Below are 57,671 nucleotides of genomic sequence, written 5' to 3' on the forward strand. Positions count from 1 at the left end.
TAATGTTAAGATTCCTTCTGTCGCAGCAACCGAAGCTTTCAATGGTGATCTGCCAACAGCAAATGCATTTGGTGTGTCGCTTTTGATAATATAAACTTTTGGTTTTGGGATTCCTATTTTTTCACAAAGTTTTGTGACGGTGTTTTGAAGCCCGTAGGGGTCAATGCCTTCAATAAGTTGAGCTCCGTATGTCCAGAGAATAAGTCGATCGCTATAAAAGTAACTCACAAGGTTTATGGTAAACGAAATCACAAAAGCTAAGAGCAAACCCTGACGGCCGGCTAAAGCGCTGCCCAGATACATCGCTACTGCTGAGAGTAGAATTAGGTAAAGCCAAGTTTTAATGTGGATAGGCATTTTCACCTCGTAAGATGTTTGCTCATAGTTAGCAAAATTAATATAGGTTCGCCATAGTAGTCTGTCAACGCATGGCGCCACTCAAATCGATCATTATTTGAGAAAAAGCTAATTGAAATCAAAATCTTAACAGCGTTACCATATCATCTTGCAATGCCATTTAATTGGCCAAGCCAAACAACTCGGAGGACCCATGGTCGACATCGTAGCACTCAATGAACAAATCAAACAAGAAAGTCAGTTCGTTAATAAGGTGCTCAATGAAGTAGGAAAAGTTGTCGTCGGGCAACGTCACATGCTTGAACGAATTTTGATGGGACTACTTACTGACGGGCACGTTTTGCTTGAAGGTGTTCCGGGGCTTGCAAAAACGTTAACCATCAGCACTATTGCAAACGGTATCGATGTTGCGTTTCAACGAATTCAGTTCACGCCAGATTTACTTCCTTCAGATTTAATCGGAACAATGATTTTTAATCAAAAAACAGGCGAATTTGCGGTTAAAAAAGGTCCCATTTTTACAAATATCGTTTTGGCTGACGAGATCAATCGCGCTCCGGCAAAAGTACAATCCGCTTTGCTTGAGGCGATGGCTGAAAGACAAGTCACTATTGGCGATGAAACACATAAATTGGCAAATCCGTTTTTAGTTTTGGCGACACAAAATCCGTTAGAGCAAGAAGGTACGTATCCGCTTCCTGAAGCGCAGATGGATCGTTTTATGTTTAAGGTTTTAGTTAATTATCCAACTAAAGAAGAAGAATTTGAAATCTTAGGCCGCATGACCCAAAAAGAATTGCCCACAGTTAATAAAGTAATTGGAGTTGATGAATTATTAAGAGCTAAGAATTTAGTTAGCGGCATTTACATGGATGAAAAAATTAAGCATTACATTGTCGAAATCGTAATGGCCAGTCGAAATCCTCGTGAATATGGCCTTAATTCTATTGCAGCTTTAATCAACGTTGGGGGCTCACCAAGAGCGACGATTTCGTTAACTAAATCTGCACGGGCTCACGCGTTTATTAAAGGGCGAGGGTTTGTGACACCAGAAGATGTCAAAGCTGTTGCCTATGATGTTTTAAGACATCGAATTTTATTAACGTACGAAGCAGAAGCTGAAGAAACAAAATCTGATGCCATTATTCGTGAAATTCTTAACAAGATAGAAGTTCCCTGATGTTGCCCAAAGAAATTCTTAAGAAAGTAAAACTTCTTGAGATTTCAACACGCAAGATGGTGAATAACCTCTTTGCCGGTGAATATCATACGGTCTTCAAGGGCCAGGGTCTGACTTTTTCTGATTTTAGAGAATATGTACCAGGTGATGACGTTCGCTCTATTAGCTGGAATCTCACAGCCAAAGCCGGAAAACCATTTATCAAACGCTATGATGAAGAACGTGAACTCACCATGATGTTGATGGTTGATATCAGTGGTTCTGGAGATTTTGGAAGTGGGGCATATCTTAAGGGTGAAGTTTTGGTTCAACTCGCTGCCGTACTTTCTTTTGCTGCGGCAAAAAATAATGACCGCGTAGGGCTGATGCTTTTTAGTGATCAGGTCGAGCATTTTGTTATGCCGCGAAAAGGGCGAGGGCATGTTCATCGCATTTTGCGAGATCTTCTCTATTATAAACCAAAGGGTCGGGGCACCAGTATTAAAACAGCCCTTGATGCTCTCAATGGAGTTTTACGCAAACGGGCCACGGTATTTATTTTAAGTGATTTTTTATCTGATGATTTTGATCGATCACTTCGGATGATGTCTAGACGACATGATTTAGTAGCTATCGTTGTTGAAGATGCGGCTGAAAAAAGTTTACCAAATATTGGGCTCATCGACATGCAAGATGCAGAAACCGGTGAGATTAGTACTGTTGATAGTTCAAGTAAATTATTTCGAGCTGAGTATGAAAGTCATTATAAAAAACTAAATGAAGCTCGAGATCGTCAGCTGAAAAAAGCACAGGTTGATCAAATTCGCGTCGACACTTCACATAGCTTTGTTGATCCGCTGATTAAATTCTTTTCTTCGAGGCATAAAAAATGATGCCTTTGATTAATTGTTCCGTTGAGAACACACAAGCTGCACTCACTGTAGGAGTGAAAGTAAAACTTATTTGTAAAACCGATGTGGGTTTGAGTCTTACTCCAACTTCAAAGATTGAATTTCGTGATTTAAGCCCAACGAGTGAACATGCTTTGGTTTTTTTAGATCAGCCTGTGATCGGTGGTAACCAAGTTGAGCAATTTATTACCAGCTATCGTGCGGGTACCCATGAATTTACAGGCATTAAACTTATTATCGACAATAAAGAACATTCGATATCAAAACAAACACTCACTGTTGGCTCTGTTTTGCCACAAGAATCAAAACAAGCGCCAACTCCGTTTCCGATTTATGATCCAAAGGCTGTGCCTGCTCCTTGGTGGTGGTGGGCATTATGGGGAGTACTGCTTTTACTTATCGTTGGGTTTTGTGTTAGAGAATTTTTAAAATGGAATAAAAAACGTAAAGCAAAGCTTTCAAATAAAGGGGTTGGCAAACCACAAACACCTCAAGAAAAATTTCAAACTTTACTTCGTAAACTTGATTCAAAGGGGCTTCCCAGTAAGGGTGAGTTTAAAGCCTTTGCACTTGAGCTTACACATATCTTAAAAACCACTATTGGTGAGCACTATCGATTTAATGCTGAAGATATGACCAGTGAAGAGCTGAATGAAACTTTACAAAAGCGTCATAAAGTTTTTTATCGCGATAGTGGTGAGTTGCTTCAAAACATGCTCGCGGATCTTGATCAAATTAAATTTGCAAAAGTTGAAACTACACCTGAAAAATGTTTTTCACTTTTAGATCAGGCTAATCGAGTTGGGCTTGCACTATTTGGTTTACCTGGAGGTGGTTCATGAAATGGGCCACACCTTTAGCGTTTACATTTTTGATTCCGGTAATTTTGATTTTTGTTTGGAGTTATCTCAGAAAAGAAAAACGTCGAGCGACATTTCAATTTAGTTCGGGGAAACTTTTTCAAGGTGTAGCACCAAGTTTTAGAGCTCGACTTTCATTTTTACCAAATCTTATAAAATTTATTGCACTTGTTTTAGCGATTATTGCACTTGCAAGACCACAAATGTCTGACACAAAAATAAATAAAAATGTTGAAGGCATTGATATCATGCTCACTCTTGACATTTCAGATAGCATGCTTATTGAAGATATGGAGCCCGAAAATCGCCTGGGTGCTGCAAAGATGGTTATTCGAAACTTTGTTAAAGCGCGGGCAAATGATCGCATTGGTATAGTTGTTTTTGCGGGAGAATCTTATACCCGTTGCCCACTCACTCTTGATCAAGGTGTTTTACTAAGCAGTGTTGATGAACTCACAACTGATAATATGAAACCAGGCACTGCAATTGGTGTGGCTTTGGCAAACGCTGTGGCACGCCTCAAAGATTCTACAGCAAAAAGCCGTGTCATTATTTTACTCACAGACGGAGAAAGTAATAGCGGAACCATTGACCCTTCAACTGCACTTGACATAGCAAAAGGGTATGGAATCAAAGTTTACACAATCGGGGCGGGAGTCGACGGGCAAGCGCAATTACCGATTTATACAGTTGATGCCTTCGGGCGAAAAGTAAAACGCTATCAGCCCATTCACTCAACTGTGAATGATGAATTGCTTCAAAGAATTGCTGATGAAACGGGAGCAAAATATTACCGAGCAGGTGATACGGATACGTTGAAAAAAGTTTTCTCCAACATCGATACCTTAGAGAAAATAAAAATTCAGGTAAATGAGTATGTTAAATACACTGAGCTTTTCACAAAGTGGCTTTATTGGGCTTTTGTTTTATATTTACTGCAGTTTTTCTTAACCCGCACATTATTTAGGAGGGTGCCATAATGATACAATTGGCAGACTCTTGGTGGTTGAGAATGGTGTGGGGTGCCCTTGCACTTTTCATTTTGGCGCTGATCATTGATGGTCGAGCATATAAAAAAATAAAAAAACACTTTGGTGAAAAAGCTGACTTTCTTACAACCTCTGTTTCAATGTCACGGCGACGTTGGCATAATTTTTTACAATGTCTAGTGCTTGCATGTTTTGCGATTGCACTTGCAAGACCTCTTTTGGGTGCAAAGCAAACTGAAGTAAAACAAACCGGGATTGAAATGATCATTGCCATTGACGTTTCAAATAGCATGCTCGCTGAAGATGACAAACCTTCTCGTTTAGCTCATGCAAAACATGAAATTTCAAGTCTCTTAGATCAATTAGGTGGTAGTCGTGTTGGTCTTATCGCTTTTGCCGGAAGTGCTATCTTGGTTTCACCCATGACAACTGATCATGGGGCCCTTAAAATTTATCTTAATTCTTTGAGCCCTGATTCTGTGAGTACCCAAGGCACTAATTTAAAAGATGCCATTGATGAAGCGATGAAGGCCTTTGAACGTGGTGGTGTTGAAGGGCTGAACGGTACAAAACCCACCCGGGTTATGCTTTTTGCATCGGATGGTGAAGATAATGAGCCAGGTGCAATTAATGCGGCTAAAAAAGCTGTGGATCAGGGTTTAAGAATTTTTGGCCTTGGATTTGGCTCGGCAAAAGGGACCCCGATTCCTGTGCGTGATGATCGAGGGATGCTTAGAGATTATAAAAAAGATAAATCAAATCAAGTCATCATGACGGTGCAAAGTGATGAAGTTATGGGAAAGCTTGCTCGCGCTGGTGGGGGGAGTTATTACCACGCAACGTTTGAAGAAACTGAAATTAAAAATCTTGTTGCAGATCTTAATCGTTTAGAAAAAGCTGATTTTAAATCAAGAATGTCCACTGAGTTTGATGAGAAGTTTCAAGTTCCACTTTTATTGGGTCTAATCTTTGCACTTTTAGATTTACTTTTTGGTGACAGGCGCTCTGACGCGCGCGCATGGCGCGGGCGTTTTGAGGTGAACTCATGAAGACTTTTATCTTTGTGATTTTATTTTCAATAAATGCTCATGCTTTTGCGCCACCCACCATTGAAAAAAACAATGAAGGGGTGAGGCGCTATCAAGCTGAAGAATATCAAGAAGCATTTAAAAATTTCGCCGGTGCTTTAGCAAAAGATCCATTTAATCCTTATTATCATTTTAATTTGGGTGATGCATTTCTTAAGGGCGGTGAAATTCCAAAAGCGATGGCAGAATTTGAAGCTGTAGAAGCTAACCCTAAAGCTGATCAAGAATTAAAATTTCAAGCCATGTTTAATGCAGGCAATGCGGCTGTTGAAGCCAAAGATGTTTCCAAAGCACTCACATATTATCAAAAAGCTTTGAGTTACAAACCCGACTCTGTTGAAACAAAAACCAATATTGAACTGGCCATAAAAGAGCAGGACAAAAAAGGCAGTGGTGGTCAGCAAGATCAAAAAGATCAAAAAGGTGGCGAGGGTGAAAAAAATGACAAACAGCAGCAACAGCAAGACGGAAATAAAGACGATAAGAAAGATGAGAAAAAAGAAGAAAAAAATGGTCAAGGAAAAGGTCCAGAACCAACACCGCGGCCCACACCTCAAGGGTTCAAGAGTCAAGACTTGAACGAAGGCGAAGTTCGTCAGATTCTAGAAGAGTTGAAAAACCAAGAAGAAAAAATTCGCGCAAAACAGTATAAAGATAATAAGCCAAGAAAGGAGCAGGGGGTTGAAAAAGATTGGTAATCTGAATTTTAAAAGAGAAACCCTGTTACTTCTTATTTTTTCATGTCTGTTATTTGTGCTCCCCACATTTGCTGCACAGGTGAGACTTGATGCTAGTTTAAGTAGTGACACAATTGGCGAAGAAGATGTTGTGACACTAACACTTATGGTTTCAAGTGATTCAACTGCAATCAATGATGAAGATCCAAAACTTCCAGAGCTTAAGGGTTTTGAAGTCATGAATGCTGTGAGTTCAAGTTCTACCAGCAGCGTTTTTGACAACGGGAAATTCATGCTTGTTAGAAAAAACACATATCGCTATACGCTAGCGCCAAAAAAACCAGGGGTTTATGCGCTAGGTTCTGCTGAAGTCACAGTCAATGGTGAAACAATTAAAAGTAAACCCATCACAATTAAAGTTGTGGCTGGCAGTGGCGGTGGATTGCCAAGTAAAAATTCAAACAAAGCCCAAAATAAACCTCAGCGTGGTGCACCACCTCCTCAAGAAGAAGATGACATGGGTGCATTTGGTTCTTTAGATGAAGATGCAAATGATCTCTTCACACAGTTATTGCGCAGGCGAGGTTTGACACTTGATAATCGCGGAGGTGTGCGTTCTGCCCCTCAAGCTGATACTAAAGACGCTTTTTTTATAGCGGTTGAGGCTAATAAAAAACGAGTTTATGTGGGAGAGCAAATTGTGGCCTCTTGGTATCTCTATACCCGTGGAGGCATTCAAGCTTACGACGCTTTGAAGTACCCTGAACTCAAAGGTTTTTGGAAAGAAGATTTAGAAATTGCCACGCGCTTAAGTTTTCAAAGCGAAATCGTTAATGGTGTACCGTACAATAAAGCGCTTTTGGTTTCATATGCATTGTTTCCAATTTCTGCAGGTAAAAAAACAATAGATCAATACAAAGCAAAAGCTACGGTTGTTGATTTAAGTTCAGGCATGTCTGTTTTTGGAATTGGCCAAGCTTTTAGTTACGTCAAAGCAAGTAAAGAAATTCCAATTGATGTTATTCCATTACCTGCTGAAGGTAGGCCCGCTAGTTTTTCAGGAGCGGTGGGTACGTTTAACATCACAGGTTCAGTGAGCACGACTCAAGCAAAAGTAAATCAGCCTTTTAGTCTTAAAATTCGCTTTCAAGGTGAAGGTAATGTGAAGGCCATTGAACTTCCCCCTCTTGATTTGCCGCAAAATTTGGAAGTCTATGAAACAAAAAAAGAAGCCCAGTTTCAAAAAAGTGGTGAGGGCTTTAAAGAGTTTGAAGTTTTATTGATTCCAAGATCACAAGGTACAATTACAGTGCCTCCGGTATCTGTAAGTTATTTTGATCCTAAAACTGCAAAGTATGTGACACGCCAAACTCCTGAATTCCAAATCAAGGTTGCTGCAGGTGATGGTTCCCTTGCGGGTGGTAATGTTCCTATGGCGCAAAATGATGCGCCCATTGCTGATTCAAAAGACATTAAGTATTTAAAAACTGATGCCTCAATGAGACTTAAGCCTTCAGTGCAACTTAGTATTTGGGCTCTCTTGTTTTTAACTGTTTTTGGTTGGTTTGGTCGGCAGTTTTATTTGGTATTTAGAGGTGAATCTCAAGACCAAATGGCACTTGCTCGCAAGAAAGCAAAATTAAAACTTAAAACGGCAAGACTCAAACTTAAAAAAGGTGATTTTAGAGGTGTGGGCGTTGAAACTTCAAACGCCGTATTAAGTGCACTGGGTGAAATTGCAGGAGTCGGTGGAGCATCACTTACATTAGATGCACTTTTGACAAGGCTCCCTACAAGTAGTGAAAAAGTTCAAGGTGATGTGAAAAAGTTTTTAAATCAGTGTGAACTTTTAAGTTTTGCACCTGATGAATTAATTAAAAACCAAAAAAGTGACCAAGAACTTAAGAAAATTTTAAGTGAAGCTGAAAGACTTATTTCAGAACTTTTTGCGGTGGAGAAGAACTCAGCGTCTTTTTCACAAGGCGCTTCACACGAAGCAGGTCAAAGAACATCTTAAGGCTATCGCGAATAATATGAACCTTTGAATCTGGGTCGTTTGTCCATTTCACGGGCAAAACTTCTGTTTTGTAGCCTAGGTATTGAGCCAATAGAAGAATTTCCACATCAAATGAAAAGCCATTTATAGTTTGGCGTGAAAAAATCGGTTCAATAGTTTTTTTACGAAAGGCTTTGAATCCACATTGGGTATCTGTGATTCCTTTAACAGCAAATAATTGGACGAAAAAATTAAACATTTGCCCCATTTTTTGTCTGATAGGGTTTTGTCTTTTGAGAATCTGACTTTTTGCATGTTGTCTGCTGCCAATAAGAATATCTACTTGAGGGTTTGATTCAAAGTGCCCTAAAAATGCAATGACCTCGACAAGTGGCGTTGAAAGATCAAGATCAGTAAAAAAAACTGTCTCACCACGGGCTTTAAGCATTCCGGTTTTAACTGCATAGCCTTTACCCCGTTGAACATCATTGGCGATGATTATAAAATGAGGGTCATTGCCCACGGTTTTTTTTGTGATTTCAACGGTGTTATCAGTGCTTTTTTCAATAACTAAGATGATTTCAATACTGCTGCCAAATGAAGCAAAAAAACTTTTCAGATCTTTGAGACTTCGAGCAATGCGTTTTGATTCATTATACGCGGGTATCACCAATGAAAGAAACGGTGCGCCAGGTTGTTGATTTTCATTCATATAACACCCTTTAAGATGAGGCCTGTTTGTGCCATGATCTTTTCATGGTATCTGAGGAAACGCATAAAAAAAAGCAAGATTGGGCTTTATGGACGATCTTGGCCATTGCAGTACTCCTTCGCTTTCTCTTTTTGGCGATTAAACCCCCTCATTTCGATGAAGGGATCAACGGCTGGTTCGTTGATCAGCTCATTGCACATGGTTTTTACAAATATGATCCTACCAATTACCATGGACCTTTTCATTTTTATGTAATGTATGTTTTTAAACTTCTTATGGGCCGAAATCTTTGGGCTTTAAGAATTTCTGCTTCTTTATTTGGAGTAGCAGCAGTTTATCTCATGATTCTCTTAAGGCCTTATATTGGTCGTTTCACTGCAAATAGTGCAGCACTTTTTATGGCTGTTTCGCCGGGCATGGTTTTTTACTCAAGATATGCGATTCATGAATCAGAGCTTTTGTTTTTTTCACTTCTAGCTCTATTAGGTTTTTTACGTAATCAAACAAAAAATGATCGCACTTCACTTTGGCAAATAGCTTTGGGTTGTACGGGAATGATTCTGACCAAAGAAACTTTTATTGTACATATTGGTACATTTTTTATCGCATGGGGTTGTCTCAAGATATACGAGAGATTTTCACCATCAACAGATATGACTCATAAACCACAGCCTAGTTACCATGTGCATGATATTTGGATTGTCACTTTTGTGAGCGCATTTTTAATTGTAATTTTTTACACCGGATTTTTTAGGAACCCTCAGGGTGTGAACGACCTTTTTCATAGTTTTATGCCATGGTATAAGACAGGTGCAAAAGGAAATGGCCATGACAAACCACTTTGGTATTGGGTAACACTTTTTACGCGTTATGAATGGATGGCTCTTGTTGGGCTCCTTTATCTTCCTCGGTTTTTATTTAAATCATCAAGGTGGCTTCGTTTAATCAGCATTTACGGTTTTGGATGTTTTCTTGCTTACAGTATTATTAATTACAAAACACCCTGGTGCATCATTGAAATTATTTGGCCCTTTTTAATTTTAGCAGCAAGTTTATTATCCGATTTTGCGCGCCATACAAAGCGCGCCCTCCATATTGCACTTGTAGCGGTAATTACTTTTAGCATGTTAAGTACAGCCCGTTCTATCGAGCTAAATTTTTTCAAATACGCTGATGCAACAGAGCCCTACGTTTATGTTCAAACGTATCCTGATATTATGAATATCTTAGCTAAACTTGATGCTGTGGTTACTAAATCACCTAAGCACCGTGACTCACGCATTGTATTATTGCTTGATAGTGATTGGCCACTACCCTGGCTCTTAGGTGATTATACAAAAGCAGAATATTATGGCACAAAATTGCCAAACAACGCTGATGGTATTTTGATCTTGGTAGATGGAAATCGTCGTCTGCTTTTTGAACAAAAAATCACAAAAGAATATTTCGCCCAACCATTTATGCTTAGAAATTCAAAAGGTGAGTGTTACGCCTATTTCGACACCGAAGTGTTCAAAGATTTCTTTGACGAAAAAACGATGCGGGTAAAACCCCAAGCACAGATTAAACCCAAGCCGGGTCAGGGCTTAGTTGCAAGTTACTATTCAACTGCTGATTGGTCAGGGGCGGTTGTGGCGACAAAAACTGTTGGGAATATTGATTTTAGCTGGAGTAATAACCAGCGCACAATGCCAGCACCCTTTGGTATTATTTTTACTGGTGAAATATTTATTCCTAAAAATCTAAGCGTTGAATTTTTTCTCACAAGTGATGACGGAAGTGATCTCTGGATTGACGATGTTAATGTCATTTCGAATTTAGGTGCGCACCCTACAAAAACTGTAAGTAAAACTGTTTTCTTAAAACAGGGTTGGCGAAAACTACAACTGCGTTATAACGATTACGGTGGCGAAATGATGGGGCAACTTAGATGGAGAAACTCATCTGACCAAGAAGAAATTGTACCTGTTTCTTCATTTAGAATAAAGTCGGTTACGAAGTGATCTTACTCACAGCAGCTCTTTTATTTTTTTCTATCTCGATTACAGTTTGTTTTTTTCTTTGTATGTTTGTGGGTAAACTTACAACACTTGTATGCATTACTTCATTTATTTGTGGTGCCGTCGTTAGTGCTTGTTTTCTTCGCAAACAGAAAATTAAATTCAACAGAGAAAAATACGGGACTTTTGAATTTTTAATTATTTTCTTTTTCATTTTGTTTTGTTCTCGACAATTTTTATGGATATTTTTTGAAGACAGTAATAAATTTTTCAGCCTCAATGGTAACAATCTCGGCGATCTTCCACTTCATCTTACTTACATTCAAAATTTCGTAAAAGGTGCAAGTTTTTGGCCCATGAATCCAATCTACAGTGCTGAACAACTGCATTACCCGTATGGGGTTGATCTTTTAACGGCCATGTTTGTGAAGCTAAATGTGCCACAAGAAATTATCTTTCCATTGATGGGTATGGGGGCAACATTTTTAACCATGCAAGCCCTTTTATGTGGGGTAAAGGTTTTGCTCTGGCTTCTTTTTTATTTTCTGGTGGCCTGGCAAGTCTTGAGTTTTTCTCAACAGGTGTGGTGAGAGATTATTTGGGTTCCATGGCATGGAAAAATATAATTTTGACTTTGTTTGTGCCCCAGCGTGGATTTTTATTAGCATTTTCCATAGGTCTTGTTTTGCTCTGGAGTTGGAGACGTAGATTTTTGTCTCACGAGATTACTTTGCCTCGTTGGGTGGAGGGCCTTTTATGGGGGGCTTTGCCATTAATCCATTTTCATACGTTTTTATTTATGTCAGTGATTTTTGCAATTTGGTCAATCGCACAAAAAAAAATCAAAGAGGCTGTACCTATTTTTCTTTGGGCTGTGATTCCAGCTACTGTTACTACACTTTGTTTGACTGATTTTTTTCGGCACTCAGGGCTGATCTGGATCAAACCAGGTTGGATGATTGGTGAACAAAACTTTTTGTACTTTTTTATTCAAAATTATGGGCTTTTTATTCCTTTGGTTTTATTTGCAGCATACAGGGTTGTTAAGAGTAAAAACCGTGAGTATTTTTTAATGCTCGTCCCTGCAATGATTATATATTTAATTTTACTCTTTGTGATGTTTGCCCCATGGGAGTGGGACAACACTAAACTCATGGTTTGGTGTTACTTGTTGGGTTTGCCCGCAATATATGAATTAGTTGTGAAAAAAATTAAAAACTCACTCAAACCCATTTTATATTTTTGGCTGTTTTTCTCAGGTTTTATTTCTTTGGCAAGTTATTTTGGCCAAGCCGTTCGCCCTGTTGAAATACTTTCGCGTAGTGAAGTTGATTCTGTGTGCCAAATGCTAAGAGAAGTTCCAATTCAATCAGTTTTTGCAACTATGCCGACTTATAATCACCCTGTAAGTCTTTGTGGATATAAAATCGTCGCAGGTTACGGGGGGCATCTCTGGAGTCACGGAATTAAGTCATCTCATGTTGAGCAAAAACTCAAAACTCTCATGATGGGTGAAGGCGATTGGCGATCTGCAGCGAAAGAAATCAAGGCGCGTTATCTCTATTGGGGGGCTCGTGAAAAGATTCAATTTAGTGCTTCCACAAAACCCTGGGAGCAAACTAAGCTTAGAATCTCTGAGAATGAATGGGGTCAAATTTACGATTTAGGAGAACAGCCGTGACTAGACATGTAGTTTTATTTTTTTTCGCGTCTCTCATGGCCTCAGGTGCATCTGCATTTGTAAAAACTCAATCAGTGGAGCTTGAAGAATTACCACTTACTGATCGTTGGGCCGCTAAATCAGTTGTCGAAAAACAAAAAAGAATAAAAACTGCAAAAGATCCGGTTATGAAGACTGCCATTGCTGAATCATTGGGTGATTGGCAAGGTTGCGTTTTGGCAGCAAGAAATGTTCCTAAAAAAAGTGTTGTGCGTGATTGGCTTTGGCTCATCGAACTTAATTGTGGTCGTAAACTCACCGAGAGTGAAACTAAAACTAAAGACAATGGTTATGCTGTAGGTGCTCTTCTTGCGAGTTCTATTGCCTCTGTTGAAGCTAACCAGCTTGCATGGCATAACAAACCTTTAGGCTCGAAAATTCAACAAGCCCTAGTATCTGCAAAGTTTGCACTTACTCGTTGGCATAATAAAAATTCTCATTGGAAAGAATTACGTGTTGAACTTCAAAAATTATTTAAAATTGAATTTCTCTTAAATAAAGCTGAAAGAGCTCAACTCTATTTTTTTGCAGGCGAGCTCTTGGTTGCAGAACGTCAATGGGTAGAGGCCCATCGACAATTCGAAAGGTCTAAAGATTTAAATTCAGATAATATTATAGACGGAAAAATTAAAAGTATTTTGCCCATGTTGCCTCCAAGTTTTAGAGCACAGCTAGAAGAAAAAGCAAAAGCACTGGCGACTACGGAGGCCGCCAATTTAGCACAAGCTGTTCAGCCATCAGGAGAGGAGTTTGAGTTTTTTAATCAAGCCCAATCAAATTTGGCTCGTAATGATGTCGTTGGGGCGGTTGAAGCCATGGCAAATCTCATTAGAAAATTTCCTTTGGGCATTAAATCTAAATGGGCTCAGGATAAAATATTTGAATTGCTTATTGCTGAAACTGAAAAGAGTCGAGGGCCTCAGGGAACTTCAGTATTAAAGAAGAAAATACATTCAGAGATGTTGAATTTTGATTCAGACAGACAAGCTGATTGGGGTAAAACACTTTTTGACATGCAAGCTTACGCAGATGCTGCCCCGTTATTGAAAAAATCTGCTGACCAAATTTCAAGTTCCGTGCGTGCCTCAAGAATTTATTATCTCGCTGCTCGTAGTTATCAGTTAAGTGGTGCCTATGGTGATGCTAAAAAAATATATCAACTTTTGATTCGTAATTATCCTACTGCCACAGAGATTCCTGATGCTGCTATTCAATGGGGGCTCATCAACTACAATGAAAACGACCCTTCTGAAGCAATCACTCACCTTGAAATTGCAAGATCACGAAAATTGACAAGCCAACAAGATCTCGTTTCACTTTTTTGGCTCTATCAAAGTTATAAGGCAAAAAACGCCGAGCAAGAAATGATCAAAGCCGCAAAAGAACTTGTTGCACGTTTTCATCTGACTTATTACGGATTGATCGCTCATAACGAACTTCAAAAAAAATTCCCTGAATATGAAGTCACAAAACCAAAGTCAGCAAAGGTTAATTTTTCATCGAGTGAAAATTTCGCACTTGAAAGGGCTCGGGCCTTATTGAGTGCTGGTATGTTAGATGCTGCCTCAGAAGAATTAAGTGTTTTTTCAACGAGAGTACTTTCAAATGATGAAGGTCAATATTTAGCTAATTATTATGCGCAAGCTCTTAATTATCCCAAGAGCTTTGGTATGCTGACAGGCATTTTAGATGTAGATCCGATACGTCGAACTCAATACGTAGTTCATCAAATATTTCCAAAAGAATTTTGGGATTTAGTAAGCGATGATAAAAAACGTTCAGGTGTTGATCCTTTTTTACTCTTGTCTATCATGAAACAAGAAAGTGCTTTTAATTTCAATGCTGTGAGCCGTAGTGGTGCTATGGGGCTTTTGCAAATGATTCCGCCAACGGCTGAAGAGGTAAAAAAAGAATTGGGTTTGAAAGTTGATATCTCAAAAGAACTTTTTGATCCTGCGACGAACGTCCGTTTTTGTGCTCATTACTATGCGATGCTTTTAAAGCGCTATGGGGGCTCAATTCCATTAGCACTTGCAGCATATAACGCAGGGCCAACGCGGATTTCACTGTTTGTTACATCCCAAGGTCAAATTAAAGACACTTGGGTTGATGAAATGCCCTGGGCTGAAACTTCTTTTTATGTGAAATCTATTTTGAAAAATTATTTAATGTATCGAATGCTCTATGGCGGGCTCACGCAAATGCCAACACCACCTTGGGCGAGTGGTCCAACGTCTAGCGCAAAATAGTTTTGTTCTAAACTTGCTCAGTTGCAAGTTTCATAAATCTTCTCTAGTGTGTAAAATCAATTATCATCAAGTAATGTCTCTCTAATTTTAAAAACGGAGAAATAATGCAACGAACTTTAACACTACTCACAATGACTTTATTTTTGGTAACAGGTTGCGCAAGTAAGAATGTTATCCCCAATCCAGATGGCAGTTCTGCAACAGTTGAAGAAGCTGCAGAGAATAAAGTAATTCAAAAGCTTCCCACCACCAAAACAGATTTGGGTGCAACTGATTCTATTGATAAAATTGACGTAACTTTTAATGAAGAAACAGAAAAATGGGTTGAATATTTTCAAGGCCGTGGGCGTGGTCATTTTGAGCGCTACATGGAACGTTCAACTAAATATATCCCCATGATGAAAAAAATATTGCGTGAAAATGGTGTGCCTGAAGATCTCATTTATATCGCAATGATTGAGTCGGGTTTCACAGGAAAAATTAAAAGCCGTGCTAAAGCAGTTGGCTATTGGCAGTTTATGCCAGGCACTGGGAAACACTACGGCTTAAAAGCAAATAGTCTTATGGATGAACGCTGGGATCCTGTTCGTAGCACTGAAGCAGCTGCAGCGTATTTTAAAGGGCTTTATAATCTTTTTGGTTCATGGTTTTTGGCCATCGCAAGTTACAATGTCGGCGAGAATAGAATTAAATCTCTTGTCATGAAAAACTACACACGAGATTTTTGGGAATTAGCAAAGCGTAAACAACTTCCTAATGAAACTATTCACTATGTTCCAAAGTTTTTAGCAGCAAGACAAATTGCTCTTGAACCTGAAAAATATGGATTCATGGGTCTCGACTATAAAAGCCCCATGGTTTTTGATGTGATCACCGCAAAAGACCCTGTTGACATGAAAGCTTTAGCAAAAGCGATGCGTATCGAGTACGACGAAATTAAAGATCTTAATCCTGCATACAAAACGCAATACATCCCTGTCATTGGTGATGTTGCGACTATTCGCGTTCCACAGGGTACTGGCGAAGCCGCAAAAATCGCAGTGAGTGAAGCGATTGTTAAGAATAAACGCTTTTTAGCACAAGCTGAGGCTCCTTCAAAATTGAGTTTTTTAAGATACAAAGTAAGAAGAGGCGATACACTTGATAAAATTGCTGAAACCCATGACACAACCGTTGATGAGCTTTTGAAAGTAAATCGTATTCGCAAAAATAAGGTTAAGCCTGGAATCACTTTAAAAATTCCGACGAGTGCATTTAATATCGATAAAATGCCCCGTGTATTTCATGCGGCAAAGTCTAATAGCCAAAATAAAAATCGCTATGTCCCATCACTCACATACGTCGTTAAACGCGGTGATACCCTGACTCAAATTGCTCGTCGCCATAAAGTAAGTGTAAATGACATTATGAAGAAAAACAGATTGGCACAAAATAAGGTACAACGAGGGCAAAAGCTTGTGATTCCTCGAACTTCGCAAGATAATTCTTAAATGCAAATAAAAGGAAACTTAAGCGTAATTTCAGGAGCATCGCGCGGAATTGGTGCTGCTTTAGCTAAAGAGATGGCTCATCAAGGCGGTCGTATTGTGATCTTGGCGCGAAGTCTCAGTGATCTTGAAAAAGTCGCTGGAGAAATAAAATCTAAAGCTTTGTCTTCAAATTTACCGGCTCCGGCGATTTACATTTATGCAGTCGATCTCTCAGATGCAAAAGCTACAGAAGTAACAGCTCAAAAAATAATAAGTGAAATAGGAGTGCCTGATATTTTGATCAATAACGCAGGTGCCGGAAAATTTCGTTGCATTGATGAAACAACCTCAGACGAAGTAGTTCAGATGATGGCGCTTCCCTATTTTGCGGCGTTTTATCTCACACGTGCTTTTTTGCCAGCAATGCTTTCTAAAAAATCAGGCCACATTGTGAATATGACTTCACCCTCGTCTGTTGTTCCGTTTGCAGGATCAACAGGGTATTCAGCCGCTCGTTGGGCAATGCGCGGTTTTACTGAAGCTCTTCGAGGCGATTTAAGGGGCACTGGAATTCGCGTTACACTTGCTATGCCCGGTAAAGTTGATAGCTCCTATTGGGAGGCAAATTCTGGGAGTGAAGATCGAGTACCGAGTATTTCAAAGCTGATTCCCACTCTCACAGAAGAAAAAACAGCGAAGATAATCGCGCGAGGTATTGAGTGGAATTGTCGTGAAATCATCGCACCATTTATGGTTCAAGTTTTTTATGTTTTGTATCGATTGTTTCCAAGGTTTGTTACTTATCTTGTTCATTCCACAGGGTGGAAACATCCTTCAACGAGATAAATCTAGCGCGCAGATTTAGTTGATAAATAAGCGTGGTGCATTCCTAAGCGCGGGTCATAAAATAATCCAAAGTATCCTTTAAAGAAATTGCGAGCAGGTGGGAGCTTAATGCGCTTATGAACTTTCCAGGTTGCATAATCGTACACAATAATTTGATTAAGCCCTCGGTGACATGAATAAATATATTTTTTATCGGGGCTAAGTAGTAATCCGTAACTTCCGTCAAGTAAACTCCCGCGAGAAACTCTTAAGGCTCTAATGAGAGCGTGAAAATTTCCGAACATATGAATTCTCGTAAAGGCTTCAAGTAAATTCATCCAGGCTGCGCGAAAAATTCCTGGGTGAAAAAGGGCGTAGAGCCAGCCCACTCTTTCTTCGATGTGTTTAACCTTATAGGTTTTAAATTCAGCGATAGTGATAGTGCTTGAAGCGCAGCTGTTATAAATTACTGTGTCGTTCTCATCACCGATGACAACCACGTCTGATGTGAGATGACTTGGTAGATTTGCAGCAATTACTATTTTTTTAAGTTCTTTACCCGTGCGACCATCGATCTTCCAAATGAAGTTTTTACGATAACCGATTGAAAAATTATTAAAATCAAAAGGAATATTACCGATTCCGGGTTGCGGGTCATAACATTCTGAAACTGCGTAAATAAGATCTTCTGTTGGATGTGTGCTGAAGTGCCAAGCAGTATCATCGATATGAACGATCTTTACTTTTTTAGCGTCATCTTTTTCTTGAAGATCAAATATTCCAAATTGTCTTGCCCAACCTTTATTGCAAGTATCCATGATTCCATAAAAAAGATAACGACCACTTGGCGAGAGTTTTATAGCGTGAGGCAAGCTGCAGCCATGTTCACCTAAATCTTCGGGGCTTTCTAAATCATCAAGATTAAATTTATAAAAATGGCCTCTTACAGCTGTGATAAAAACTTTTTCTTGAATAAACACAACATGGGTTTGGCTCTCGTAAGTAACTTCTATGGGGCCAAAGTTTGAAGTAGAAAATCTTTTAATTTCTTCTAATGTTTGAGTGTCAAAAAATATTCCACAACGAGCCACACCACCTAAAAACCCAATAGTACCTTCTTTATTTATTTGAACAGCATGAGCACCTGCGACACCGTCAAAGAATTTAATTTTAGTTTCATGTGTATCATCTGAAAAGTTGCGCACACGAAGTACTCCAGCGGGGCCTTCCCAGCCATTGAGAACGGGGCCATCGAGAGCTACAAATATATCAAATTTTTCTGAATTCATTTTCAGCTCCCCGGCACTTTTGCTTTTTAAGCGTGTGATAATAATTCTCACAGACGCAGCAATCAAAAGCAAGACCAGGGCATGACGCAGTATTGTTGAATTTAGGCGAAAAAAAACGACGGTTCATAAGTCCGTCGTTAAAATATTTCAGCTCGCTACCCAGGCACATCAAATGTCATCCCGAATAGGTTGGCTGAATTAGTGTTGTGGCCTCAAGATGTTTATCCATCGGACAGCCTCCACGGTTCGTGTGGCGGTCTGTTTCTCCCTTTGGTAACCTGGCAAGCAAGTGAGTGATTTCACGTAGCCCCATGGTTTTGCGTCCCGGCCTTTCGGCTAAGTTTGCCTTTTTCAAAGAGGCACAAGCAACGTATTCAATTTTCGGGTTTCTTACATCGGCTCTGCTCCTGCTAAGGTTCAACTTCAGTTATAACTCTATAATAGCGCATCGCAGTAAAAATTACAATAGGGGCCAAGTTGGCAAGATCCTTGCAGAATTTAGAGTATAAGGGATAATAGTCAATGAGAGGGGTTTAAATGCCTAAGTTTTTGACAGTCGCTTTAATGGTGGTCGGTTTTTGCCTGATTTTAGGCTTTCAAAACTGTGCTCCAGCTCCACAAGAAGACGGTGCAAGTCGTTCTGCATTACCTAAAACCGAGATTACAGCCACTGTAGTTAAGCCCTTAAACCTTGATGGTTGCCGTGTTCTTTTATGCGCACAAGATAATGTTGAAGGTGGGCAAAAATGCTTCATTCCTTTAAAGATGGATTCTCGTTATATCGTCGAAGGCAATGTTGTGAAAGTTAAAGGAAAACAAAATTTCGATGCTGTTTCAACTTGTATGGCTGGAGATATTTTTGAAGTTCAAGAAGTTGAACTTCTCTCTGGTTCGATGAACAATATTCCAGGGTCTTCTCCCGCGCCTTTTGCCACTCCATAATAATTTACTCTACTAACGTCGAGAAAAGTCACATTTAAATTGTCAACTAATGTCTAGAACTGAAGCTCAGCTTAGACTTTAGGTTGATTCCAATTCTGTATCCTGTTGAGCTAATAGACGGGGAACATCACAAAAAAACCAGGGATGGGAAATGAAAATAAGATTTTTCACTTCAATGTTTTTCGCAAGTTTGACTTTTGCAATTTTAATTTACAATGTTGGTTGTGAAGATAGAGAAACAGTCGGAAAAGCTCCGACGGGGCATGTTTATTTAACTTGGCAATCTGAAGATACAAGTCGAACGATCACAGTAAATGTACATTCAGATCTAACATCATCTGTTGCCACAGTTCATTACGATACAATTTCACATGGTGGCGTTGTTGAAGATTATAAATATAAGACCTCTGGTAACTATAAAGAACTCAAAACGATTAATCGTCGAGTTCATGTTATTGAGCTTAAAAACCTTGAACCAAACACGATCTATTATTTCACCGTAAGTAACGGCACTGCGGGAAATGGTATCGAGAAAAAATTTAAAACAATTCCTGCTGATGATAGTGCACTCACTTTTGTTACGGGTGGAGATATGAATTCTTCTGCTGAAATGACTGAGCTCAATAAACAAGCCGCAAAATATAATCCAGATTTTGCAATGCTAGGTGGAGACATCGCCTATGACGATGGCAATTTGGCAAATGCTAGAAAGTGGGATGAGTTTTTTTCCTCGTGGGATAAAAACATGGTGACCAGAGATGGGTTGATGATTCCTATCGTATTAGCTATTGGCAATCATGAAGTGTTAGGTGGTTATAACGGGACATTCGCGAAAGCTCCTTTTTACTCTACGTATTTTGCTCAAGATTCAAAGTTATCTTACTTCACAAGAAAATTTGGTCGTGACACGATTGTTTACGTTCTTGATACCGGGCATATTGCAAAAGTAAGTGGTGCTCAGACTGATTGGCTTAAAGCCCAGATGTCTAAAAACACCTCAATCCCAAATGAATTTGCTATTTATCATGTGCCTTTGTACCCGAGTGCTCGTGGTTTTAGTGAGCAAACACAAATGATTGATGGAAGAAAATATTGGGTACCATTATTTGACCAATACAAACTTACTACCGCATTTGAAAATCATGATCATGCGTTAAAGCGAACAAAGCTTTTGAAAAATAATTTGCCTGATAAAGACGGAACACTTTATTTAGGTGATGGTTGCTGGGGTAAAACAACACGCACGCCAGACCCCACTCGTTATTATCTTGAGCAGACATCAGCTACACGACATTTTTGGGTGGTTAAGACGTCATCCAAAGGTGCTGTTTTCACAGCAATTGATCAATTGGGTAAACAAAAAGATACTACTCAGTTAGCCCACTAAATCATCACATATTTGTGAGTGATGTGTGAAGTAAGTGGATGCAATGATTTGAAAGTTTTTTGGTATTAACCTTCATTGCCATGTCTACAAGTTCATTACCTGCATAAAACGCAGCCAGTTCATGCCGGGGCATCAAGAATTGCGATTTTACATGGTCTCGTCTTCCTGGTGTTGTTTTAACAATACGCTCAAGCCCTTCAATGGCGCTTTTCGTACCCATTGCTTTTAGTATATTTATCGCATCACTAATATGTCTTTGATACGTACCGGTTTGATTTTTAAGAGAACCATTTTCTAAAGCAATATCTACTAAATGATTCACAATTATCTGGGCCCCATTTTGTGCAATTTCTGCGACAGATGAGTCGGGGTGAGAGATTGCTTTAAGAAAAAATTCAGCTATAGGAAATCTTTCATCGTAATCAGAAAAAATTAACGCATCTAAGTGATAATCAATTGGCGCGCGTGTCCCACGCTCAAAATCTTTAACACTTCTTCCAGCTTTAACCTCTGCAAGTGCTCTGTCATCGATGCGTTTGACGAACATATTATTTAAAGCCCAAATGGCATTAATGCGTCCTTCTTTAGAACTCTGAGGATTATTTAGCTGCTCTACAAGTTTTTCAGGTAATTGGCTTGTTTCATAATCATTTGGATTAGAAAATGGCGACAGATCACCAAGTAAGTAAGCTCTTACTAGTGTTTCAATTTCTCTGATATTTTCAGGGTCTAATTTTTGTGATTCAGCAAATGCTGGTTGAATATTGAGGGCTAAAACAAAGACATAAAATAAAAAAGTTTTCATGTGCACTCCAATAAGAATGAATCATGAAAACTAATTGCATGAGCTGTGCCGTAACCACAATTATATTAGGGGTTTAGCGCTGGGTTTTGATGCTCAATATTTAGCCAATGTGACAATCAACGCTACTCAATCTCGCCTTCAGTATCATTAACAAGAGATTTCAAATCACAACCACTGCCAGTGGAAGGTTCGACCTGTAATTTACAGTGAGTGCTCGTTGATGGACATTTCAGGCGCAAATGTAAATGGTCGTCATGAAGTGAGACAAGCCCCATGCGACGTAAGGTCTCTGTACGCTCAGGTGTCACACCCAATTGAGTGATGTAGCTGCAAAATGCTTTTTTAATGGCCGCATCTACAAAAATTCTACCAACTCGTTTTGTGGCTACTAACTCATTCATCAAATGCCAATTGCGAGCCACATCAAAGTTTGCGGTGATTTTACCATTTTTTACAAATGACTCTTGAAAACCATTTACATGTGGTTCTTGTTCTTGAAGATTTTTTCTTAAGTAAACAATATCTGCATCAAGACCATTTTGGTGGCTGCGGTGACCTCCGACTTGACCGCCACCAAATTGAGCGATGTCAGCAACTTGAAGGCGCTCACTGCTTGGAAATTTTGCTATCATATTTTTTCCTACTGCAGCAATTACTTTGGTGAGAATATCAGTAGCATAGGCGCGATTACGTAAGCGCATGATCTTTAAAAAGCCCGTACCATCGAGGGGTAGCTGACTGGGATGTGTGAGTTTGCCGTCCCAATAAATTCCATAAGCTTGTTCCGGAGTATTGGGGTTCACCTCAATTATTGGGCGTTGCACGTCGGGTTGTGGCGAATCGGGTGATGTTGCAATTCGCGTTTGAAATGATCTCTCTTGAGCACAGGCGGTGAGTGTGAGGATCAAAAGTAAAAGAATAAATGCAGAACGACATCCTTGTGTCCTGAGCAAAGGCTCTCCTTTTTTTAAAGGTCGGTATTATATTCAGTTTTGTTTTGTTCTTAATAAATCTTATTGGACTTTGGTTAATGAAGTAAACCCGTGAAATTTTTTAAAAGAAAATCTAGACGAAGGTGCTGTGATTTTAATTGAGCTTAGAAATTATTTTTTCTGCAGCCCCATCAAAAATTATTTCATCAAATGGTTTTCCAGTTTCTGAAGCTTCACCAATTTTAGTGTTGAATGGAATTTTTGCAAGAATAGGAATATTTTCTTTATCGCAAAATTGATGAAGTTCTCCTGGTTTAAACATCTCACTTTCTTTGTGACAATGGGGGCATTCAAATGAAGACATGTTTTCAATCAAACCTAAGATAGGTGTGTTCACGCGCTTAAACATATCTACACATCGACGCACATCAATCAGTGCCATGTCTTGCGGAGTCGACACAATCACTGCCCCTGAAAGTGGAACTTTTTGTGCTACAGAAAGTTGAACATCACCTGTACCCGGTGGAAGGTCAACAATGAGGTAATCAAGTTCACCCCAATTAATATCCCGAAGAAATTGCTCCATAGCTTTAAAAAGCATGGGGCCACGCCAAATGATGGCACTTTTATCATCAACTAAAAAACCCATGGACATTGTTTTAATGCCGTGACTTACAAGGGGCTCAATTTTTTTATCAGCAGTTATGTTGGGCTGCATATTTGTAAGCCCCATCATTTTTGGAATGCTCGGGCCATAAATATCGGCATCAAGGAGGCCAACAGATTTCCCTTTTTTTAATAACGATAAGGCAAGGTTTGTAGAAACAGTGCTTTTTCCTACTCCACCTTTACCAGCCCCAACGGCTATGATGTGTTTTACTCCATCAATTTTGCGTTGTTGTTCAAATGGACTTGGACCGCCAAAAGGACCTGCCATGGAAACTCCTCTTAATGTTGAATTCTAGAGTGGGGACCATATACAATCAAAGAGTGAGAGCCAATATCTTTTTGATCATCAATGCTGTGATTGTGGGTTATCTGATTTTGAGACTGTTTTTAAACCGAAAATCTCAAAGGCCAACCCCGTTAAAAGACGAAATTGCTCGATTTCGGCATCCAGCGGCGAAAGACCTATTTAGAGAATCTCGAGAAAATTACACAAAAGCCAACCCCCAGGGGCCTAAAGAAGAGAGATCCCTTAACTGTCTTTTTCAATATAATGGTCATACATGGGATGCTTTTGAGGTTTTGGGCATACCCGGTGGCTCAGACCCTGCGGCTTGCCAGCGAGCGCTGCATGATATGCGCAGAAATAGTGAGGCCGCAAAAGAATTTTTAGACTTAGTTGATTTAGCTTTAAAGCAGTATTTTAGTACTTAAATCCCACCCAGTTTTCTTGACTCATTTAGAAGCATCCTGATACATTTTGGCGACTTTTTTATTTAGCGGTTTCAACACTTTAGAAGGATCACTCATGGCCGAAGGTAAGCGTCTTGATGATATGCAAAAACTTGTCTCTCTTTGCAAACGAAGAGGGTTTGTATTTCAAAGTAGCGAAATCTACGGCGGCATTAACGCCTGTTGGGATTATGGTCCGTTAGGAATCGAACTTAAATTAAACGTTAAAAGTGCATGGTGGAATTCAATGACCCGCAGACCAGATATAGAAGGTCTCGATGCAGCTATCTTGATGCACCCGTTAGTTTGGAAAGCATCAGGTCATGTGGATGGTTTTACAGACCCCATGGTTGATTGCAAAAAATGTAAAAACCGATTTCGTGCAGATACAATTACCACAAAAGATTGCCCCAGTTGTAAGGGCGAACTCACTGAACCTAGAAATTTCAATTTAATGTTTAAAACATTTATGGGCCCGGTTGAAGAAGATGCGTCCATTGTTTATTTGCGACCAGAAACTGCCCAGGGCATTTATGTTAACTTTCAAAATGTTCAAGTGGCCTCACGTAAAAAAATTCCTTTTGGAATCGCACAAATTGGAAAAGCTTTTAGAAATGAAATCACGCCTGGGAATTTTATTTTTAGAACCCGCGAATTTGAACAAATGGAAATGCAATATTTCGTAAAACCCGGAACAGACGATCAATGGATGGCCACCTGGAAAGAAAAACGACTCAATTGGTATCTTGATCACGGTTTTGATAAGTCAAAACTTAGATTTCATCAGCATGGCGAGGGTGAGTTAGCCCATTACGCAAAAGCAGCGTTTGATATTCAGTATGAATTTCCCATTGGCTGGCAAGAATTAGAGGGTATCCATAATCGTACTAATTTTGATTTAGGTCGCCATCAAGAATTCTCTAAAAAGAATTTAGAATATTTTGAAGAAGCCACAAAAGAAAAATTCCTACCTTACATCATCGAAACAAGTGCGGGTTGTGATCGAACACTTCTTGCGACTCTTTGTGATGCCTATCGTGAAGAAGGCGAGGGTGATGATTTACGTACGGTTATGAAGTTTCATCCAAAACTTGCTCCAGTAAAAGTGGCTTTTTTGCCGTTGAGTAAAAAAGAAGAACTCTCAGGGCCCACACAGCGACTTCAAGAAGAGTTTGTTGAAGACATGGTTACTCAATATGACGATGCTTCAAGTATTGGTAAGCGTTATCGCAGACAAGATGAAATCGGAACACCCCTTTGCGTGACCATGGATTTCGATACACTTAACGATAAAAAAGTAACTGTTAGGCATCGCGACACCATGGCTCAAGACCGAGTGGATATGACACAGCTTAAAGATTACGTACGCAACAAACTTAAAAATTATTAACGAGAAGCAAAATGGAATTAACACAAAAACCTTCAAAGGTGAACGCGATGGCTGATGCCAGTAAAGCAGTTTTTTATTTTGGAAAAGACGGAGCTGAAGGTAACGCCTCAATGAAAAGCATATTGGGCGGTAAGGGTGCAAATCTCGCTGAAATGATTTCAATTGGGATCCCCGTACCTCCAGGCTTTACGGTGGCAACAACTGTTTGTGGGAAATTCTACGAAGCCGGGAAAAAGCTTCCTGAAACTGTTTGGCAAGATGTACTTAAAAACGTTTCGCGTTTAGAAATTGAATTAAATAAAAAATTTGGTGACGTTAAAAATCCATTACTTTTAAGTGTGCGTTCAGGGGCTAGAGCTTCAATGCCAGGGATGATGGACACCATTTTAAACTTGGGTCTTAACGACGAAACAACTGCTGGTCTTGCTCTAATTTCAAATAATCCACGATTTGCATACGACAGTTACAGGCGATTTATACAAATGTATTCCCACGTTGTTATGAATATGAACGGGAGTATTCTTGATATTGAATTAGAAGATTTAAAAGACGCTAGAAAAATTCAAAATGATACTGATTTGACTGCTGAAGAACTTAAAAAACTCTGTGATTCATTTAAGAAAAAAGTTTTTGAAAATACAGGTAAACGATTTCCTACTGACCCCATTGAACAACTTCGAGGTGCTATATCAGCAGTTTTTGAAAGTTGGAACACACCTCGAGCAATTACATATCGTAAACTTCATGAAATTCCCGAAAGCTGGGGGACAGCCGTAAATGTTCAAGCGATGGTATTTGGCAATCGCGGCGATGATTCTGCTACAGGCGTTGCTTTTACCCGCGACCCCTCAACTGGAGAGAAGAAATTCTTTGGTGAGTTTTTAGTTAATGCCCAAGGTGAAGATGTAGTTGCTGGAATTCGTACGCCCCAATCAATTACTAAAATTGATAGTGAAAAGGCTTCTAAAGATTCGGGTAAAAAGCTTCCCAGCTTAGAAGAGATAATGCCTCAAGCCTATAAGCAGCTCGTTGAGATTTATCATAAACTTGAAAAGCATTATCGAGACATGCAAGACATCGAATTTACAATTGAGCAAAATGTACTCTGGATGCTTCAAACGCGTACTGGTAAAAGATCTGCTGAAGCAGCTGTTCGTATTGCAATTGAAATGCTAGGTGAAAAACTCATTACCGAACAAGAAGCTTTGATGCGTGTTGAGCCTCAACAACTTGATCAACTTTTGCACCCGACACTTGATCCAAAAGCACAGAAAAATCAAATTGCACGGGGTTTACCTGCGAGCCCGGGTGCAGCTTGTGGGCAAATTGTTTTTACCCCTGAAGAGGCTGAAAAGTTTTCAGAAGCAGGCAAAAAATGTATTTTAGTACGCGTTGAAACTTCACCCGAAGACATTCACGGCATGATCGTAGCACAAGGTATTCTTACAAGTCGCGGAGGTATGACAAGTCATGCCGCCGTTGTGGCTCGCGGAATGGGAAAATGCTGTGTAGCCGGGTGCAGTGAAATCGAAGTCGATATAGACCGTCAAGAACTTCATGCCAAAGGCCATGTTTTGAAAAAAGGGGATATCATCACCCTTGATGGTAGTACGGGTGAAGTTTTCTTAGGTGAAGTGAAAACGGTTGAACCTCGTTTAAGTGGTAATTTTGATGCTCTCATGACACTTGCTGATAAATACAGACGCCTTGGTATTGAAGCAAACGCAGATACTCCACACGATGCTCGAGTTGCCCGAAAATTTGGAGCCGAAGGCATCGGATTATGTCGAACTGAGCATATGTTTTTTGATGCTGAAAGAATTGATGCTGTTCGTGAAATGATTGTGGCTGAAAATAAAGCTGATCGTGAAAAAGCCCTGGCAAAACTTTTACCCATGCAGCGAAGCGATTTTATACAGCTTTTTGAAGAAATGAAGGGTTTTCCTGTAACTATTAGACTACTTGATCCGCCGCTCCATGAATTTGTGCCCCAAGCTGATGCTGAGATAGAAGTTTTAGCTGACAAATTAGGTGTTGAGCTTGGTCGATTAAAAAGCAAAGTAAAATCACTCCATGAGTTTAATCCCATGCTCGGTCATCGTGGATGCCGATTGGCTGTAACGTATCCTGAAATTTATGCGATGCAGGCAAGGGCTATTGCTGAGGCAGCTGCTGAGCTTGAATTAAAAAAAGGTTTTACTATTATTCCTGAAATCATGATTCCTTTGATCAATACTGCAAAAGAATTTCACATGATGCGCCAATTGGTTGAGACTGAAGTTAACAAAGTAAAAAAGCAAACAGGTGCTCAATTTAAATATTTGGTCGGAACCATGATAGAGCTTCCAAGAGCTGCTCTCACGGCTGATGAGATAGCAATTGAAGCTGATTTTTTTAGCTTCGGCACCAATGATCTCACACAAACCACCCTTGGACTTTCTCGTGACGATGCTGGTAAATTCTTAGGAAACTATGTACAAGCTGGTCTCTTTGAGAAAGATCCCTTTGTAAGCATTGATCAACGCGGAGTAGGGCAACTTGTTAAATTAGCTGTTGATTTAGGCAGAAAATCGAAGCCTAATCTCAAAGTAGGGGTATGCGGCGAGCACGGCGGAGACCCGGCGAGTGTTGAGTTTTTTCATCGCGCTGGTCTTGATTATGTAAGTTGCTCACCGTATCGAGTGCCAATCGCACGTTTAGCAGCGGCTAGAGCGGCGATTCAAAAATAAAAACTTAATCTTTTGGGGATGCAAAATTGAAAATAAAACGACTGGAACTTATCGGTTTTAAGAGTTTCAAAGACCGAACTGTCATCAATTTCGATTCTGGAATCACTGGTATTGTCGGCCCTAACGGGTGTGGCAAATCCAACATCGTTGACGCTCTTACTTGGGTCATGGGTGAGCAAAGTGCAAAGCATTTGCGTGGTGCTTCAATGGAAGATGTCATCTTTAATGGTAGTGAGAACTTCTCGCCATTAGGAATGGCTGAGGTTTCATTGACCCTCGAAAATGACGGCGGACCATTTCCTGCTAAGTGGGCGAAATTTTCAGAGATCATGATCACGCGTCGCTTACATCGTTCAGGCGAGAGCGAATACTTTATCAACAAAGAACCAAGCCGACTTAAAGACATCGTAGATATTTTCATGGATACAGGCGCAGGTTCTAAAGGCTTCTCTATTGTTGAGCAAGGTCAAATCGGTAAAATCATCACCGCTAAACCTGAAGATAGAAGAACCCTCATTGAAGAAGCCGCAGGGATCACAAAATTCAAAGTAAGAAAACGCGAATCACAAAGAAAATTAGAAAGTACTGAGCAAAATCTTGTACGTCTTAATGACATCATCGGCGAATTGCGTCGACAGTTAGATAGTCTGCAACGTCAAGCTAAGCGTGCGGAGCGGTATAAAGAATTAAAAAATCAAGTTCAAGATCTAGATCTCTGGATTAGTTCTAAAAAGTATCAAGAAATTCAAACTGAAATTCAAAAACTTACCGCACTCATTACTGAAAAACAAATGGGTGAAGAATCAAGTAAAGCTCAATATGCAACTGCCATGGCAGAACTTCAGAGCATTAAGCTTGAGCTCTTAGAACTAGAACGCAAAGTTACCAGTGAGCAAGGTCAGCATTTTGAATTGCAAAGCCAAGCTCAGCGCAAAGAATCTGCTATTAATATGCTCCAACTTGAGATCGACACCACCAAGCGCAATGAAGAAATGGCCGGAACCTTAAAATCTGAAATTACAGCTCGTCGTGATATTCTCAGACGCGATGTTGATCATGTGGCTTCACAATTAGATCTTTCAGAACAAGAACTCACACATTTAAATCAAGTATCTATCGAAAGAAGTGAAATTTCAGCCCTCCAAGTTTTAAAAGCTCGCGAGACCGATGAAAAGCTTACCCAAACACGTCGTGATTTTATGTCTGTGGCGCAAGGTCTTACAACTGTTGAAGTTAAGATATCCAACTACACTGCACAAGAAATTGATTTGTCAAAACGTTTTGGTGATGCTCAAGCGGTTCATTCAGAATTGCAAAACAAGCGCTTAGAATTTGAAGAACATCGCAAAAAAGCTTACAACGCGATGGAAAATCAAAGACAGATGCAATTAAACATCATGAAAGATGTGCAAAATTTTGAAGAGAATCTTAATACTCTTAAAGCAGATGCTTCAACGAAGCGTGTAGATTTAGAAAACTTCAAAGACGAACATAATAAAGTTATTAGTCGCCTCTATGGATTAGAAACTCTTAATGCCAATTTTGAAGGTCTTCAAGAAGGTGTTAAGCACGTCATGACGTGGCAGCGCGAACGTTTACAACCACTTGCTAGTGGTGGGTTTGAGCTTGTAGCTGATGTTGTAGAAGTTCCTAAAGATTACGAACTTGCCATGGAAGCTGCATTGGGTAAGCGTTTACAGAGTATTCTTGCTCCGAGTAGTGAGGGTGCCGTAAGTGCTGTTGGGCTTTTAAAAGAGCGAAAAGCTGGGCGATCAAGTTTTATCAATTCTGATTTGATGCAAACCAAAAGTGCTGATGACGAGAGCGGGTTTTCAGTCGGCTCACTTCAAGATCTTGCAAATGATATTCAAACAGAGCCAGGTGTTCGTGGGCTACTTAAAGAACTTGTGCGATGCCCCGAACAACATAAAAAAGCTTTGGTTCATATTTTAGAAGGCGTTGTAGTTGTTGATGATATTCAAGCAGCACTTCGTTTACGAGCTGGTTTTAAAAATCATACATTCGTGACACTTGAGGGTGACGTACTTGAAGTTGATGGAACCCTTACAGGTGGTAGCAGCGATAGTGCAGACTCAGGTCTTCTCAGACAAAAACGTGAGATAAAAGAGCTCTCATCACAAAGAGATGAAGCTTCAGGAAAACTCGCTTTAGCTGTAGCAATTCTTGAAAAACTTGATGCGCAAGTGGCTCGTGTTGCAAAAGATCTCGAAGCTGCTCAAAAACAAAGCTTTGAACAAGAAATTTTAATTTTAGATCTTAAAAAAGATATGGAACGCTCTGAAGCTGAATTTAAAAATGCTGAAGAAGCTTTGAAGCGTCAAAATCGTGAAGTAGAAAATCTCAGCGGCCAACTCGAGTCGGTTAAACAACAACTCGAATTAGCTCAAAAATCTTTAGAAGATTTATCTACCCAAAAAGCTCATCTTGAATCAGCAAGTCAGACTTTAGAATCTGAACTTACCCACTTAAGGGCTGATCTTGATCGACTGAGCCTAGAAGCTACCGAAGCTCAAATCAGAGCTGCGACCAAAGCTCAATCAGTTGAAAGTTTTAAACAACAAAGTGCACGTTTAGAGCAAAATTTAAGTGAAGCTGAAATGCAAATTGCACGCATGGCAGAAGACAGTAGTAAAAATGTTGAAAGCATTCAAACCCATGCGCTTCAACTTGAAGAAGCAAAAAGTGACTTTAATAAACTACTTGATCAAGTGCGTGTGGCTGAAGAATCATTAAAAGCTGCACGAGAACAATTTGAACAAATGTCTGCTCGAGTGCGTGAACTTGAGATGCAAACATCTATCTTACAAAGTCAGAACAACACCCTTTCTCATGAGATGGGTGATGCACAATTAAAACTTTCGCAAGCTGGGCTTAATGAAAAGTATTTATCTGATCAATTACTAGAACGTTACATGGTTAATATAAGTGAAATGCTTGATCAATTTGCCAATCGTGAAGGTGATTTAATACAAGCGCAAACTGATCTTGATGATTTACGGGATAAACTTAAAAAAATCGGTGAAGTTAATCTCACAGCAATTCAAGAGTATGAAGAACTCACCCAGCGCTATGAGTTTTTAACCAAACAACAACAAGATCTATTAAGTGCTATGGATAGTTTGCGTAAGGTTATTGATCGTATAAATCGTATTTGTAATCGTCGCTTCAGAGATACCTTTGAAGCTGTTAACGAGAGATTTAAAAAGGTTTTCCCCGTACTTTTTGGCGGTGGTGAAGCTCAGTTAATTCTTGTTGAAAATGCAGATAACCCAGGCGAGCCAGGTGTTGAAATCATGGCACGTCCCCCGGGCAAAAAGCTTCAAAGTGTAACACTGCTTTCGGGTGGTGAAAAAGCACTTACAGCTGTAAGTCTTATTTTTGCAATATTCTTATATAAGCCATCACCTTTTTGTCTACTTGATGAGGTTGATGCGCCACTTGATGACGCCAACGTTTATCGTTTTAACGACCTTGTTCGTGAAATGGCTAAGCGCAGTCAGGTCATCTTGGTTACACATAACAAACACACCATGGAGATCAACAACACCCTTTATGGTGTGACCATGGAAGATCCTGGTGTTTCAAAGATGGTTTCTGTTCAGCTAAATGCCTGATAATTTTTTGAATTAAAAATAAATGGGGCCAATCTTTTGAGATTAGCCCCATTGTAAAACCTTTTATTTTAGAAATACTTATCTAAAACCAAAAACTGGTGGAAGCACATCGCAAGCAGCGCCGCTGCCATCAATTTTGTTATCAAAATTAACAACAAACGTAGCTGATCGAGTGCCGGCTACTGTAAATGCGCCATTAAGCGTAAAACCATTAACACTAGGAGATGGGATTGGTTGATCAAATGCACTTCCACCACCACCGCCAGCATTTGTTGATGTTGTGCTTAAGAATAATAAAACCTTATCATCAATGGGGGCAGCTGTTGTGCCTGTGCATGCTCTACTGGTACCAAACACGCCATTTGAAATGGGTGTATAGGTTCCGCCACCAGCGCGACAAACATCTAAAGTGTATGTCGTGCCAGCTACACAAACGCCGTCTGTTACGTTAGGTACAAAGCGAATGACATCACTCATTTGCATAATTACACAGGGGTAAGTTCCATCAGCAACGTCACCGCCGCCAAGACTTGAACCGTTTTTAAAATCAAATTCTTTTCCACCCGGGTACGTCATAACAAGGGTTGGGTTTGAGCAGTCAGCATTTTTTGAAACGCCAAGAGCGTAGATTTTCATGATAACGTTTCTTGGGTTTGATACTGCGAACGCCTGAGTGCTTATGAGTATTACAGCAATTACTAAAATTAAATTTTTCATTAGATTCTCCTTCATGATCCAGCGCCAAAAAAGCTAACATTTCCACCAGCGCCGAAACCACCTGTTTGACCGCAAGCAATTAAGGCGAGTGCAGCTAGTGCTGCGAGTGCTACAACCAATACTAATAATTTACCTTTTTTCATGAGTGTCTCCTTTTAATTAATTTGTTTATAAGTGATATGAAACGCCAAGAGCTAAAGTGATAAAACGCATACGATCTGATGAAATATCTCTATTGCTACCGCCTAGAGTATTGGTGCTGTAATGTACATAGTGAAAAAGTGCATCAGCTGACCAATTATTTTTAAAGTAATAAGAGCTGCCGAGACGAAAACCTAAAGGTTTTGTGAAAGCACTTACTTTATCATCAGCTGATTTTTCACTTTGAGTAAATGTACCTAAAAATTCAATACCCGCTAAAAAATCCCAACGTGTCCAGTGATACGTTGTGCCTACGCCGATAAGATAACCTGTTCCTCTGAGATTAGTGTTTGTGACATCAGCGGGTTTGGTATTTTGACCGACAAAATCATAGGCCACTAATAATTGGGGTGCCCAATTACCAATTTGCCATCCAGGGGCTGCGTTAAGCTCGATGGTATTCATGGTTCTTGAAGCTGTAGATCCAGTGGAACTAGCTCCAGTACCGATACCCCAATTTAACCCACCACCTAAGATAAAACCGTCAGGTCTTTTACCAAATGAATTTTCATCTCCGCTGTTCTCCGATGAAGATGATGATGCGTTTGGTGCATCGGTGGCTTGAGCTCGGGCGTTGTTATTATTCGTACTACAAATTAGACAAACTACTACGGCGAACAAAATTCTACGCTTAATCATAGTTGATTCCTTCCAATTGGTTCCATTTGACAGACAGATTTAAGAATAAGGTTTTCTAGCGACACCAACAAGTCGAGTTGCGATTAATTTTCATTGAACAAGTGGAATACAGACTAGTGAAAAGTCGCGGTTGCCTTTTTAACATTCATCGCGTACGAAGTGTTTATGAATATGAACTTTGATACACAAATTCTTCTTCAAGTAGGCTTAGCTCTTTTTGCGTTTATCGTGGCTATATTTGTTTGGGTCAAAAAGCGCACGATCCAAGGTCGAGGTCCAGAGGTTGAGCTTCAAAAACAAGAATCACCTAGAGATATCAAATCAATATTATCTAAAACACGACAGGCTTTTTCAGACAAGTTTGATGCACTGGTTTTAAGTACTAAAAAAATCGATAGTACTTTTGTTGAGTCATTAGAAGAACTTCTTTACACCAGTGATTTGGGTCCAAAAACAGTTGAAAAATTGCTAGGAGTGGTACGCTCAAAACTTTCTAGGGGCGAATTAGGAGATCTCAAAAGTGTGAAAAAAGCACTTCAAGAAGAAATAAGCCTTATTTTATACTCTGTAGAAAAAGTAAATGATAACCAACAACTTTCTCCTCACATTGTTCTAGTTGTTGGAGTCAATGGAGTTGGTAAAACAACTTCCATCGGAAAACTTGCACATTTTTATGTAAGCAAAGGTAAAAAAGTTCTTATCGTGGCAGGAGATACATTTCGAGCTGCTGCAGGTGCGCAACTTAGTGTATGGAGTGAACGTGCACAAGTAGATTTTTATTCTTCGTCTACGACCGTAGATGCAGCTGCCGTTGCTTATGAAGGCATTCAAAAAGGCCTTTCCCAAAAAGTCGATGTGATAATCGTTGATACAGCTGGAAGATTACACACAAAAGATAATTTGATGGAAGAGCTTAAAAAAATAAAACGAGTCATGGGTAAGGCGCACTTAGAAAGCCCTCACGAAGTCTTGCTCGTCATTGATGCTAATAGTGGTCAAAATGCGATTGTTCAGGCAAAACAATTTAACGACGCCATTGGTGTAACAGGACTCATCGTTACAAAATTAGATGGTACGGCCCGAGGCGGAGTCATTGTCGGTATAGCAGTTGAAGTGGGTATTGGTGTTCAATTTATCGGTGTTGGCGAGAAAATGACAGATCTCAAAATATTTTCATCTAGCGAATACGCCCAAGGTCTCTTGTCAGTTTAAAATTCAAAAAACCAAGCTAAAATCTAGTCCTAACACATAAGATCCAGACTTAAGTCATTACGCAAAAAATCCGAAAAATATTAAGGAGATAACTCTTCATGGCATTGTATCAACATTTGATTCTTCTTTTTGCCGGCATCTGTTTTTTTATGTATGGAATGCAAGTTGCGTCACTTAATCTTCAAATCATAGCCGCTGATCGTGTTCGCTTTTTTATGAGTAAACTCGCTGAGAGACAATTCATCGGAATACTCAGCGGTATCGGGCTCACTGTTCTTTTACAATCGTCTAGTGCAGTTACAGTAATGCTTGTGAATCTTGCAAGTGCAGGTGTAGTTACGCTCACTCAAGTAATGGGTGTAATTATCGGAACCGCTGTTGGCACAACTATCACTGTTCAATTAATTAGTTTTAACGTAACAGCCATTGCCCTTTATATCGTAATCCTTGGATTTCTTATTTTGTTTTTAAGCAAAAGTAAAAAAGCGCAAGAAGTTGGCACCATCATCTTTGGCTTTGGCCTTATTTTTTATGGCCTACTTATGATGGGTGAAGCGGTTAGTGTTGTAAAAGATATTCAAGGCTTTAAAGAATTATTTAAATATCTTAATGAAAATCCACTTGTAGCTTTTGCATTATCAACATTACTTACAGCTTTTGTACATTCAAGTGCGGTAACGATTGGTCTTGCTATGACGCTCGCAACAAATGGTGTTATCACATTGTATGATAGTATGTTTTGGATGTACGGCGCTAATTTAGGAACAACTGCCACAGCTCTGATGGCAAGTCTTGGTGGTAGTTATGCTGGTCGCCAAGTAGCAATTGCGCATTTTTTCTACAAGGCCATAAGTGTACTAGCGATACTTTTTTTCACAACTCCATTTGTGGTATTGGTTTCAGCAACTGCCGGTGATGCCACTCACCAAATCGCAAATGCGCATACAATCTTTAACATCGCATCAGCACTTTTATTTTATCCATTTATTAATTGGGGAGCTCGTTTTATAGAAAAACTTTTTCCAAGGCCACATTCTGAAAAAGAATTTGGCGCAAAATATCTTGATGCAAAATCATTTAGTTCACCACCCATGGCATTTGCAAATGCAATACGAGAGATGCTGCGTATGGCAGATTATGCTCTTGAGATGGTAAGATTATCACCCCAAGCTTTTGAAAAAGATGATCCTGATTTCACAGAAGAATTAAAAAAAATCGATAAGAAAATCGATACACTCAATAAAGAAATCAAACTTTATCTTGTTCGACTTACCGATGAAAAACTCACCGAGATACAAAACGGGCGTGTGGTGAATCTTATTGCCCTTGTGAGTGATATAGAAAATATCGGTGATGTTGTTGATAAAAATATCTTAGCTCTCGCCAAAAAGAAATCAACTTTGAAGGTGACTTTCAGTGAACAGGGTTGGATCGAAGTTAGAGAATTTCATAGACTTGTAGTTGAAAATTTTGAATTAGCAATTAGTGCGTTTAGTCTCAATAACCAAGAACTTGCTGAAAAGGTGATTCGCAATAAACACAATTTGCGTATGCAAGAACAAAAATTGAGAGAAACCCACATTCAACGCCTTTCGCGCAAAATGCAAGACTCAGTTAATACTAGTAACATCCATATGGATTTGCTTTCGGCATTACGACGAGTAAATAGCTATGCATGTAATCTTGTTTATCCCGTCTTAAATGCTCACGCCAAGGGTTTGTTTCCTCCTGACGATACTAACGGTTCTAAGGATTCATTTTAATTCCAATAATGCAAACTCTACTAAAGTACAGCTCATATAAAGCCGAATAGAATACTGGACGGCGCTAATATGAAATTTCAAAGAGCACTAACAAAATCAAAACAAATACTCTGTGGAATTTTTTTATTCACACTTATTTTTGTGAGCTTTCAAAATTCTGGTTCTCCGCAAAATTTAAAATACATTGGTTATTATTGGGCGCATTCAGACCATCTTGGTCATTACATGAACGAAGTCACGCCCTACACGAATGTCATGTTTATGGGCACGGGCGGTTCTAATTTATTGAGTGATTCTATCAAAGCAAAAAGTAAAGGCATGAAGGTTATTATCAATACCACTGATTGTTTAATTAATGATGATCGGGTGTTTGTCAATGGGGTGTATGTGAGTGGATCCATTCACGCCAAATCAGATGCTCAGCGAGCCCTCATTTGGAATACTCCAAACTGTAAACCTCTTTATAAAGAGCTTATGGAAAAATCAGATGTATTTGCATTTTACCTTTTGGATGAAGCGTACTCACATTTAGTAAAGCATCATTATTTCAAAGATCAAAGTGAAGAAAAGAATCAAAGTCATGTTGAGGGTGCTTTTCTTGCTTCCAAATCTGACCTTGAAGAAATGATTCGTTTCTTAAAAAGTGAATTACCACCTGGCGCAAAATTTTTAATGACCTCTGGCCCTGCAAAATATCGTTATTCTTACGGATTTGACTTTGATTATAGATTTGGGGAAGACTTCGATCAACCACCCGCTGGCGTAGATTATTATTCTTTAAGTTGTTACGACTATAGCACTGATGGTTCTGATAGAGATTATTGGTATCGTTTTTGTGAAGATAAATACAATAAACTAGCTAATATTTTTAACGGTGAAATTTTAATGACGGTTGATTCTTATAATCATCACCCAGCTTCAGGTGTCGCGCCAAGTAGAGATCAACAAACTAAATGGGCTGCCATTGCAAAACGTTTACCAAAAAATGTCGGAATTTTATGGTTTCTCTATGCTAGTCCAAGCCAGATTCTCGATGGAATCACGCCCGGAGGCGGGGCTCGAAGTTTTCCTGACGCAATTAACTATCATCAAGAATTAGGAAGAGAAATATCTTGTGCGCAAGCGATCCAGGCAAGTGCAGATCGACGAAGTGTGTGTGGAAATAACAATGTCTTATACATAAACGCAGATGCGGCCAAATGTGCTGGTGTAGATTTTAGTTATGTTGAAGGTCATCTTGATGGGCTCGATGCTGAAGGCAATATTATCGGTTGGGTTTATGATCAAGATGTGGGAGCTCATCCAGTTAAAGTACATGTTTTTATCGACGGCCCAGGCGTGGGTTCTGCAAAATGGGGTATAGAGGTTCTTGCAAATCAACCACGCTTAGGTGGTGTAGTTCAATTTATCGACCATTACCTGGAGAAGATCTAACTCATCATGGCTTCAAAGTTCCGGTAAGTATAATTCCCACAAGTCTTCGAAATAATCAGAGTCATACTATTTATGCTTACGCAATTGCTGCACCTACGGGGGGTAACAATTGTGGTTTATGGAATTCTCATCGAACAGTCACCTTAGCTCATCCCATTAATAACAGTGAATTTGTAAGTGTGTCTGCAGCTTCCAGTATGACAGCGGGTAGTGTAAATTCTGTGACTGTAGTTATGAAAAATGTTGGTAATGCTGCATGGACAAATACAGATCAATATAAATTAGGTTCTCAAAATCCAGTTGATAATCAAACTTGGGGAATTCACCGAGTTCATTTTTCGGCTGATGAAATCATTGCGCCGGGAGCTACAAAAACATTTAACTTTAATGTAACAGCTCCAAGTACACCGGGAACATATAATTTAAAATGGCAAATGGTTCGTGAAGGTATTGAGTGGTTTGGTCAAAGTAGTACAAATTTATCAATTGTTGTGCAACCAACTCCTTTGCCAACACCTACACCACCAAACATTCCAACTCCTACTCCTACTCCACAGACGTCACCAACACCGAGGGGCACTTCAAGAACACTTGGGTCTTTAGGAATTCTTGAGTTAAGTAAAACTCCACTCAGGCAACGCGCAGGTTGTAATTTATCTGGTGGAGGTAATCCATTTAAGAGTAAACCCACCAAAACAGACAAAGCTGCTAACATGTTATTGTTGGGAATTCCGGTTTTTGTTCTTGGTGGTTTACGTCGGAAAAAATAATTTTATTATCTAGGTTGTTTTCTCGTGTTGCCACTACTAGCACTCTTACGCCAATTTGATTTTCGATTACGATTATTATTATGTGGTCGGCTTTGCTTACTCTCAATAGCAGCTTTAGCTTTGCCTTTTGATAAAATCCTTGAATTTTCAATTTCATCAGAGTGGTAGGGCTGGCCTCGTTCAACTGGAATAGGTTGAGCAATTAATTTTTCGATATCGCGAATAAATGATCGTTCCTCAGCATCACAAAATGAGATCGCGATTCCTTTTGTTCCAGCTCTAGCTGTTCTCCCTATGCGATGAACATAGCTTTCAGAAATATTTGGAACTTCAAAATTAATAACATGAGTGATGTCGTCAATATCTATGCCGCGAGCAGCGATGTCTGTAGCGACAAGTACTCGAATGCGCCCAGAGCGAAAATCTTCAAGTGCACCCTGTCTTGCTGATTGAGATTTATTTCCGTGAATAGCTGAACTTTTAATGCCTATGCGAGCTAGTACTTCAGATACTTTATTGGCAGTATGTTTTGTGCGTGTAAATACAATCACGCGGCTTACGGCCGTGTCTTTAAGGACATGCTTTAAAAGATCTTTCTTTTTTTCACGTGGCACATACATCACTGATTGCTGAATGAGTTCAACAGTACTTGAAACAGGTGTTACTTCGACAAAAACTGGATTTCTTAATATAGTGTCAGCTAATTTTTTAATATCCGGGGGCATTGTTGCAGAGAAAAATAAATTTTGTCTTTTTACAGGTAACATTGCGATGATTTTTCGGATGTCATGAATAAAACCCATATCTAACATTCGATCAGCTTCATCTAAAACAAATACATCTAACATTTGAAGGCTAAGAAATCTTTGGTTAATCAGATCAAGTAAACGCCCTGGGGTGGCAACAAGAACATCGACCCCACTTGAGAGCGCATTAACTTGCGGGTTTTGCCCAACACCCCCATAAACAACAGCATGACGAAGCCTCAGATGTTTGCCGTAAGTTTTAAAGCTGTCATGAATTTGTATAGCAAGTTCTCTTGTGGGCGTTAGAACAAGAACCCGCGTTTGTCTTTTATCAGCGCGTCTATCGAATTTAACCAGCCGATTTAAAATTGGTAATGCAAAAGCTGCAGTTTTTCCAGTGCCTGTTTGGGCGCAACCCAGTAAATCTTTTCCTAAAAGAAGATTTGGAATGGCTGCAATTTGAATGGGTGTGGGTGTTGTATACCCTGATTCACTAACAGCTCGATGAAGTGGTTCAATAAGATCAAAATCTAAAAATTTGGTAATACTCATGGGCCCACCACATATCATATTTCATTTTTTAAAAAGTTTGTAACATGCTCACGCTAAATTGAAGATCTGCAATATCACGTGCGTGGTGAACAAGCGGATAACGAAGTGGATCCACTGCGGTTTTTAAACCTTTAACAATACCGGCATGCAGGCGCGTTTTTTCAAGTAATGCATAGCTACCAGTGATTTCACCTTGTGTGACGTCAAGCCCTGGGATGTTTCCATCAAGGCCACCGCCACTTACTTGAGCATTATAGAGTTCATAAAATGAGCGTAATCCTACTCCAACAATTAACTTATCTGTGAAGTTACGATTCACACCAAGCGATGTTCTGAGTGCAACGGGATTAGTAATATTCATATTTGAACCGTTATACATAACTTTTGAAGGTGTATCGTAGGAGAGCTGTGCTGCACCAACGATATGAGTTGGTGATTGTGGAATGGCCATGTCGCCACTTCCTCCAGCTGCGAATCCCCAGCTGCGACCCGCATCCCCAGGTGTTGCTGGATCATCTGCGTATCGTGATGAATCATAAAGTGGCAGTTGAAGATTTGCATGTGCAGCAATGGCTAGACCTTCTTGATTGATTAATTCTCTTACAACACCAAATTGAGGGCGACCAATAGTTCTGGCTGTGTAGTCATCCAAATTTAATTGGGTGAGGGGAATGTTCATGTAAGCTGTGCCCAAATCTTTCACTTCTACGTTCATTTGAGGAACGAGCTGTGTAAATTTGATATTCTTTTTAAACATGGTATCCACATTACCCGTAACTAATTCTGCTGCTGCGCTAAAAGCGAGTGGTCTTTTGGAATCAGGTGTTGAAGTTACAGCAGCCATACGTGATTCACTCATGCCCATTCCTGTGCTTGTTGAGCTTCTAGAATATTTTGAGGGCAATTCAGTGGCAACACCTGCTGGAGCTCGTTCGCCTTTATAGGTTTTTTTGGTAGAAACTTTTGTGGATTTAGCGGTTTTTGATTTTGGTGCGGCGAGACTGGGGCATGCGATTGCCAATACCAAAATTAAGACACTCTTTTTTAGCATGATTTCCTCTTTTTCATAAAAAATGATTGTTATGACCTGGGCCAGCACTATGTTGATCAAACTGTATAAAGTCAAGAAACCTCTGATGAATTTCTTGACTTTGGTCGGCGCAAACCAGTACCCTATATACGAAAGTTAGACCAAGGAGACACAGTTCATGTCGGGTCACCAAAATGGTCCAAAAGACCAACAAAAGCATGTTTTAGAAGTGATTATTGCCGGTATCCCGTTGAAATTAAAATCGGGACAAGACCCTGACTTGGTAAAGAAATTGGTGTCCTTTGTCGATAAAAAGGTACAGGAGGCACTGCCAGCCACTAAAAATGGCTCAGTTCAAAACGCCGCATTATTAGCAGCACTGAACTTGGCAGAAGAACTTTTCGAACTCAAAGCGCGAGCGCTACAACAGTTGGAAAAGTTTGAAAAGAAGGCTCAAAAGGCATTAAGTGACCTTGAGACTTCGAAGCCTACGACGCGCCCTGGGCTAGATAATTGAGTAAGTATTGTACTTTGGAAGTATTGAGATTAGGAATTTTGAAAAAATTAGAGCCAGTGATTTAAGACGATCATAAGTAAAATGGCTCCTTAAAATGAAACAAATAAGAATATAAGCTCTATTTAAGAGCACTTTCTGGTTTCATTGTTCCAACTCAACCTTCACTCTCTATAATCTAGCACCGTGGTTTACTTGCAGCTGTTGCTGCTGAGGCGAATGGTGCAAACTACGATGTCATCGCAATCTAAAAATGTCTGGCGCGCGCATATGCTTGAAACGCGTAGCGAGCTTGGGCCAGATAAAATCAATCAGTTCAATCGTGAAATCTGTAAGAATGTATCTTCCATATTGACCGAAGCTGGTGGTTTAGGCGATTTAAAACACCGGCCTCTATGGGCTGGGTATAAAAGTTTCCGTTGGGAAGCTGATCCGGCACAAGCTGTCATAGAATGTGCTCCCTCAATTCGATGGGCATTTCCCCGTGTATTGCCAGATACACAAATGGAATTTTTAGAGCCTTTCCTAACAGATTGCCAATGGATTAAAAATTCTTGGGGAATTTGGGAACCAGATATTCGCACTGCAGAAAAAATAAATTTATCAGATTGTATGGGTGTACTCGTACCAGGTGTGGCCTTTGATCGGCAAGGACACAGACTTGGATACGGTAAAGGTTATTACGATAGGGTCCTCGCCGATTTTAAAGGACTCAAAGTAGGGGTGGCTTTTTCGGTGCAGATTACACCGGAAACCCTTCCCCATGACGACCAAGATGTGGCCATGGACCTCATCGTTACAGACACAGAGATTGTGCGCATCAAGACTGGTCGTCACTAGAAAAAGCACGCGCTTTTTGATAAGCGCGGCAATTGAAGGAGTATGAATCATGGATCTAATCACAATAGGTTTAGCGGCATTTGCCCTCGTAATCGGAATCGTCGCTGGTTTAATGTTCAAACGTTCAGCAGATGGCAAAAAAATCAAGTCTGCTAATCAACAAGCAGCAATACTTTTAGCTAAAGCAAAAGAAAATGCAGCACTTGCTGAAACACAAGCTCGAAATCGCGCTCGTAATATCGAGCAACTGGCTCAACAAACTGTTGAAAAAGAAACACGCAAAAGAGAACAAGAAGCAAGAGATGTTGAGCGTCGTGTTCGCGAAAAAGAAACTCAACTTGATCAAAAAATTGTGACTTTTGAAACTCGTGAAAAGCGACTTAAAGAACAAGAAGAGCGCATTCAAGTTGTTGAAGGTAAAGTGAGTGAAACACTTACTGAAGTGAAAAATAAATTAGAACAAACTTCTAATATGACTCAAGACGATGCGAAAAAACTTCTCATCGATACTATGCAAGATGAAGCGCGTCATGATGCAGCTAAAATTATTAAAGTTATTGAAGACGAAGCTAAACAAGAAGCTGAAAAACGAGCCAAAAAAATTATCTCACTCGCAATTTCTCGCTACGCAGGTGAATACAGCTCTGAAAGAACTGTTTCAGTTGTGGCACTTCCAAGTGATGAGATGAAAGGTCGTATCATTGGTCGTGAAGGGCGAAACATCAGAGCCCTTGAAGCTGCTACTGGCATGGATCTCATCATCGACGATACACCAGAAGCTGTTATTATTTCTGGGTTTGACCCTGTTCGTCGTGAAGTCGCAAGGCTCTCACTTGAAACACTTCTTCAAGACGGACGTATCCATCCGGCTCGTATTGAAGAGGTTGTTGATAAAATGAAAAGTGGTCTACTTAAATCAATTAAAGAAGATGGTGATAAAGCCATGTTTGATCTCGGTGTGCATGGTGTGCATCCAGAAATCGTAAAACTTATTGGTTCATTGAAATATAGAACCAGTTATACACAAAACAATTATACACATTCTATCGAAGTTGGTTTTCTTGCCGGCATCATGGCTGGTGAATTAGGTGCTAACACCAAGGTAGCAAGGCGTGCGGGGGTGCTTCATGATCTAGGTAAAGCCCTTGATCATAGTATTGAGGGAAGTCATGCTGTTATCGGCGCTGACTTTGCTAAAAAGTATGGTGAAACTCAAGAAGTTATTCACGCAATTCGTGCCCATCACGAAGATGAAAAACCTGACACCATTATCGCTCAACTTGTTCAAGCTGCAGATGCACTTTCAGGTGCTCGCCCAGGTGCAAGACGAGAGATGATGGAAAGTTATGTCAACCGTTTAGAAGATCTTGAAACAATCGGAAATAGTTTTGATGGTGTTTTAAGAACTTTTGCAATTCAAGCAGGTCGTGAAATTCGCGTACTTGTTGAAAGTGAAAAGGTTACTGACGAACAAAGTATCATGCTCAGTCGCGATATCGCGCGTAAGATCGAGCGTGAGATGACTTATCCGGGGCAAATTAAAGTTACTGTTGTGAGAGAAACTCGGGCCGTTGAGCATGCAAGGTAAGAGTCATGCTATCTGCAAGCGAACAACTCACTCAGCTTAAAAAAGGCATTATAGATCTGGTTTCAGAGAAAGAGCTTCTTGTGAAGCTTGAGAAATCTGTGAAAACAGGCAAGCCATTACGTATTAAAGCTGGATTTGATCCTTCAGCGCCTGATCTGCATCTTGGTCACACAGTACTTATAAATAAAATGAGACAGTTTCAGCGTTTAGGTCATGAGGTGATATTTCTCATCGGCGATATTACGGGCATGGTGGGTGATCCTTCAGGTAAAAATGAAACACGAAAGCCATTGACCCGAGAAGAAGTTAAATCCAATGGTGAGACTTATGCGCGCCAAATTTTTAAGCTTCTTGATCCTAAGACAACTATCATTGAGTACAATTCAAAGTGGTTTGGCCCTTTTGATGTGTTTGATATTTTTAAACTGTGTGGGCAATACACGGTAGCTCGAATGCTTGAGCGCGATGACTTTCAAAAACGTTATGAAAGTCATGCGCCAATTAGTATTCATGAGTTTTTATATCCGTTACTACAAGGTTACGACAGTGTGGCTTTAAAAGCTGATGTAGAACTCGGTGGCAATGACCAACGTTTTAATTTGTTGGTTGGGCGCGATATGCAAAAATCATATGGTCAAGAGCCACAAGTAGTGATGACAGTTCCGTTACTCGAAGGCCTTGATGGCGTAAATAAAATGTCGAAGAGCCTCAATAATTACATCGGAGTTGATGAAAATCCACGAGACATGTTTGGCAAGACCATGCGCTTGAGTGATGAGCTCATGGTGAAATATTATGAACTTTTAACAGATATTACACCTGCTGAACTTACAGATTTAAAAGATAAAATGTCTCAGAAAAAACTAAATCCTCGTGATGTTAAAATTGAATTAGCAAAACAATTTGTTGAACGTTTTCATTCAAAAGATGAAGCTGAAAAATCGAAACAAGAATTTTTTGAAATTTTCTCAAACAAAGGTATCCCCACTGATATTCCTGAGTGGAAGACATCTCCTGTTTCAGATATCTGGGTATGTAAACTTATGGTAGATGCTGGTTTGACAACTACGACCAGTGAAGCAAAACGACTTGTTGAAGGTGGTGGTGTTGAACGTGATGGAGAAAAAATCACTGATTCAAAATTAAAACTCAATCTTAAATCAGGTGAGAGTTTTGTTTTAAAGGCCGGCAAAAAGAAATTCGTAAAAATTGTGGTGAATAATTGAAAATATTAATTCAAGGCAGTAGATGAAAAACTTATACTTAACATTGATTGTTGTAATGATCTCAAGTCATGCATGGGCTTGGGGTAAACGCGGTCATGAGATAACTTCAGCTGTTGCCGTTGGAATTTTAGCTGAATCAGGCAAAGCTAGTTATTTAAAAGCCCATGAATTTGATCTTGGGTATTATTCTAATGTGCCTGATCTTATTTGGCGTAATATTGGTGAGGTTATCTCAAAAACTGAAGCCCCACTTCATTTTCTTGATTGGAACAAATCGTTTGAAAAAGTTTTTGGAACCCCACTTAATCTTCCATTGAAGTTTAGTGATTTTAAAACTCAGATGGGTTCAAATTTTGACATTCAACTGGGTGCATCCCCATGGAGAATCTCTGAGCTATTTGTACATTGCTCAGCATTAGCAACAAATCTAACTCGTGATGTACAAGGCCCATTACTTGTCTGCATGGGTACAATGGCGCATTATATCCAAGATCTTGGTGTGCCCCTTCATGTTACTGATAATTATGATGGTCAAATGACAAATCAAAAAGGTGTGCATGCATATTTTGAAACAGCGATGGTTGAGGCGTTGAATAATAAATTTGAGCTTAAAGAAAAAGTTTTAAAAGAGGCTTTAAAAAAATATTCAAAATTAAGAACGTATAATGACGATGTGAATCTCTTAATTCGAAAATTTATTGGTGAAAGTAACGCGAAGGTTAACGAGCTTCTTGAAATTGATAAGAGCTTAAATCGAGAAAGTGTTGATCTAGCAAAAAAGAAATTTAAAGCACTTGTAATAGATAGACTGGCCATGTCCGCAGCGCACACCGCGATTATTTGGGAAGAAATTCTTAAGCCTGTGAAAAAGTGGGATGACAAAAAGTTTTACTTTTTTGATGGTAAGCCTGAGTATATGCAGCCAAAATTTTTAAGCGAGAGCACACAACATTAAGGATATTTAATGAAAGTTAAATTTCTCCCTTCGGGGCAAGAGTTTGAAATAAAAGAAGGTGAAAGCGTATTAGAGCTTGCCAAGAAACATGGACTTTTCGTTAAGTCAATTTGCGGCGGGCTCCCCAGTTGCGCTGAGTGCCGCGTTAAGGTCGTCGCCGGCGAGCACAATGTCATGCCCCCGTCGTTTAAAGAAAAATCTCTGATTGGGTCTGCCTACTTTATTGATCACTCAAGACTGAGCTGTCAGGTTAAATGTATGGGCGACATCACAGTGGATTTATCAGAGCAGGTTGAAAAACAAAATGCACAGCCAGCCAGCAAAAAGGCACGTATGCCACTTAGGTATAAAAAAGAAGTTAAGGGCCCCAAGGGTGATTAAGTAACCACTGACTGTATTTCTCTTTGACGCCTTACATTGCTGGGTCTAATCTAATTACATGTTGAATGTAGGGGATTTTGCATTTGATTTTGATCTACCGACCTCTGACGGTAAAATAATTAAGCTCAGTGATCGGCTTAAACTTCATTCACCAATACTGATTGTATTTTACAAATTTGATTGTCCAACTTGTCAGTTCACTTTTAAACACCTTCCTCATATTTTAAATCAATTAGGTGACGAACATTTTTTAGCTATTGCGCAAGATGCACAAGTAGAAACAGAAAAGTTTAAGGCCTCTTATTCTTATCAAGGTAACATTGTGTGTGATGTGAAGCCGTATCCGGTTTCTTCTAAATTCGGTATCACCTTTGTGCCAACATTTTTTGTAGTAGAACAAGACCTCAAAATCTCAAATGTCGGTGAGGGTTTTGATAAGATTATAATTGATAATTTTTCAAAGAAAATAGCACTGGCAAAAAGTATAAGTCAGTTTCAGACTTTTAGGCCCGCTGAACAAGTTCCACTTTTAAAACCTGGTTGAGGCGCAAGAAACATATGAGACACGTGTTGTCTCCTGGATTATGAACCGTATTCTTCTAAAATCAGGCCATGAAATCAGTTATTTTGAGCAAGGTCAGGGCCCCCTTTTATTTTTGATACATGGTTTTGGTGGTACACATTCTGATTGGCAATCTACGTTAGATGCATTTACCCCACATTATCGTGTGATCATTCCAGATTTTATGCGTCAGTACATGCAAGATCCTAAACGAGAAAACCCATTAACATTTTTTGATCATGTAGAGATCCTTCACGAGTTTGTAAAAGTTATTTCCCATGATCAGAGTGAGCGTTACATTGTTGGGGCAAGTTATGGAGGAGCACTTACTTGGGGAGTTCTTATTCATAACCCTGAGTTATTTAAAGCCGCTGTACTTGTAGGCCCCATGCCGTGCAATCCAACTTTGAAGTTTGAAAATAGAACTATAAAAGTTTTTGTCGATTTAGCAAGGCATCCACTTTTGCTTGAACTTTATTTGGTGTCACCTCTAGGAAAAATTAGACTGCCACTGATTGAATCTATTTTTCATGCGCCTTGGATTCGACCTGGTAGGCGACGAAAGTTTGCTTTTTTGAGTCCTAGAAAAGCAAAACTTATTTCACACGTCATTCGAAGTTTTGCTTGGATCGTACGTCATGAAGATTGGGCTTATTGGGAGAGTCGATTTCACCGCATCAAACAACGGGTTCAAATTCTTTATGGTTCTGATGATCGTATTTTTAAAGAAGGTGTGAATACTGGTTTTGCGCGAGCGATTCCTGGTGCTGAAGTTAAAATGATTGATAACTGTGGTCATTTAGCAATGTTAGAACAACCTAAACAAATTGCAGAAGAGATTCTTAAATTTTTTAAAACCTGCGAATAATTACTTCGCCCACCTTAGTAGCGTTGCGCCCCATGTGAATCCTGAACCAAAAGCCACCAGAGCTACGAGATCTCCCTTTTTTAACAGCTTATGTGTTTGAGCTTCTTCCATGGTGATAGGTATCGTACCCGCAGTGGTGTTGCCGTATTTTTGTAAGGTGTTAATTGTTTTTTCAGGGGGCATTTCAAGTTGCTGCATCACCATTTGATTGATTCTCAAATTGGCTTGATGAGCAATTACAAAATCAATATCTTTCAGATTAATTTTAGCTTCAGCGCAGGCTTCAGCTAATACTTCGCACATGCGTGTAACAGCATTTTTAAAAACAAATTTTCCATCCATGTGTGGGTAAAAAGATTCATCAATGATTTGTTCATTTATGTTTAATCGTGGATAATCGGCACTTGAAGGTCTGTGGCACCAAAGTTTTTCTGCATTTTGGCCTTCACTATGTAGTTTTGTAAGAATAATGCCTTCGTTGGCATTGTGAGTAGGTTCTACGACTACAGCTCCTGCGCCATCACCAAAGAGTACGCTGATATCACGACCTGCAGGTGTTTTATTAAGACCTGTGCTATGAACTTCGCTTCCAACAACAAGGATGCATTTATAAACACCCGTTTTTATCCATGCATCAGCAACGGAAAGGCTGTAAAGAAATCCGGCGCATTGATTTCGAATATCAATCGCAGGAATAGTGCGATTTGGTGTAAGAAGTTTTTGAAGAATAACGCCGCATCCAGGAAAACAAAAATCAGGACTTACAGTAGCAAACACAATGCAATCAACATCATCTGCAGTTTTTCCGGCATCGATGAGTGCTTCTTTTGCAGCTTCAAAAGCCATACTTGAAGTGGATGTTCCGGGTTCGGCCCAACGTCTTTCTTCTATTCCGGTACGCTGACGGATCCACTCATCAGATGTGTTCATGAGTGCTTCAAGTTCTTGATTTTTAACCACCCGCGGAGGAACGTATTTTCCAACGCCACTGATTTTTGATTGCATTTAGTCTCCTTGGTGACCGTCAAACTCTATCTCATAAGCCCCTTTATTGACAAAAATAAAATGAGCAGATCTACTACTTAAATGTGTGTCATTAAAACCCTCAAGATAAGATTAGACCTTATTCTAATAGCAATGGTTTTTGCCACACAGGTGTTAGCTGCTGAATATAGAACTTTTGGAGTACTTGCCGGAGTAAGTTTTCCTAAAGTTGCCTATGCAAAGGCGCATCTTAATTTTGCAGAGCACTGGGCCGTTGATTATCAGGCATCATTAGGAATTTTTTGGGCCATACAACAAGGTGACATCTATTATTTCTTTTCTCGTGAGGGGTGGCAGCCTTACATTGGTATTGGTTATCAAAACTGGAACTTCTATGGGTTTTCTACTTCGACAAATTATAACGGCGTAATCTTTGGTAGCGGAAATCAAGCTGTTGCTGTAACCACACCCATTGGAATCATGTACGTCACGGATATTGGTCTTGCTCTTGACTTAAGTATTGCTGCTGATATTTTCACAAATGCTCCGGCAGACTTAAGAGGGCGGGTCGTGCCTGAAGCTCAAATTGCCGTCGGGTATTTTTTTTAACTGGCAAAAAGCCTGATATATTGTACCCATCAAATCTTAATGTTAATCTATTAACATAATGCTCAAAGTAAAGCTTTGGGGAGTCCGTGGATCTTTACCAACACCTATTGAGCCGGAGTTCTTAGTTGACCGGTTCAAGAAAGTTTTGGAAGAATTCACCCATTCAGAACACATGGGTGATAAAAATATCCAAAAGTTTTTGGATTCTATTCCCCGCTACAGATTACAAGGTTTTGGTGGCCATACCTCTTGTGTGCAGGTCATGACTGATAAACAACAAGTCATTATCGACGCGGGGAGTGGTATTCGCGCATTGGGCCAACAACTTTTGCAAGGCCCTTGCGGGTTAGGCAAAGGCGAAATTCACATTTTGTTTACCCATTTTCATTGGGATCATATTATTGGTTTGCCCTTTTTCGCCCCACTTTTTATTCCCGGAAATAAAATACATGTTTACGCTGTTCAACATGATCTTGAAGATGCGTTTAGAACAGTTTTTAGAAAACCTTTTTTTCCGGTTCCATATGAACAATTAGGTGCAGAAATAATTTATCACCGTATTGAGCCACGTAAGCCTCAGCAATTAGGAGACATCACTTACACGGCTTATCAATTAGACCACCCAGACCCGTGTTGGGGATTTAAAATCGAACATGGTAAAAAAACTTTTTCTTACTGCACTGATACTGAAGGTACACGGGTGAGCAGAAAAGAAATGGGTGATGATTTGCCGTTGTACCAAAATCTTGATCTTTTGGTATTTGATGCTCAGTACACGGTTTTAGAATTAACTGAAAAAATTAATTGGGGGCATTCAACTGCCATCATTGGTCTTGATCTGGCCATGCGTGAATCTATTAAGAAGGTGCTCTTTGTTCATCACGATCCAGCCGAAAGTGATGAAAAAATAGCCATCGCTGAAAAACAGGCGCGAGAATATTACAATCAAGTTTTAGAAGCTGCGAAAGAAACGAAAACAAAAATCAATGAAGTGGAGTGGTCATTTGCTCATGAAGGAATGATCATTAGTATTTAAGAACGATACTCTTCTGCCCAAGCCATCTGAATAGATTCCAAAATTCCAGGACTCGTTTTTTTAGGATCATCTTCAAAATCGGGAAGTTCTATTACAAAACGATGAATATCAATTGTGCTGACATTAAGAGGTTTAAGTTCAGGGTATTTATTTTTAAGAACAATTCCGATGTCTTCAAAATCGGTCCACCGTAAACCCATTAGGCTGAGAAAGAACTTCCGCAACCGCAGCTTTTTTTAGCGTTCGGATTTGAAAAGTTAAAACCTGTGCCTTGAAGTCCGTCAGAGAAGTCAAGTGTTGTGCCAGCAATAAAGAGATAACTTTTAGGATCAACTACTACTTTTACGCCGTGATCTTCAAAAATTTTATCGCCATCGGTTTTTACATTATCAAATGCTAATTTATAAGACATTCCAGAGCATCCGCCACCCACCACTTGAACACGTAAAAAAGAATCAGGTGAGGTTTCTTTTTGAACCAAGCGGCTAATTTCGGTAGCGGCTTTTTCAGTAATTTTAATCATTCATAACTCCTAAACTTGTGTCTCATAACTACCTCTATTATCGTATTTTTTTAAGCTCACGTAAAGGGGTGATGAGTCACCCAGCACTTTCACTGTGTTAACAATATGTTGTGCAGCTTTTAGAACCTCATTTTCGGTGGTAAATCGCCCCAAACTTAATCTAATGGTGCTCATGGCTGCATCATCTGAGAGCCCTATTGCTTTTAAAACATGGCTCGGAGTCACAGAAGCTGTTGCGCAGGCAGAACCTGGGCTAATCGCAACTTGAGTTAGATTTCGAATCAGAATTTCACTAGGCACATTTAAAAAACTGACGCTTAGGTTGTGTGGAAGTCTATCAGTGGGGTGTCCGTTAAAAATGAGGCCATCTAATTTCAGTTCTAAATGGGATTTAAGTTTTACTCTTAAATTTTCGATTCTTAATAATTCAGTAGTCTGATTTTTCTCAGCACTTTCACAAGCTGCACCAAAACCCACGATTCCGGGGACATTAAGTGTGCCCGAGCGTAAGCCCTGTTCGTGTCCTCCGCCGTGTATCAAGGGGGCGAGTTTGATACGTGGATTTTGTTTTCGCACATACAGTGCCCCGATTCCTTTGGGACCATAAATTTTATGGGCTGAAAATGAAATCAAATCCGCTTTGAGATCTTTTACATTGAATGAGAGTTTTCCAAGTGCTTGGGTTGCATCGGTGTGGAATATAATATTTTTTGATTTAACAAAATCTGCGATTTCATAAAGATCATTAATTGTTCCAATTTCGTTGTTAGCAAAAATTACTGAAACAAGAATCGTTTTATCGGTGATGGCCTCAGTGAGGTCTTGAATATTTAATTTTCCATAAGAATCTACGGGCAAAACAGTAATCATAAATCCTTGAGTCTCAAGAAACTTACACGAATCTAAAACTGCTTTGTGTTCAACACTTGTTGTGACGATGTGATTGCCTAATGCTTTATTTGCAAGTGCATAGCCTATAATAGCTAGGTTATTACTTTCCGTAGCACCGCTGGTGAAGATGATTTCGCGAGAGTCACTATTGATAAGTTTTGCAACTTGAGTTCTAGCTTTTTCTACAGCTTTTTCAGCATTCCAACCGTACACATGTGATTTGCTAGAGGGGTTTCCAAATTCACTTAAAAAATATGGTTTCATTATTTCAAAAACTTCAGGATCAAGGGGAGTGGTGGCTTGATAATCTAGATATATGGGCCTAGACATTTATTGTGGTCTCATTAACGTATCGAGTTTTGTTTCTTCAAGCAGTGAACGAATGCGAAGATTTAGTGTTTGCATTCCAGATTGTATTTCACAAATTCCCATGCGCTTGCATTGATCATCTTGAGAATCTCTCGCGCAATCCATGAGTGCCACCGTACCTTCAATGGCGCCCACTACTTGTGCGAAACTAATTTCAGAAAGTGTTTGAGCTAATTTGTATCCGCCGTGAGCACCTTTGGTGCTTGAAACAAAACCGGCTTCTTTGAGACGCTGAAGTGTTTTAGCCGTGATTTCATAGGGCAAGTGTAAGCCCTCTGAAATTTGACGAGCGCTAACTGCTTTAGGTTGTCGCCCAATAAATCCAAGTGCAAGAATTCCGTATTCTGAAACTTTATTTATACGTAACATATGCGAACAATATTGTCGTATATCGCCGCTTTGTCAAGCTGGGAGCCTCACTTGAGAGACGTACTTTTTTGAATAAAAATATTTTGAATTTTACGATTCATTTCTTGAATTAAGTGGCCACTTTCAATTAGCCTAGCATTCCTTAAAAAGCGGATCATTTCATGTTTCGTTGTACGGTTTTAATAGCGAAAATGCCTCGTCTAACAAGCCTGACAGGGGTTTTAAGGAAAGTGATACTTTGTGCGTCACGTTAAGTAGGCATAAATACTATATCTAGGGCCAAATTTAAAAAAACACCACTAGATATAGTAAAATTGGGCTTGACCGTTACGAATAGCGCATGATCTGAATAAGGGTGTAGGACGTACAACGATTTCAAGTTTCTAGTTTGAGATTGTACTACGTAGGGGATAGAGAAATTAGCCGTAAAGTATTTGAATGAATGGTTAATTTAGCTTTACACAAGAATAATATACTTAAATTTTCTTAAAAATAACAACGCGGGCTTGGAAGCACCGCGTGATAACGAGCGGGGGACTCAAAAGAATGGAAAATACATCATCACAGGCATCTCAAAGGAAGAGCGCAACAACGAATGCTAAAACACAGACAAAAAACACAAAGACTGCCGCAGAAGCGGGTTTAGATTTTAAGCCAATGTTTGTACCTAAAGGTGCAGATCCTTATGAAATGGTCATTTGGGAAAAACGCGCCAGCAAAATCTCTGATGCTGGAGGGGGAAGCGTTTTTGAAATGAACGATGTTATGGTTCCATCTACATGGAGCCAGTTGGCGACAGATATTGCGGTTTCAAAATATTTCAGAAAAGCCGGCGTTCCAATCACCGGTAGTGAAAAAAGTGTTAAGCAATTGGTTTTTCGCGTAGCCAACACAATTCGCAAAGGTGGGGAAAAACTTGGCGGTTATTTTAAAACGTCAGAAGATGCAGATAATTTCGAAAAAGAATTAACATATCTCCTTCTTACTCAGAGAGCTGCTTTTAATAGTCCTGTATGGTTTAACTGCGGTTTATTTCATCAGTATGGAATACAAGGCTCTTCAGGTAACTACCGTTGGGATTTTACCACAAATCAAGTTGTAGAAACTCAAAATGCCTATGAATTTCCTCAGTGTTCTGCTTGTTTTATTCAAAGTGTTTCTGATGATCTTATGAGCATTTTTGATCTTGCGAAAAGTGAAGCAAGAATTTTTAAGTATGGTTCAGGCACAGGAACAAATTTCAGTAAGATTCGCGGTCATCAAGAAAAACTCAGCGGTGGCGGCCAGTCATCAGGTCTTATGAGCTTTCTTGAAGTTTTAGACCGTGGCGCTGGTGCTACAAAATCAGGCGGTACTACACGCCGTGCTGCTAAGATGGTAACTCTTGATATTGATCATCCTGAAATTGAAGACTTCATTAACTGGAAAGTGCGCGAAGAGAAAAAAGTGCAGGTCATGGTTAATGCGGGTTACTCAAGTGATTTTAACGGCGAAGCTTATAAAACTGTTGCCGGGCAAAACAGCAATAACTCAGTTCGCTTAAGTGATGAGTTCATGCAAGCTGTTGCCGATGATAAAGAGTGGAGCACAACATTTCGCACCAATGGCGAAGTTTGCAAGACCTATAAAGCCCGTGATCTCTGGAAGCAGGTTTGTTTTGCTGCTTGGAAGTGCGCTGACCCAGGTGTGCAATTTGATACAACAATAAATAACTGGCACACAAGTTCTGCCACTGATCGCATCAATGGTAGTAATCCATGTTCTGAGTATATGTTTCTTGATGATACGGCTTGTAATCTCTCAAGTATTAATCTTGTGAAGTATTTAAAAGAAGATGGAACCTTCGACGTTCAAAAATACCAAGAAACTTGTCGCATCTTAATCACTGCACAAGAGATCTTGGTTGATTTCTCATCATATCCTACAAAACGAATTGCTCAGAATAGTCATGACTATCGTCCTTTGGGTCTTGGTTTTGCCAATCTTGGCACACTTCTCATGATTAAGGGCATTCCTTATGACAGTCCTGAAGCGCTTGCATGGTCTGGTGCACTTACTGCGATCATGACCGGAAGTGGCTATAAAGGTTCAAGCGAAATGGCAAAAGCGAAATCGCCGTTTCCAGGGTACGAACGCAATAAAAAACCGATGATGAAAGTTATGCGTCAGCACAGAGAAGCTGCGTATAAGATTTCTGATAAATATGCTCCTGAATATTTAGTAAAAGCTGCAAGACAAGATTGGGATGATGTTGTTGAGCTTGGCGATCAGTATGGTTTTAGAAATGCTCAAGCCACTGTTCTTGCTCCCACAGGGACTATCGGTCTTCTTATGGATTGCGACACCACTGGTATCGAGCCTGATTTTGCACTGGTGAAATTTAAAAAATTAGCTGGTGGCGGGTATTTTAAAATCGTTAACCAATCAGTGACTATGGCTTTAAGAACTCTCGGTTATGCAGAAGCCGAAGTAGACGCCATCGTAAAATACGCTGTTGGAACAAACACCCTTCAAGGTGCACCTCACATCAGCCGTGAGACTTTGGCAGCAAAAGGTTTTATTTCTCAAGATATTCAAAAAATAGAGAAAGCACTCATTGCTGCATTCGATATCAATTCAGCAATTGCACCGTGGGTAATTGGTGAAGAGAGCATGAAACGTCTTGGTATCGATGCTGAGAAAATGAAAAAACCTGGTGAAAGTATTCTAAAAGAACTTGGGTTTTCACACACTCAAATCGATGAAGCCAATCAAGTAGTGTGTGGTCGCATGACAGTAGAGGGTGCGCCGAATTTAAGACAAGAACATTTAGCCGTGTTTGATTGCGCAAATAAGTGTGGTCCTCATGGTCAAAGATTTATTGCTCCCATGGCTCATATTCGAATGATGGGTGCGGCTCAACCGTTTTTGAGTGGTGCAATCAGTAAGACAGTTAATCTTCCACCTGAAGCTAAGGTTGAAGACATTGAAGAATGTTATATGGAAGGTTGGAAGCTTGGTCTAAAAGCCATCGCTGTTTATCGTGACGGAAGTAAGATCAGTCAACCCCTGAACTCATCTGGTAGTAAAGGCGATACGATCGCTAAAGAAGATGCAGAAAAAATGGTAGCACAAGCTGTAGATGCAGCACTTAAGCAAACACAAAGTGCTTTGGGTGCAGGTAAGCGTCGTAAGCTTCCCAAAAAACGTCACGGCTTTACTGTTGAGGCGCGTGTGGGTGGGCATCAAGTTTATCTGCGCACCGGTGAGTATGATGACGGCAAATTGGGCGAAATCTTTATTGATATGCATAAAGAGGGCGCAACATTTAGAAGTTTATTAAATTGTTTTGCCATCGCGACTTCACTTGGTTTGCAATATGGAGTTCCACTTGAAGAATTCGTCGAAAAGTTGACCTTCACACGCTTTGAACCTCAAGGTGTGGTTGATCATCCGAACATCAAGCAAGCCACTTCTATTATTGATTACATCTTTAGAGTTTTGGGTATGGAATACACCGGGCAAACAGATTTCTTGCACGTCCCACCCAATGCCGATCAAGAATTAGCTATGCACAGACCAGCTCGCATTCCGATTCAAATGGATATGAGTGTTGGGATGATCGCACCTCAAGCGATGCACGATGCCCAGACAATGACAAAGGCATCAATGGATCACTTGAAGGCTGACATCATGAAAGCTGATGCAATCAAAGCTGAAAAACCTGGCCCCGCGGCGGGAGCTTCGGCTCGAGTTTTAAGTGCGCATCTTCAAACCATGATGGGTGATGCGCCCTTTTGCACAAGCTGTGGACATACAACCGTAAGAAACGGTGCTTGTTACAAGTGCTTGAATTGCGGCAACAGCATGGGTTGTTCATAAGAAGTTCATTGTCAGTAATAATTAAGTAAAAAGGGAGCCACTTGAGCTTCCTTTTTATTTTACAGCTGTAAGAATATTGGACATTCACAACATCTTAAGTGCCTGGAAAAAGGTAGATTCCCGTGGCATAGACCCTGCTTGTTTACGGAGCAGGGGTGCAAAATGATAAAAGTATTTTTGGTTGTTTTATTAGTAGGGGTATTCACTGAATCAGACTCAAATGCTGATGCTAACTCTGATAAAGACATAGCTTGTAAGACTTATAGAGTTTTAAAAAAACAATATAAAGAGGCGCTAGAAACAAGTAGCACCGTCACAATGGGTGGGGCTTCATCTGCTGTAGTTGGTGGTGCACTGATCTTAGGAAGCAAACAGGTTTCAAAAAACACTAGCCAAGCTATGCGAGCGGCAAACAACGAACTCGTTAATGCACGAATGGTACGCAATAAACTTAGTCATTATGTGAGTTTTGATACATGGTTAGTCGATAATACTGGCGCAAAAGATTGGGCGGGTAGAGCAACGGGCACACAAACACTCGAACAAGTCCAAATCGCAAAGGCTCGATCATCTATAGTGAGTAGCAAGTATTCTCAATATGCAGAAAAAGCATTTGTGCGAGCCGTAGCTGCAGGAGATGAGTTAGCACTTCAAAGTAAAAGCTTTGGTGATTTTGAAACAAAACTGAGAGCACAAAAAATACCATTAATTAATTATATTGAAAAATATGTTTATCTTCCCAATAAAGACCGAGCACTTGCGCAAATGCTGAAGTTATCGCCGCTTTTCAAAATACAACCCTCCGGCGGTCTCGAAGCAAGGTTGGCAACTCTTGATGTCATAGAAAAAAACGCCAACCAGACATTAAAAAGGGGTGATTTTTTAACCAAGTTAAGTAAGTGGGGGTTTCGTGTTGGTGGTGCAATGGCCGCATTAGGTACTGGCGCTGCGTTGGTCGCGGGTAAGGTTTTGAGTGCACCTGCCGATGTAATACTGACAGAACTCGGTGGCAGAAAATTGGGTGAAACGCCTGAAGAGTTGGATATGTTATCTTCGTATGCCGAAGACCCAAGTAAACTTTTTTTGTTTAGTAATGACGCAAATGCATGTATTAAAATCACAACTAACGCATATCTAACAAAAGTTTTTGTAACGTATTATTCCAACCATCCTGAGCTTAAAGCTGAGCTTGCAAAATTACCAGATGGGCAAATCATGAGTGATAAAGTTGCAGTGTCAGCACCCGTGCCCGCGAGTGCGCCCGCGCCCGCGAGAACGAACATGAGAGTAAATTAAGAATCGTCTCAAAATGAATTGTCTAGTTTTTCACTAACAGCTGTCAAATGTTTATACACATAACTATAGTAAAATCATATACTTACAGTCTAAAGTGGCGGCCCAACCCTTGCAATTCTAAGATGGCAAGGGAGGGGTTTATAATGAAACTCACATTTTTAGTATTAGTCGCTGCAATGGTTTTCGCCGGTAATTACGCGATGGCGGGAACATCAT

The 57,671-nt window shown here is 39.8% G+C and carries 52 protein-coding genes and 1 riboswitch (2 of these 53 running past the window's edge); of the genes, 36 read left to right on the forward strand and 16 right to left on the reverse strand.

The genetic code is table 11. The features are described 5' to 3' along the window. Window positions 1–357 carry the 5' portion of a M48 family metalloprotease gene (locus SGI74_02655; GenBank protein MDZ4676384.1) on the reverse strand. 483 nt of this gene lie to the left of the window's left edge, so only the first 357 of its 840 coding nucleotides appear in the window; it begins with the start codon at window positions 355–357; the stop codon falls past the left edge of the window. A gap of 193 nt (window positions 358–550) precedes the next feature. On the opposite strand from SGI74_02655, the gene SGI74_02660 reads away from it, so the two are divergent. From SGI74_02660 to SGI74_02690, 7 genes are read left to right on the forward strand one after another with little or no spacing between them, the layout of a single operon-like run. Then, window positions 551–1,537 carry a MoxR family ATPase gene (locus SGI74_02660; GenBank protein ID MDZ4676385.1) on the forward strand — a complete coding sequence of 329 codons (987 nt, stop codon included), beginning with the start codon at window positions 551–553 and terminating at the stop codon, window positions 1,535–1,537. Continuing rightward, the gene (locus SGI74_02665) at window positions 1,537–2,409 is read left to right on the forward strand and encodes a DUF58 domain-containing protein (GenBank protein MDZ4676386.1); all 873 of its coding nucleotides are present in this window, start codon (window positions 1,537–1,539) and stop codon (window positions 2,407–2,409) included. The genes SGI74_02660 and SGI74_02665 overlap by 1 nt, the downstream gene beginning before the upstream one ends. Beyond that, window positions 2,406–3,269, forward strand: coding sequence for a hypothetical protein (locus SGI74_02670; GenBank protein MDZ4676387.1), 864 nt, complete (start codon window positions 2,406–2,408; stop codon window positions 3,267–3,269). Before SGI74_02665 ends, SGI74_02670 begins: the two co-directional genes overlap by 4 nt. Next, the gene (locus tag SGI74_02675; GenBank protein ID MDZ4676388.1) at window positions 3,266–4,267 is read left to right on the forward strand and encodes a VWA domain-containing protein; all 1,002 of its coding nucleotides are present in this window, start codon (window positions 3,266–3,268) and stop codon (window positions 4,265–4,267) included. The genes SGI74_02670 and SGI74_02675 overlap by 4 nt, the downstream gene beginning before the upstream one ends. Continuing rightward, a complete protein-coding gene (locus tag SGI74_02680; protein ID MDZ4676389.1) occupies window positions 4,267–5,325 on the forward strand; it encodes a VWA domain-containing protein in 1,059 nt (352 codons plus the stop codon). Before SGI74_02675 ends, SGI74_02680 begins: the two co-directional genes overlap by 1 nt. Beyond that, window positions 5,322–6,062, forward strand: coding sequence for a tetratricopeptide repeat protein (locus tag SGI74_02685; GenBank protein ID MDZ4676390.1), 741 nt, complete (start codon window positions 5,322–5,324; stop codon window positions 6,060–6,062). The genes SGI74_02680 and SGI74_02685 overlap by 4 nt, the downstream gene beginning before the upstream one ends. Continuing rightward, window positions 6,046–8,058: a BatD family protein gene (locus SGI74_02690; protein ID MDZ4676391.1), complete on the forward strand. Its 2,013-nt coding sequence runs from the start codon at window positions 6,046–6,048 to the stop codon at window positions 8,056–8,058. The genes SGI74_02685 and SGI74_02690 overlap by 17 nt, the downstream gene beginning before the upstream one ends. On the opposite strand, the gene SGI74_02695 is transcribed toward SGI74_02690, so the two are convergent. Then, window positions 7,973–8,749 (reverse strand): glycosyltransferase family 2 protein, encoded by a 777-nt coding sequence (locus SGI74_02695; GenBank protein MDZ4676392.1) that lies wholly within the window; start codon window positions 8,747–8,749, stop codon window positions 7,973–7,975. The genes SGI74_02690 and SGI74_02695 overlap by 86 nt on opposite strands. A gap of 44 nt (window positions 8,750–8,793) precedes the next feature. Here SGI74_02695 and SGI74_02700 point away from each other — a divergent pair, with 44 nt between their 5' ends. The 6 genes from SGI74_02700 to SGI74_02725 all read left to right on the forward strand — a co-directional run bounded on the left by SGI74_02700 (window position 8,794) and on the right by SGI74_02725 (window position 17,033). After that, window positions 8,794–10,752 (forward strand): TIGR03663 family protein, encoded by a 1,959-nt coding sequence (locus SGI74_02700; GenBank protein MDZ4676393.1) that lies wholly within the window; start codon window positions 8,794–8,796, stop codon window positions 10,750–10,752. Between the two features lie 62 nt (window positions 10,753–10,814). Beyond that, window positions 10,815–11,339: a hypothetical protein gene (locus SGI74_02705; protein MDZ4676394.1), complete on the forward strand. Its 525-nt coding sequence runs from the start codon at window positions 10,815–10,817 to the stop codon at window positions 11,337–11,339. Then, complete coding sequence (locus SGI74_02710) at window positions 11,255–12,430, forward strand: hypothetical protein (GenBank protein ID MDZ4676395.1); 1,176 nt, start codon at window positions 11,255–11,257, stop codon at window positions 12,428–12,430. The genes SGI74_02705 and SGI74_02710 overlap by 85 nt, the downstream gene beginning before the upstream one ends. After that, window positions 12,427–14,718 (forward strand): transglycosylase SLT domain-containing protein, encoded by a 2,292-nt coding sequence (locus tag SGI74_02715; GenBank protein ID MDZ4676396.1) that lies wholly within the window; start codon window positions 12,427–12,429, stop codon window positions 14,716–14,718. The genes SGI74_02710 and SGI74_02715 overlap by 4 nt, the downstream gene beginning before the upstream one ends. Window positions 14,719–14,822: 104 nt before the next feature. Next, window positions 14,823–16,208, forward strand: coding sequence for a LysM peptidoglycan-binding domain-containing protein (locus SGI74_02720; GenBank protein ID MDZ4676397.1), 1,386 nt, complete (start codon window positions 14,823–14,825; stop codon window positions 16,206–16,208). Continuing rightward, window positions 16,209–17,033 carry an SDR family NAD(P)-dependent oxidoreductase gene (locus SGI74_02725; GenBank protein ID MDZ4676398.1) on the forward strand — a complete coding sequence of 275 codons (825 nt, stop codon included), beginning with the start codon at window positions 16,209–16,211 and terminating at the stop codon, window positions 17,031–17,033. A gap of 2 nt (window positions 17,034–17,035) precedes the next feature. Here the strand turns inward: SGI74_02725 and SGI74_02730 are convergent, their stop codons facing one another. After that, window positions 17,036–18,301, reverse strand: coding sequence for a hypothetical protein (locus tag SGI74_02730; protein ID MDZ4676399.1), 1,266 nt, complete (start codon window positions 18,299–18,301; stop codon window positions 17,036–17,038). Window positions 18,302–18,570: 269 nt separating this feature from the next. Further along, a riboswitch (cyclic di-GMP riboswitch) is annotated at window positions 18,571–18,658 on the reverse strand. A 180-nt stretch (window positions 18,659–18,838) separates the two neighbouring features. Between SGI74_02730 and SGI74_02735 the strand changes: the two genes are divergently transcribed. Then, window positions 18,839–19,243 carry a hypothetical protein gene (locus tag SGI74_02735; protein ID MDZ4676400.1) on the forward strand — a complete coding sequence of 135 codons (405 nt, stop codon included), beginning with the start codon at window positions 18,839–18,841 and terminating at the stop codon, window positions 19,241–19,243. A gap of 151 nt (window positions 19,244–19,394) precedes the next feature. Beyond that, complete coding sequence (locus SGI74_02740) at window positions 19,395–20,630, forward strand: metallophosphoesterase family protein (protein ID MDZ4676401.1); 1,236 nt, start codon at window positions 19,395–19,397, stop codon at window positions 20,628–20,630. Window positions 20,631–20,634: 4 nt separating this feature from the next. Here the strand turns inward: SGI74_02740 and SGI74_02745 are convergent, their stop codons facing one another. The 3 genes from SGI74_02745 to SGI74_02755 all read right to left on the reverse strand — a co-directional run bounded on the left by SGI74_02745 (window position 20,635) and on the right by SGI74_02755 (window position 23,304). After that, a complete protein-coding gene (locus tag SGI74_02745) occupies window positions 20,635–21,435 on the reverse strand; it encodes a hypothetical protein (GenBank protein ID MDZ4676402.1) in 801 nt (266 codons plus the stop codon). Between the two features lie 122 nt (window positions 21,436–21,557). Then, a complete protein-coding gene (locus tag SGI74_02750; GenBank protein MDZ4676403.1) occupies window positions 21,558–22,388 on the reverse strand; it encodes a penicillin-insensitive murein endopeptidase in 831 nt (276 codons plus the stop codon). A 133-nt stretch (window positions 22,389–22,521) separates the two neighbouring features. Further along, entirely contained in the window at window positions 22,522–23,304 is a 783-nt protein-coding gene (locus SGI74_02755) for an Mrp/NBP35 family ATP-binding protein (GenBank protein MDZ4676404.1), read from the reverse strand. A gap of 53 nt (window positions 23,305–23,357) precedes the next feature. On the opposite strand from SGI74_02755, the gene SGI74_02760 reads away from it, so the two are divergent. The 4 genes from SGI74_02760 to smc all read left to right on the forward strand — a co-directional run bounded on the left by SGI74_02760 (window position 23,358) and on the right by smc (window position 31,519). Continuing rightward, complete coding sequence (locus SGI74_02760) at window positions 23,358–23,747, forward strand: hypothetical protein (GenBank protein ID MDZ4676405.1); 390 nt, start codon at window positions 23,358–23,360, stop codon at window positions 23,745–23,747. Window positions 23,748–23,841: 94 nt separating this feature from the next. After that, window positions 23,842–25,155, forward strand: a complete 1,314-nt coding sequence (locus SGI74_02765) for a glycine--tRNA ligase (GenBank protein MDZ4676406.1) — start codon at window positions 23,842–23,844, stop codon at window positions 25,153–25,155. Between the two features lie 11 nt (window positions 25,156–25,166). Further along, entirely contained in the window at window positions 25,167–27,884 is a 2,718-nt protein-coding gene (gene ppdK, locus SGI74_02770) for a pyruvate, phosphate dikinase (protein ID MDZ4676407.1), read from the forward strand. A gap of 26 nt (window positions 27,885–27,910) precedes the next feature. Next, a complete protein-coding gene (gene smc / locus SGI74_02775; GenBank protein ID MDZ4676408.1) occupies window positions 27,911–31,519 on the forward strand; it encodes a chromosome segregation protein SMC in 3,609 nt (1,202 codons plus the stop codon). 78 nt (window positions 31,520–31,597) lie between these two features. Here the strand turns inward: smc and SGI74_02780 are convergent, their stop codons facing one another. The 3 genes from SGI74_02780 to SGI74_02790 are packed head-to-tail and all read right to left on the reverse strand — an operon-like array spanning window position 31,598 to window position 33,076. After that, window positions 31,598–32,236 (reverse strand): hypothetical protein, encoded by a 639-nt coding sequence (locus tag SGI74_02780; protein MDZ4676409.1) that lies wholly within the window; start codon window positions 32,234–32,236, stop codon window positions 31,598–31,600. Window positions 32,237–32,247: 11 nt separating this feature from the next. After that, a complete protein-coding gene (locus SGI74_02785; protein ID MDZ4676410.1) occupies window positions 32,248–32,379 on the reverse strand; it encodes a hypothetical protein in 132 nt (43 codons plus the stop codon). 25 nt (window positions 32,380–32,404) lie between these two features. Then, window positions 32,405–33,076: a hypothetical protein gene (locus SGI74_02790; protein ID MDZ4676411.1), complete on the reverse strand. Its 672-nt coding sequence runs from the start codon at window positions 33,074–33,076 to the stop codon at window positions 32,405–32,407. Between the two features lie 165 nt (window positions 33,077–33,241). Here SGI74_02790 and ftsY point away from each other — a divergent pair, with 165 nt between their 5' ends. From ftsY to SGI74_02810, 4 genes are all read left to right on the forward strand, one after another. Next, a complete protein-coding gene (ftsY, locus tag SGI74_02795; GenBank protein ID MDZ4676412.1) occupies window positions 33,242–34,288 on the forward strand; it encodes a signal recognition particle-docking protein FtsY in 1,047 nt (348 codons plus the stop codon). Window positions 34,289–34,386: 98 nt separating this feature from the next. Beyond that, the gene (locus SGI74_02800) at window positions 34,387–36,051 is read left to right on the forward strand and encodes a Na/Pi cotransporter family protein (GenBank protein ID MDZ4676413.1); all 1,665 of its coding nucleotides are present in this window, start codon (window positions 34,387–34,389) and stop codon (window positions 36,049–36,051) included. A 69-nt stretch (window positions 36,052–36,120) separates the two neighbouring features. Continuing rightward, entirely contained in the window at window positions 36,121–37,485 is a 1,365-nt protein-coding gene (locus tag SGI74_02805) for a hypothetical protein (GenBank protein MDZ4676414.1), read from the forward strand. Beyond that, window positions 37,404–38,255 carry an NBR1-Ig-like domain-containing protein gene (locus tag SGI74_02810; GenBank protein ID MDZ4676415.1) on the forward strand — a complete coding sequence of 284 codons (852 nt, stop codon included), beginning with the start codon at window positions 37,404–37,406 and terminating at the stop codon, window positions 38,253–38,255. Before SGI74_02805 ends, SGI74_02810 begins: the two co-directional genes overlap by 82 nt. A gap of 5 nt (window positions 38,256–38,260) precedes the next feature. On the opposite strand, the gene SGI74_02815 is transcribed toward SGI74_02810, so the two are convergent. Together SGI74_02815 and SGI74_02820 are read right to left on the reverse strand one after the other, a co-directional pair. Further along, complete coding sequence (locus SGI74_02815) at window positions 38,261–39,553, reverse strand: DEAD/DEAH box helicase (protein MDZ4676416.1); 1,293 nt, start codon at window positions 39,551–39,553, stop codon at window positions 38,261–38,263. Between the two features lie 28 nt (window positions 39,554–39,581). Further along, the gene (locus SGI74_02820) at window positions 39,582–40,604 is read right to left on the reverse strand and encodes a hypothetical protein (protein MDZ4676417.1); all 1,023 of its coding nucleotides are present in this window, start codon (window positions 40,602–40,604) and stop codon (window positions 39,582–39,584) included. A 157-nt stretch (window positions 40,605–40,761) separates the two neighbouring features. Here SGI74_02820 and zapA point away from each other — a divergent pair, with 157 nt between their 5' ends. The 8 genes from zapA to SGI74_02860 all read left to right on the forward strand — a co-directional run bounded on the left by zapA (window position 40,762) and on the right by SGI74_02860 (window position 47,517). Continuing rightward, complete coding sequence (gene zapA, locus SGI74_02825; protein ID MDZ4676418.1) at window positions 40,762–41,100, forward strand: cell division protein ZapA; 339 nt, start codon at window positions 40,762–40,764, stop codon at window positions 41,098–41,100. A 231-nt stretch (window positions 41,101–41,331) separates the two neighbouring features. Further along, the gene (locus tag SGI74_02830) at window positions 41,332–41,937 is read left to right on the forward strand and encodes a 5-formyltetrahydrofolate cyclo-ligase (protein ID MDZ4676419.1); all 606 of its coding nucleotides are present in this window, start codon (window positions 41,332–41,334) and stop codon (window positions 41,935–41,937) included. Window positions 41,938–41,986: 49 nt separating this feature from the next. Then, a complete protein-coding gene (rny, locus tag SGI74_02835) occupies window positions 41,987–43,525 on the forward strand; it encodes a ribonuclease Y (protein ID MDZ4676420.1) in 1,539 nt (512 codons plus the stop codon). A gap of 5 nt (window positions 43,526–43,530) precedes the next feature. Then, the gene (gene tyrS / locus SGI74_02840; protein ID MDZ4676421.1) at window positions 43,531–44,751 is read left to right on the forward strand and encodes a tyrosine--tRNA ligase; all 1,221 of its coding nucleotides are present in this window, start codon (window positions 43,531–43,533) and stop codon (window positions 44,749–44,751) included. Window positions 44,752–44,773: 22 nt separating this feature from the next. Next, window positions 44,774–45,706: a hypothetical protein gene (locus tag SGI74_02845; GenBank protein MDZ4676422.1), complete on the forward strand. Its 933-nt coding sequence runs from the start codon at window positions 44,774–44,776 to the stop codon at window positions 45,704–45,706. 9 nt (window positions 45,707–45,715) lie between these two features. Continuing rightward, window positions 45,716–46,087 (forward strand): 2Fe-2S iron-sulfur cluster-binding protein, encoded by a 372-nt coding sequence (locus SGI74_02850; GenBank protein ID MDZ4676423.1) that lies wholly within the window; start codon window positions 45,716–45,718, stop codon window positions 46,085–46,087. Window positions 46,088–46,145: 58 nt separating this feature from the next. Then, on the forward strand, window positions 46,146–46,631 hold the full coding sequence (locus tag SGI74_02855) for a redoxin domain-containing protein (GenBank protein MDZ4676424.1): 486 nt from the start codon (window positions 46,146–46,148) through the stop codon (window positions 46,629–46,631). 40 nt (window positions 46,632–46,671) lie between these two features. After that, entirely contained in the window at window positions 46,672–47,517 is an 846-nt protein-coding gene (locus SGI74_02860) for an alpha/beta hydrolase (GenBank protein MDZ4676425.1), read from the forward strand. Here SGI74_02860 and SGI74_02865 read toward each other — a convergent pair whose 3' ends face one another. Next, complete coding sequence (locus SGI74_02865) at window positions 47,518–48,522, reverse strand: beta-ketoacyl-ACP synthase III (GenBank protein ID MDZ4676426.1); 1,005 nt, start codon at window positions 48,520–48,522, stop codon at window positions 47,518–47,520. 81 nt (window positions 48,523–48,603) lie between these two features. Here SGI74_02865 and SGI74_02870 point away from each other — a divergent pair, with 81 nt between their 5' ends. Both SGI74_02870 and SGI74_02875 read left to right on the forward strand, forming a co-directional pair. Then, window positions 48,604–49,110, forward strand: coding sequence for a hypothetical protein (locus tag SGI74_02870; GenBank protein ID MDZ4676427.1), 507 nt, complete (start codon window positions 48,604–48,606; stop codon window positions 49,108–49,110). Window positions 49,111–49,168: 58 nt separating this feature from the next. Then, window positions 49,169–50,146, forward strand: coding sequence for an MBL fold metallo-hydrolase (locus SGI74_02875; protein ID MDZ4676428.1), 978 nt, complete (start codon window positions 49,169–49,171; stop codon window positions 50,144–50,146). Here SGI74_02875 and iscX read toward each other — a convergent pair. Genes iscX through SGI74_02895 form a run of 4 tightly spaced genes read right to left on the reverse strand, consistent with a single transcriptional unit; the run spans window position 50,143 to window position 52,298 of the window. Then, on the reverse strand, window positions 50,143–50,346 hold the full coding sequence (iscX, locus tag SGI74_02880) for a Fe-S cluster assembly protein IscX (protein MDZ4676429.1): 204 nt from the start codon (window positions 50,344–50,346) through the stop codon (window positions 50,143–50,145). The genes SGI74_02875 and iscX overlap by 4 nt on opposite strands. Continuing rightward, complete coding sequence (gene erpA / locus SGI74_02885; GenBank protein ID MDZ4676430.1) at window positions 50,346–50,669, reverse strand: iron-sulfur cluster insertion protein ErpA; 324 nt, start codon at window positions 50,667–50,669, stop codon at window positions 50,346–50,348. The genes iscX and erpA overlap by 1 nt, the downstream gene beginning before the upstream one ends. Window positions 50,670–50,678: 9 nt before the next feature. After that, a complete protein-coding gene (locus SGI74_02890) occupies window positions 50,679–51,890 on the reverse strand; it encodes a cysteine desulfurase family protein (GenBank protein ID MDZ4676431.1) in 1,212 nt (403 codons plus the stop codon). Then, entirely contained in the window at window positions 51,891–52,298 is a 408-nt protein-coding gene (locus SGI74_02895; protein ID MDZ4676432.1) for an Rrf2 family transcriptional regulator, read from the reverse strand. It abuts the gene before it with no gap. A gap of 546 nt (window positions 52,299–52,844) precedes the next feature. On the opposite strand from SGI74_02895, the gene SGI74_02900 reads away from it, so the two are divergent. The 3 genes from SGI74_02900 to SGI74_02910 all read left to right on the forward strand — a co-directional run. Beyond that, window positions 52,845–56,159 (forward strand): vitamin B12-dependent ribonucleotide reductase, encoded by a 3,315-nt coding sequence (locus SGI74_02900; protein MDZ4676433.1) that lies wholly within the window; start codon window positions 52,845–52,847, stop codon window positions 56,157–56,159. Between the two features lie 162 nt (window positions 56,160–56,321). After that, window positions 56,322–57,455 carry a hypothetical protein gene (locus tag SGI74_02905; protein ID MDZ4676434.1) on the forward strand — a complete coding sequence of 378 codons (1,134 nt, stop codon included), beginning with the start codon at window positions 56,322–56,324 and terminating at the stop codon, window positions 57,453–57,455. 143 nt (window positions 57,456–57,598) lie between these two features. After that, on the forward strand, window positions 57,599–57,671 hold the 5' end (the start) of the coding sequence (locus SGI74_02910) for a hypothetical protein (GenBank protein ID MDZ4676435.1). 518 nt of this gene lie beyond the right edge of the window; 73 of the gene's 591 nt are visible here — the first part of the coding sequence; its start codon is at window positions 57,599–57,601; its stop codon lies beyond the right edge, outside the window.

It is taken from the genome of Oligoflexia bacterium (assembly GCA_034439615.1).
Taxonomy (GTDB): Bacteria; Bdellovibrionota; Bdellovibrionia; order JABDDW01; family JABDDW01; genus JAWXAT01.

Excerpts from the sequence above, each read along its gene's own strand:
- SGI74_02660 (MDZ4676385.1), top strand. The coding sequence starts at position 551 with ATGGTCGACATCGTAGCACTCAATGAACAAATCAAACAAGAAAGTCAG.
- SGI74_02665 (MDZ4676386.1), top strand. The coding sequence starts at position 1,537 with ATGTTGCCCAAAGAAATTCTTAAGAAAGTAAAACTTCTTGAGATTTCA.
- SGI74_02670 (MDZ4676387.1), top strand. The coding sequence starts at position 2,406 with ATGATGCCTTTGATTAATTGTTCCGTTGAGAACACACAAGCTGCACTC.
- SGI74_02675 (MDZ4676388.1), top strand. The coding sequence starts at position 3,266 with ATGAAATGGGCCACACCTTTAGCGTTTACATTTTTGATTCCGGTAATT.
- SGI74_02680 (MDZ4676389.1), top strand. The coding sequence starts at position 4,267 with ATGATACAATTGGCAGACTCTTGGTGGTTGAGAATGGTGTGGGGTGCC.
- SGI74_02685 (MDZ4676390.1), top strand. The coding sequence starts at position 5,322 with ATGAAGACTTTTATCTTTGTGATTTTATTTTCAATAAATGCTCATGCT.
- SGI74_02695 (MDZ4676392.1), bottom strand. The coding sequence starts at position 8,749 with ATGAATGAAAATCAACAACCTGGCGCACCGTTTCTTTCATTGGTGATA.
- SGI74_02700 (MDZ4676393.1), top strand. The coding sequence starts at position 8,794 with ATGGTATCTGAGGAAACGCATAAAAAAAAGCAAGATTGGGCTTTATGG.
- SGI74_02705 (MDZ4676394.1), top strand. The coding sequence starts at position 10,815 with ATGTTTGTGGGTAAACTTACAACACTTGTATGCATTACTTCATTTATT.
- SGI74_02710 (MDZ4676395.1), top strand. The coding sequence starts at position 11,255 with ATGTGGGGTAAAGGTTTTGCTCTGGCTTCTTTTTTATTTTCTGGTGGC.
- SGI74_02720 (MDZ4676397.1), top strand. The coding sequence starts at position 14,823 with ATGCAACGAACTTTAACACTACTCACAATGACTTTATTTTTGGTAACA.
- SGI74_02725 (MDZ4676398.1), top strand. The coding sequence starts at position 16,209 with ATGCAAATAAAAGGAAACTTAAGCGTAATTTCAGGAGCATCGCGCGGA.
- SGI74_02730 (MDZ4676399.1), bottom strand. The coding sequence starts at position 18,301 with ATGAATTCAGAAAAATTTGATATATTTGTAGCTCTCGATGGCCCCGTT.
- SGI74_02735 (MDZ4676400.1), top strand. The coding sequence starts at position 18,839 with ATGCCTAAGTTTTTGACAGTCGCTTTAATGGTGGTCGGTTTTTGCCTG.
- SGI74_02740 (MDZ4676401.1), top strand. The coding sequence starts at position 19,395 with ATGAAAATAAGATTTTTCACTTCAATGTTTTTCGCAAGTTTGACTTTT.
- SGI74_02745 (MDZ4676402.1), bottom strand. The coding sequence starts at position 21,435 with ATGAAAACTTTTTTATTTTATGTCTTTGTTTTAGCCCTCAATATTCAA.
- SGI74_02755 (MDZ4676404.1), bottom strand. The coding sequence starts at position 23,304 with ATGGCAGGTCCTTTTGGCGGTCCAAGTCCATTTGAACAACAACGCAAA.
- SGI74_02765 (MDZ4676406.1), top strand. The coding sequence starts at position 23,842 with ATGGCCGAAGGTAAGCGTCTTGATGATATGCAAAAACTTGTCTCTCTT.
- ppdK (MDZ4676407.1), top strand. The coding sequence starts at position 25,167 with ATGGAATTAACACAAAAACCTTCAAAGGTGAACGCGATGGCTGATGCC.
- SGI74_02780 (MDZ4676409.1), bottom strand. The coding sequence starts at position 32,236 with ATGAAAAATTTAATTTTAGTAATTGCTGTAATACTCATAAGCACTCAG.
- SGI74_02785 (MDZ4676410.1), bottom strand. The coding sequence starts at position 32,379 with ATGAAAAAAGGTAAATTATTAGTATTGGTTGTAGCACTCGCAGCACTA.
- SGI74_02790 (MDZ4676411.1), bottom strand. The coding sequence starts at position 33,076 with ATGATTAAGCGTAGAATTTTGTTCGCCGTAGTAGTTTGTCTAATTTGT.
- ftsY (MDZ4676412.1), top strand. The coding sequence starts at position 33,242 with ATGAATATGAACTTTGATACACAAATTCTTCTTCAAGTAGGCTTAGCT.
- SGI74_02800 (MDZ4676413.1), top strand. The coding sequence starts at position 34,387 with ATGGCATTGTATCAACATTTGATTCTTCTTTTTGCCGGCATCTGTTTT.
- SGI74_02805 (MDZ4676414.1), top strand. The coding sequence starts at position 36,121 with ATGAAATTTCAAAGAGCACTAACAAAATCAAAACAAATACTCTGTGGA.
- SGI74_02810 (MDZ4676415.1), top strand. The coding sequence starts at position 37,404 with ATGGGGTATAGAGGTTCTTGCAAATCAACCACGCTTAGGTGGTGTAGT.
- SGI74_02815 (MDZ4676416.1), bottom strand. The coding sequence starts at position 39,553 with ATGAGTATTACCAAATTTTTAGATTTTGATCTTATTGAACCACTTCAT.
- SGI74_02820 (MDZ4676417.1), bottom strand. The coding sequence starts at position 40,604 with ATGCTAAAAAAGAGTGTCTTAATTTTGGTATTGGCAATCGCATGCCCC.
- zapA (MDZ4676418.1), top strand. The coding sequence starts at position 40,762 with ATGTCGGGTCACCAAAATGGTCCAAAAGACCAACAAAAGCATGTTTTA.
- SGI74_02830 (MDZ4676419.1), top strand. The coding sequence starts at position 41,332 with ATGTCATCGCAATCTAAAAATGTCTGGCGCGCGCATATGCTTGAAACG.
- rny (MDZ4676420.1), top strand. The coding sequence starts at position 41,987 with ATGGATCTAATCACAATAGGTTTAGCGGCATTTGCCCTCGTAATCGGA.
- tyrS (MDZ4676421.1), top strand. The coding sequence starts at position 43,531 with ATGCTATCTGCAAGCGAACAACTCACTCAGCTTAAAAAAGGCATTATA.
- SGI74_02845 (MDZ4676422.1), top strand. The coding sequence starts at position 44,774 with ATGAAAAACTTATACTTAACATTGATTGTTGTAATGATCTCAAGTCAT.
- SGI74_02850 (MDZ4676423.1), top strand. The coding sequence starts at position 45,716 with ATGAAAGTTAAATTTCTCCCTTCGGGGCAAGAGTTTGAAATAAAAGAA.
- SGI74_02855 (MDZ4676424.1), top strand. The coding sequence starts at position 46,146 with ATGTTGAATGTAGGGGATTTTGCATTTGATTTTGATCTACCGACCTCT.
- SGI74_02860 (MDZ4676425.1), top strand. The coding sequence starts at position 46,672 with ATGAACCGTATTCTTCTAAAATCAGGCCATGAAATCAGTTATTTTGAG.
- SGI74_02865 (MDZ4676426.1), bottom strand. The coding sequence starts at position 48,522 with ATGCAATCAAAAATCAGTGGCGTTGGAAAATACGTTCCTCCGCGGGTG.
- SGI74_02870 (MDZ4676427.1), top strand. The coding sequence starts at position 48,604 with ATGTGTGTCATTAAAACCCTCAAGATAAGATTAGACCTTATTCTAATA.
- SGI74_02875 (MDZ4676428.1), top strand. The coding sequence starts at position 49,169 with ATGCTCAAAGTAAAGCTTTGGGGAGTCCGTGGATCTTTACCAACACCT.
- iscX (MDZ4676429.1), bottom strand. The coding sequence starts at position 50,346 with ATGGGTTTACGGTGGACCGATTTTGAAGACATCGGAATTGTTCTTAAA.
- erpA (MDZ4676430.1), bottom strand. The coding sequence starts at position 50,669 with ATGATTAAAATTACTGAAAAAGCCGCTACCGAAATTAGCCGCTTGGTT.
- SGI74_02890 (MDZ4676431.1), bottom strand. The coding sequence starts at position 51,890 with ATGTCTAGGCCCATATATCTAGATTATCAAGCCACCACTCCCCTTGAT.
- SGI74_02895 (MDZ4676432.1), bottom strand. The coding sequence starts at position 52,298 with ATGTTACGTATAAATAAAGTTTCAGAATACGGAATTCTTGCACTTGGA.
- SGI74_02900 (MDZ4676433.1), top strand. The coding sequence starts at position 52,845 with ATGGAAAATACATCATCACAGGCATCTCAAAGGAAGAGCGCAACAACG.
- SGI74_02905 (MDZ4676434.1), top strand. The coding sequence starts at position 56,322 with ATGATAAAAGTATTTTTGGTTGTTTTATTAGTAGGGGTATTCACTGAA.